A 41,876-nucleotide genomic window follows, 5' to 3' on the forward strand; every position below is an offset into this window, starting at 1 on the left:
GCTCCCAGCGCGGGGCCGCTGGCGTGGGGCTCGCGCTGGGAGCCGTCCGCATCGACTACGGCACTGCTCACTCTGGCTGAGCAGTGCCGTAGTCAGTCAGCCGAGCGAGCGCCGGTGCCAGGTCGCCAGCAGGTCAGCTGGCCTGGGCCTTGAAACCCCTGAGCCGCAGCGAGTTCGAGACGACGAACACTGACGAGAACGCCATGGCTGCCCCGGCCAGCATCGGGTTGAGCAGGCCGGCAGCGGCCAGCGGGATGGCGGCGACGTTGTAGGCGAACGCCCAGAAGAGGTTGCCCTTGATCGTCGCCAGGGTGCGCCGCGAGAGACGGATCGCATCGGCAGCGACCCGAAGGTCACCGCGGACGAGCGTCAGGTCGCTCGCCTCGATCGCCACGTCGGTGCCCGTGCCCATGGCGAGACCGAGGTCCGCCTGGGCCAGCGCTGCGGCGTCGTTGACGCCGTCGCCGACCATGGCCACGACGCGGCCCTCGGACTGGAGCCGCTTGACCACATCGACCTTGTCCGCGGGCAGGACCTCGGCGATGACGTCATCAGCGCCGATGCCGACCTCGGCCGCGACGGCGCGCGCCGCTCGCTCGTTGTCGCCGGTGAGCAGGATGGGCCGCAGCCCGAGCTGGCGGAACGAGGCGATGGCCTGCGCGGAAGTGGCCTTCACCGTGTCGCCCACGACGAGGGCGCCTCGCACCCGGCCACCCCAAGCGACCTGGACGACGGTTGCGCCCTCGCCCTCGTGCATCGCGGCGATCTCGTCGACCTCGGTGCTCCGCGTCTGCTGGTGCTCGACGACGAAGCCCGGGCGGCCGACGAAGACCTGAGTCCCATCGACGACACCCCGCACACCGAGGCCGCTCGTGCTGGCGAAGTCGACGACCGCCGGCAGCGCACCGACGCGCTCCTCGGCCCCTGCAGCGATGGCGCGGGCGATGGGGTGCTCCGAGGCGTGCTCGATGGCACCGGCGCGACGCAGCACCTCGGCCTCGTCCTCACCGTCGGCGGTGACGACGGCTCGGAGTGCCATGGCTCCTGTCGTCACGGTGCCGGTCTTGTCGAGGACGACGGTGTCGACCTGGCGCGTGGACTCGAGCACCTCGGGTCCCTTGATGAGAATGCCCAGCTGGGCGCCGCGGCCCGTCCCGACCATGAGGGCGGTCGGGGTCGCGAGGCCCAGTGCGCACGGGCAGGCGATGATGAGGACGGCTACCGCCGCGGTGAACGCTGCCGTGGCGCCTGCCCCGGCGCCGAGCCAGAAGCCGAGCGTCGCCGCGGAGAGTGCGATGACGATGGGCACGAAGATGCCTGAGATCCGGTCGGCGAGCCGCTGGACCTGGGCCTTGCCGTTCTGGGCGTCCTCGACGAGCCGGGCCATCTGCGCGAGCTGGGTGTCCGAGCCGACGCGGGTGGCCCGCACGATGATGCGGCCGCCCGCGTTGATCGTCGCCCCGGCCACCGTCGACCCGGGAGCCACCTCGACGGGGACCGACTCGCCAGTGAGCATCGAGGCGTCGACCGCGGAGGTGCCGTCCTCGACGACCCCGTCGGTGGCGATCTTCTCGCCGGGCCGGACGACGAAGCGCATGCCCGACTCCAGGCGAGACGTGGGGATCCGCTCCTCGACCTCTCCGGACGGGCCCTCGCGCAGGACCGAGACCTCCTTGGCGCCGAGCTCGAGCAGTGCTCGGAGGGCCGCGCCGGCCTGTCGCTTCGATCGCGCCTCGAAGTAGCGTCCGGCGAGCAGGAACGTCGTCACGCCCGCGGCGGCCTCGAGATAGATGTTGCTCGCGCCATCGGTGCGCTGAATGGTCAGTTCGAAGGGATGCACCATCCCCGGCATGCCCGCGCTGCCGAGGAACAGTGCGTAGAGCGACCAGCCCAGCGCGGCCAGCGTGCCCATGGAGACCAAGGTGTCCATCGTCGTCGTCCCGTGACGCAGGTTCGTCCAAGCGGCCTTGTGGAACGGCAGGCCGCCCCAGACCACGACGGGCGCGGCGAGGGTCAGCGACGCCCACTGCCAGTAGTCGAACTGCAGGGCGGGCGCCATGGCCATGGCAATGACGGGGATGCTGAGGACGGCCGAGATGATCACTCGTTCGCGCAGCGCCCGAACGCGGTCGTATGCCGCTGGGCTCGCCTCCGGGTCACCCCCGGCCTCCGCTCCTTCCGCTGTCTTCGGCGGCGCAGGGACCGTGGCGCCGTAACCGGCGGCCTCAACGGCTTTCACCAGCTCCTCGGGGGTCAGCGTGTCGGGGAAGGAGACCTTGGCCTTCTCGGTCGCGTAGTTGACGGTCGCGGTCACGCCATCGAGCTTGTTGAGCTTGCGCTCGATCCGGTTGGCGCACGAGGCGCACGTCATGCCGGTGATCTCGAGCTCGATGGCTCCGGGCGCCGCGGGCAGGCCCAGTTGCCCGGCGTCGGAGGTCGTGGTCGGCGTGGTCATCAGTGATCATCTCCGGAGTGGTCCGGTGTGGGTGAGTGGTCGGCCGACGACGCGACGGTTGTCGCGACGAGCGGCGCGGTGTGCACGACGCCCTCGTGCTGGAAGTCCAGATACAGACGGTACGCGCCGTCGCTCGGGACCTCGGCGTAGAAGACGACGTCGGGGCCGGGCTTCGTCGTGCTGTCGCCGGGCTCTCCGTCGGGGTGCACGTGCAGGTAGGCGAGGTCCCCCTCGCGCAGGGCGACGAGATGGCCGTAGGCGCCGAGGTAGGGCTGCAGGTCGGTGACGGGCGTGCCGTCCTTGCTGACCGTGAGGGTCAGCCGCGCTTCCTCGCCCGCGACGAGGTCGCCGGAGAGAGTGACCGTGTAGCCGTCGACGGTGACCGTGCGGGTCTCGCCCACGGGTTCCGCGAGCGCGGCCGAGCCCGGCACGGAGAGGTCGGCGCCGAGGGTGAGGTTGTCGGCGCCGCTCGCGGTGAAGTCGGCGAAGAGGCGCCAGAGGCCCGGCTCGAGGTCGAGCTCTGTGCTCCAGGTCCCGTCGTCACCCCGCGCTGGGTGGACGTGCTGGTAGCCGGTGAAGTCGCGTCGCACCGCGATGAGGTGCAGCTCCTTCTCGTGCTCGATCTCGAAGTCGGTGACCGGCCGGCCGTCCGGACCGGTCACGGTGAACGACACGGGGACGTCAGTCCCGGGGCCGGCGGTCGGCGACGAGAGCTGGAGGGTGTAACCGTCCTGGCTCACCATCAGGCCGCCCGGGAGGTCGGCGGCGCCCCCGTTGGCCCCATCACCCGTAGCAGGAGAGGCGGCGCCGGGGTGGGCCGCCGCCGGCTCCCCGATGGGCCCGACCTGCCGGCCGAGCCCGAGGGCGAGCGCGAAGACGACGACCAGGCCGACGACGAAGCCGACGATCCTGGTGGCCGTCGTCATGCTGTCGGAGCGAGCGCGTAGCCCGCCTCCTCGACCGCGGCCTTGACCTGCGCCTCCTCCACGGGGGCACCGCTGGTCACGGTCACGCGGCCGCTCTTCAGGTCCACGTCGACGTTCTCCACACCGGGGATGGCGCCGACCTCTTCGGAGACGGAGGCGACGCAGTGGCCGCAGGTCATGCCGACGACGGTGTAGGTGCTGGTCTCGCTCATGGTCGTGCCTCTCTGTCGGGTGGTGCGTACCCCTTCAACATACCCCGCTGGGGTATCCATTCCCAACCGGGGTCCGGCGCTCCGCCGAATTCAACGCGACGGTTCCGATTTGTCGGATTAATGTGACTTGCGCCACGGGTTCTCACCAGGGGGCCCCGTTGACACACGACAGGAGAACCGGTGCGCACCTCTGCGAAATCGATCCTCTCGGCGGCAGCAGCGACCCTGCTCGCCGTCGGGATGGCCGCCGCTGCGACGTCCACTGCGACTGCCCACCCCGAGCACGACGGATCCGGGAAGGAGGCCGGCTTCGACCTCGTGATCGAGGACGTCAGCCCCGGCGGCGTGCCCGCCGAGCGCCTCACCAACGTCCGCTGCGAGGACGACAGGGCGGGGATCTTCCCCTGCCACAAGGCCGACCTGATGACCTATGTGCCGCTCAAGGAGATCGGGTCGATCTGGGCCAACGACGTCTGGGGCTGGACGGACCCGGAGACCGACCGTGAGTACGCCCTGCTGGGGACCTTCGAGGGGACGGCGTTCTTCGACGTCACGGACGGCTACGACGTCCGCTACCTCGGCCTGTTGCCCACCCACACGCAGGTGCGTTCCGGAGGCATCTGGCGTGACATCAAGGTCAACGACAACCACGCCTACGTCGTCAGCGAGAACGCCGGGCACGGCATGCAGGTCTTCGACCTGACCCGCCTGAGGGGCGTCACCGAGGAGCAGACGTGGACCGAGGACAACTGGGTCGGCGGCTTCGGGCACGCGCACAACCTCGCCATCAACGAGGACAGCGACACCGCCTACGTCATCGGGGCGCGGCGTGACGTCACCCTCTGCGAAGGCGTCAACGGCGGCCCGCTCATCTTCGACCTGTCGGACCCGAAGAACCCGGCGTTCGCGGGGTGCTACGGCGGCGACGGCTACACGCACGACATCCACTGCGTGACCTACCACGGGCCGGACGCGGACTACACGGGGCGCGAGATCTGCTCCGCCTCCAACGAGGACACGGTGACTGTGCTCGACGCGACGGACCCGGCCGACGTCAAGCAGCTCGCTCGGGTGCCCTACGAGACCTCCGCCTACACCCACCAGGGCTGGTTCTCCGAGGACCACAAGTACTTCCTCATGGGTGACGAGATCGACGAGCTTGCTGGCAAGGTCCAGGAGACGACGACCTACATCTTCGACATGTCCGACCTGGACAACCCGCAGCTGACGGGCACCGCGAGCTCTGGCCTCAACACCATCGACCACAACATCTTCATCAAGGACGGGCTCGCCTACGAGTCGAACTACACGAGCGGGCTGCGGATCTTCGACGGCTGGCGCCTCGACCAGGGCCGGATGCGTGAGGCCGGCTTCTTCGACGGCTACCCGGCCGACGACCACACCGGCTTCGCCGGCTCGTGGAGCAACTACCCGTGGTTCAAGGACGGCAAGGTCGTCTTCACGGGCACCGAGGAGGGGCTCTTCGTCGTCCAGACACGACTGAAGACCTCGGCCTCGGGTCGCTGACCCCACCCGGGGAGGAGCGAGGGCCCGCCGGTTGCCACCGGCGGGCCCTCGTGCGCGTTCTGGTCGGGTTGTCGGGTCGGGCCGGGCGGCTCAGGACCGAACGAGCCGGGCGATGGCGTCCGAGGCCTCCTTGAGCTTGAGCTCGGCCTCCGGACCGCCCTCACGCACCGCATCCACGACGCAGTGGGCGATGTGCTCGTCGAGCAGCCCCAGCGCCACCGACTGCAGCGCCTTCGTCATCGCCGAGATCTGGGTGAGGATGTCGATGCAGTACTGTTCCTCGTCGACCATCCGCTGCAGACCGCGGGCCTGCCCCTCGATGCGTCGGAGCCGGCGCAGGTAGTCATCCTTCTGGTGGATGTAGCCGTGCTGGTGCGGCACGGTGTCGATCACGTGCTCCATAGACCCTCCTTCGCCCGACGTGCTGATCAGTACAACATACCCCGCCCGGGTATGAATTCCACTTCTGTGCTGACTCGCCCCCCGGGTCGTGGAAGTGCGCCCTCGATCGGGCTAGCGTCGTGAGACATGCGGGGCCGAGCTGACCAGAACCCTCGGGCCGACGAGCTGCTGACCAAGCTGCGCCGGCGCGCCGAGGCGGGCGTTGGCGCCGCAGGACGACCGGCCACCGCCGACTCCACCGCTGCAGGTGTCGCTATCGCCCCACCCCTCCGGGTCATCAGCGCGATCGGACTCGCCCTCGCTGTGCTCGCTCTAGCGCTGTGGGCGGGCGACCACTCCCTCGGGCGCTGGATCCAGGTGCTCCTGACCAGCGCGATCGTCGGCTGGTGCGCCCGCCGCCCGCTGGAGTCGGCATGGGCATCGGTCCGGCGGCGTCGCCCCAACCCGGACGTGCCCGTCCTGCTCGGCGTCGTCATCGCCTGGGTGGCGACCGTGGTCGACGTCGCGCGAGACGCCCCGGACGTCTGGTTCGGCACCCCGGCGACGGCCGCGGCCCTGCTGCTCCTCGTCCACCACCTGGAGCAGCGCACCCGCACAGCCGCTGGGCCAGCGGGACCGGCTCCGCGCTCGGTGCAACGCCTGGAAGCCTGGTTCGGCCCCGGTGTCGTCCTCGTCGCTGCGATCGTCCTCGCCGTGCGGCTCGTCACCGGCCAGTCCCTGGTGGCGTCCCTCCAGGTGGCCGTCGCCGTCCTGCTCGTTGCCTCCTTCCCAGCCGCGGCCCTGGCAGCGCCGACCGTGCTCGCCGCTGCTCGGGCCCGAGCGACCCGACGGCTGGGGCTGGCCGACGCCGACGCCCTCGCGACCGCCGCGGCTCTCGACACCGTCGTGATCAACCGGACCGACGTCCTGACCACGGGGGACCTCTCGCTCCACAAGATCGCGGTCACGGGTCGTCTCTCCAAGCAGGCGGCACTCACGGCGGCCGCCGCCGTGGAGCAGGGCAGCGACCACCCGGTGGCCCGCGCCATCGTCGCGGGGGCGCGGCTGGCCCGGATCGACCTCCCGCGGATCCGTGAGTTCCAGGCAGACCCGGGCGAGGGCGCCTCGGCGGTGATCAAGGACACCGAGGTGACCGTGGGGAAGGCGGCCCTCTTCGAGCGCCTCGACCGGAGCCTGCTCGCCCACGCGGACCAGACTCCCGGCCACACGGTCTTCGTCGGTTGGGGCGGTCGCGCCCGCGCCGCGCTGACCGTGCAGGACACGGTCCGCGACGGGGCAGGTCCGGCCGTCAGACGGCTCAAGGACCTCGGTCTCACGACCTACCTGGTCGGCGAGGACGGCGAGGCCCAGGCCCGTGGAGTGGCGGCCGCGGCGGGCATCGACCCGGGCAAGGTCCGCTCAGCGCCCGGGCCCGGGGACGTGGATCTCGTGACCGAGCTGGAGCGACAGGGTCGTCGCGTCGCCGTCATCGGCCGGACCGAGGGCGAGCCGCTCTTCGCGCACGGCGACCTCGACAGGGTCGCGGACACGGTTGCGCTGGCCCAGCAGGCGCACGCGGTGACACGCCAGCACGTGGGCTGGGCCCTCGGCTACAACGCTGTCGCGCTCGTGGCAGCCGGGTTCGGCCTCGTCGAGCCGGCCTGGTCGGCCACGCTCGCGACGGTGGCTGCCCTCGTCCCGCTGGCGAGCGCGCAGCGTCTCAGATCGTGACGTCGCCGTCCGGGGTGTGGAAGGTGACGGAGAGCAGTCCGGGGGTGCCGTGCGGCGCGACGAAGGTGAAGTGGATGTCGCCCTTGTCGAAGGTCTGGTCCACCCCGAGCCACTCACGCACCCGCGCCGGGTCCCCGGCGATCTGCAGCTCGCCGATGTGCACGTCCGCGGTCGACCCGTTGGCCGGGTGAAGCGAGACGTCCTCCCACTGGATGAAGTAGGGCACCTGCGGGTCGGCCATGAGGCCCTTGATCCCGATCTGCCGCCAGCGCAGCTCGGTGCCGTCGGGGCGGTGCCGGTTGCCGTCGACCGCCTCGCGGCCGAGCCGCTTCTCGGCGGCGGTCAGGTCGTCGACCGCGACGACCCAGCCGAGCCAGCCACCGCCGGCCTCGGAGCGGGCCCGGACGGCCTGCCCGAAGGGGGCCTTGTCGGAGGCCGGGTGGTCCAGGACCTCGACGACCTCGACGTAGTTGCGGTCCGCGAGCGGGAGGATGACGTTCCGCGTCCCGAAGCGTGGGTGCACGCCGCCGTCAACGGGCTCCACACCGAGGAGCTTCGAGAGCCTCTCGGCCGTTGCCTGGAGGCCGTCGTGCTCTGCCGCATAGGAGACGTGGTCAACTCGCATACGGTCAATCGTGACACACCGCAAGGGGTGCTCTTGACCACCCCCCGAGTCAGGCCGGATCGGCGGGCGCGAGACGCGAGGCCCGTTGCCGGACTGCCTCGTAGAGCACGACGGCGGCCGCCACGGAGACGTTGAGACTGTTGGCGCGACCATGCATCGGGATGCGCACGCGGTGGTCGGCGGCGGCGAGCAGCGCGTCGTCCACCCCGTGCTTCTCGGACCCCACCGCGATCGCCACCCGCCCGGTGTAGTCGACGTCCGTGTGCAGCACGTCCGTCTCGGGGGTGGTCACGACGAGCGCGATGTCATGGCGCGCGAGCCACGACCGGATCTCGTCGGTCGTCCCGCTCGCGACCGGCAGGGCGAAGAGGGTGCCCTTGCTCGCACGCACGACGTTGGGGTTGCCCCAGTCCGTGACGGGGTCCGCAGCGAGGACCGCATCGACACCGGCAGCGTCAGCGGTGCGCAGCATGGCCCCGAGGTTGCCGGGCTTCTCGACACCCTGGGCGACGAGCCCGAGCCAGTGGTCCCCGGCGACGCCGAGCGAGCCCAGCGGCACGCCGACGTTGTCGACGACGGCGAGCAGGCCATCGGGCCCCTCGCGGTAGGACACCTTCCCGTATGCCGCTGGGCTCAGTCGCACGATCTCGACCCCTGCCGCTCGGAGTCGTTCGACGAGCTCCGGCTGGGTGCCGATGTCCTGTGACCCCGCGCGGCCGGAGGGACTGAAGAGGTCCTCGCAGAGATAGAGCGTCCGGGGCGTCACACCGGCGTCGAGCGCCAGGCGGATCTCCTCGTGGCCCTCGACCAGGGTCTGGCCGGTCTCCTCCCGCGTGCGCCGCCGGCGCAGCCCGGCCAGCGCCTTGAGGCGGGGGTTCGACGGGGAGGACACGTAGAGGTCGCGGGACTCGTTCATGGCAGGGCCAGCATCCCACTGCGGTGAGTTTCCGGACGAACTGACGACCGGGCGCCCGGCCGGCCCTAGGGTGAGGTCATGCTGGACAGCCTGGCGGCCCTTCCCTTCTGGCAGGCCGTCACTGCGCTCTGGGTCATCGTCATGGCCCGGTCGAACGCAACCTACTGGGTGGGCCGCGGCGCCATCGCCGGCTGGCGCCGGCACCGTCCGCGCCCAGAGCCGACCGGGCGGGCTCGTGCCGAGATGCTGCTGCGACGACTGGGCCCGGTCGCCGTGACCCTGTCCTACCTCACCATCGGCATCCAGACGACGATCCATCTGACCGCGGGACTGTTGCGGATGCCGTTGCCGCTCTATGTCCCCGCGGCGATGGTGGGGTCGCTGGCCTGGGCAGTGATCTACGCGACCATCGGGTTGGCCCTGGTCGAGGCGTGGCTCGCGGCCATGACCGGGTCCTGGTACGGCCTGTTGGTGATCGGCGGCCTGCTCCTCGTCGGTGTGGCAACCTGGCTGGTCAGAGCCCGGCGACCCACTCCGCCATGCCTGGAGTGATGAAGAGCAGGCGCGACCCCTCGGGGTAGAGGGTGCCTTTCTTGATGAGCCGATCCCGCAGATACGAGACCTCCGTGGCTGCCTTGCCCAGCTCGGCAGCCACGGCCCCACCGGTCGCCTCGCCGGAGCGCAGGATCAGCCGCGCGGTGGCGGCGAGGTACTCGCGCTCGCGTTCGGACGCGTCGTTCCAGCGGGCGACGTAGAGGCCCGCCTCGAGCTCGCGACGGGCCGCGATCCGAGCCGCCTCGGCATGCTCGAGGAGGATCCGGTCGGCGCCGGTCGAGGCGCGCCACGCGTGGTGGCCGTAGAGCTGGACCGCATAGGGGTAGCCGCCGGACTCGGTCGCGAGCGCCCGGGCGGCGTCAGGCGAGAGGGGGCGGCCCGCGTCGGCCGCCGGGCCGGTGAGGGCCTGCTCGGCCTCGTCCAGGCTGAGCAACCCCAGCTCGTGCCACTCGCCTCGCTCGAGGTAGGTCACCGTGCGGCGCGGCTCGCGAATGGACGGCAGGCCGGCCACCAGGACCACGAGCGGCCACTGGTCCGCCATGTGCTCCTGGAGGATGGCGGTGAAACCCGCGAGCTCGGCCCGTTGGGCGTACTGGACCTCGTCGAGGGTGATGACGAGGCCGGCATCCTCCTCCATCGCGGTGCGCATCGCGGCGCGTAGGGCCGCCTCGAGCGGATCGACGGGTCCGGGCTCGCGTCGCTCGAGGTGCACCTCGACCTCGCCTCCGACGCCCAGCGCGGACGCGCCGACCCGGCCGCCCGTCACGACGGGGTGCCTGCGCTCGTCGGCCGTCGTGTGCTCGAGCAGGTGGCCGGCCGCGATGACCCTTTCGGTGAGCAGGGGTGTGAAGTCCCGTCCAGGGCGCACCTCGACGTGCACCGTCGGCCAGGAATGCTCCGACGCGGCCAGGGCGGCCGCCTCACCCAGGGCGACGGTCTTGCCCACCCCGCGCGTGCCCGTGATGACGATGGGCCGAGGGGTCCGGCCGTCCAGCGCGGCTACCGCGAGCGCCTCCCGCACGGCGTCGAGGAGGTGGTCGCGTCCCACGAGCACGGGGGGCGAAGCGTTGAAGCCGGGCCGGAAGGGATTCGCAGGACGGGCCATGTGCCAACCCTAGCGGCTATAGCAACGTGTGCACAGGAACATGCGACGCCCCCCAGCAAGCCCCTCCATCGCTCAGCCACTACGGCACTGCTCAGCCGGAGTGAGCAGTGCCGTAGTGATCACGGCGCCGGGGGGTCACCGCTGCTGGCCTGCCGCGCGCCGCCTGGAGGATGCGGCACAAGCCTGAAACTCGGGTTATCCTTGGCGCCGAGGGGAGTACTTCCCAGTGTCCGCGCCGGTCAGTCCGGTGGCCCACCACCTCGGGCGGACGTCGACGGCCAGCCGTCGGTGAAGGAGACCTCAGACCGCACCTGACGATCTGAGGAGAGCCATGCTCATCGCGAGCGCCATTCCTGCCGCCATGCCCGCCGCCGCCACCGACTCCATCGCGACGCCTACCCTCTGGTGGCTCACCATCGCCGGAGTCGTCGGCCTGTTCGCCCTCGACTTCGCCATCACCCGACGACCGCACGACCCCACCCTGCGCGAGGCGGTCGGGTGGTCCGCCTTCTACATCGCCGTGCCGCTCGCGTTCGGGGCCTGGCTGTGGGCGGCGTACGGCTCGGCGCAGGGTCTGGAGTACGTCACCGGCTACCTCGTCGAGAAGTCGCTGTCCGTCGACAACCTCTTCGTCTTCATCGTCCTGCTCGCCGCGTTCGCCGTGCCCCGCGAGCTCCGTCAGCGCGTGCTCCTGCTGGGCGTCGCCGGCGCGCTCGTCCTCCGCGCGGTCTTCATCCTCGTCGGGGCGCAGCTCATCGCGACCTTCTCGTGGACCTTCCTGCTCTTCGGCGCGATCCTGCTCGTCACGGCCATCAAGGTCGGCCGTGACGCGCTCACCCACGTCGACCACGCCATTGACGTGCGCAAGCTGCGCAGTGTCCGTCTCGTGCGACGCTTCTACCCCGTCACCGACGACTACGTCGGCCCACGGCTGAGCGTTCGCCGGGACGGCCGTCGCGCCCTGACGCCCCTCGCGCTGGTCGCCATCGCGATCCTCGGCACCGACGTGGTCTTCGCCGTGGACTCGGTGCCGGCGGTCTACGGCATCACCGGCGACCCCTACCTCGTCTTCGTCACGAACGCGTTCGCCCTGCTGGGTCTGCGCGCGCTCTACTTCGTCCTCGAGACCGCGCTGTCCTCGCTCGTCCACCTCGGCCACGGCCTCGCGCTCATCCTCGGCTTCATCAGCGTCAAGCTCGTGCTGCACTGGGCCCACGGGGTCTGGCCGAGCGTTCCCGAGATCCCGACCCTTCTGTCGCTCGCCGTCATCGTCGGGATCCTGGCCACGGTGACCGTGACGAGCGTCCTGTCGACGCGGCGGCGGCAGCGCGTCTGAGCCCCTGTCGAGCCGGCCGGGTCACGCGAAGATGGGGCCGACCGGTGGGTACGCCGACGTGAGCAGGGCGCGGATCTCGGTGAGGGACGGAGCCACTCCCGGCGCCTGGAAGCCCGTGTCCAGCCGCATCGGCTTGCCCCAGGCGGTGAGGTCCTCGATGGTCGACCCAGCGGCCGCACCGGAGAGCTGGTCGAACCAGTCGGCTCGACCGTAGGTGACGTCCCCGCCGATGCAGACCAGCTCGACCCACGAGGGGTCGGCGAGGCAGACGCTCTCGTAGGGATCGCGGTGGTGGCGCTCGAGGACCAGCAGGTCCGCGGGGCGCCCCACCGCGATCGACCCGAGGTGCTCCTCGAGGCCAGCCGCCCGAGCCGCGACCGAGGTCACCATGGCGACCAGGTCGGCCGCGGCGACCGGGTGGCCCTGCCGGGCGAGCTCCCGGCGGGCGACCTTCATCTCGGCGAGCAGGCTGGTGGAGCCGGACGGCAACCAGTCCGCGCCGAGCGTGACCGGCATCCCGGCTGCGAGCGCCTCACCGGCGAGGGTCGTCTCGCCATAGAGCCGCAGGTTCGACTGTGGCGACCAGACGAGCCGGCAGCCGGCGTCGGCGACCTCGTGCAGCTCGGCCCGGGTCAGCGCGCTGCCGTGGATGATGTTGGTCGCCGGCGTGGCCGCGCCGAGGTCGATGAAGCGCCGGAACTCGTCGGCGCTCACCTCGTCTCCCCGCCTGCCTTCGGACAGGTGCAGGTAGAACGCGTTGACCGTGCCGGCGGCGATGTGCGCCATGATCCGGTCGAAGGACTCCTTGCCGAAGTTGCCCGTCGGCAGGTCGACGAGGGATCTGGCCCGGTGGGAGCCGAACGCCCACCGGTCGATGTTCCGCACGAGTGGCTCGGCGGAGGCGCTGCTGCTCGTCGACGCCGCGCCCTGGATGCCGGTGACTCCGCCGACGAGGGCGCGCACCTCGGCATACCGGGTCTGCGTCTGTGGTGGGACCGCGTCACGGAGGGCGTTCTGCGGATCCCGGACGAGCTGCTTGTAGGCGCTGGAGCGCCGCCACGCGTAGCGGTTCGCATAGACCTTGGGCGGCTCCCAGGCCGCGAAGACGTTGAACTCCGGATGGCCGTGGAGGTCGAGCAGGCCGGGCAGGATGACGCCCTCGGTCTCCAGCACGGGCACCGACGTGGGCCGGCGCCGGCTGACCCGGTCGATCCGGCCATCGGCCACCGTGACGTACCCAGCAGACCACGCGCCGTCAGGGGTGATCACCGCACCCCTCAGCGCGAAGGGCGTCGGGGGGAGCGCCCGCGCGCGACGGGGCGGCGGCGGCAGCTCGTCCGTGATGCCACGGCCGTAGGCCTCTTCGAACGACACCCCACCCGATGCCGAGCCGGCGCCGGTCACAGAGTCGGCCATGACCGCGCTCCCTTCGGGACGGTGACCCGGATCGAGGCGCGCTTCTCCTGGGCATCTGGCCCCTCCCGGACCGCCCACGAGTCCACGGCCCGCCACCACGACGGGGATCCCGCCGGCAGGTCCTGCTCGGGGATCGCGACGAGGTCCTGCTCGGTCCACGTCTCGCCGTAGGGGCGCAGGTTCGGGGTGACCTCGGGAACCACCGCGGCGCCCAGCGCCGGCAGGTGCCCGCTCCAGTCCGCGAGCTGCGCCGCAGTCGTGTCCTCGAGCGGCTGGCCGCTCGCGCGCGCGGAGCCCTCGGCGTAGGTGGGGTGCCGGACCGCGGCGAGGTGCAGCGTGGCTGCGCGGGCCGCCCGCTCCGGCGAGCTGCCCTCCCAGACGCCGAAGGCACGCTTGGCGAGTGTGCCGAGCGCGATGACGGCCGTGACGTTCGGGCTCACCTCGGGATCGAGCAGGACCGCGTCGAGCCACCGGTGCCGGTACTCCACGATCTCCGGGTCCTTGACGTGTCGATAACCGGCCGCCTGCCCGAAGACGCTGTAGAGGTAGACGTTGAGCATCACGTAGCTGTGCGTCAGTCCGAGCCTCGCGAGGAGCCCCTGGACGCGTTGCCCGGCCTCGCCGACGAGGATGCGCCGGCTGATCGCCTCATGGGCTGCGGGGTCCTGCCCGATGACGAGCACGCGGGCCGACCCGTCGAGCCGGCCCCGGTGAAACACCGGACCCCACTCGACGCGGAAGTCGGCAGGCGAATAGGCCTCGACACCGGGGTAGTCCGCGACGAGCGAGGCGAAGGGCTCGTCGACGTAACCCGGGCAGCTGCGGTGCATGACCATGCGGACCCTCCCAAGACGCCACTGTCCTTCAGGGTGCTTCGACCCTAGTCCTGATACGTGCCGCTCCGTGGCGGTTCGTCACGGAAACCCTTCAGCACAGCCCGCGCGGCCCCGGCTCCGCCATGCGATGCCGTATGCCGCTGGGCCTGGCGGGTGCCCCACCACCCTCCCGTGGCGGTGTCGGTATCGACCGATAGCCTGCGCGGCGTGAGGGGTGTCGTGAGATCTGTTGTCCCAGTGGGGTTCTGCTCTACTGGTGGTTCGCTCGTGCTGGGGGTCAACGATGCTCGGTAGGACGCATGCGACGTCTGGGGCGGTTGCGGTCCTGGCCCTGGTGCCGGTGCTGCGGGAGCACGGCGTTGCCGTCGACGGCTGGGCCATCCCCGTGGCGGCCGTCGTCGGCGCCGGGGCCGCCATGCTGCCCGATCTCGACCACCGGCACGGGACCATCGCCCGGTCCGTGGGCCCGGTGTCGTGGTTCGTGTCTCGCGTGGTGGGGGCGGCGTCGGGCGGGCATCGCAACGGCACCCACTCGCTGTTGGGCATCACCTGCTTCACCGGCTTCGCCGCGCTGCTGACGCAGATCGGCGGCCTCCCGCTCGGGCTCTTCCTGGCCTTCCTCTTCGCGGTGGCCTCGGCTGCGCTCCGCCTCAACATGGTCCGGGCCACCGTGGGGCACACCGTGATGTGTCTCGTCGTGGGGGCGCTCCTTGCGCGCGGTGCCCTGATGGACTCGTTCCAGGTCGAGGTGGTGCCGTGGGCGGTCGCCATCGGTGCCTCGGCGCACGTCCTCGGCGACATGGCCACGGTGCAGGGCTGTCCCCTCTTCTGGCCGGTGCACCGTCACCGGTTCAACTACGCGCGCCTCAGCACCGACCACCTGACGGAGCGGCTGGTCGTGGGGCCGGCGCTGGGCCTGGCCGCGGCCTGGCTGACGTTCTCGCTGGCGGGAGGTGTGGAGGTGTTCGGGCCGTGGTTCGACGCCACCCTCGACCGCGTCTGGGCCCCTGACGCCGACCCGGGGCTGGTCACGCCCCCGGAGGCAATGCCCGACGGCGGCGCCGGCACCTAGCCGACACCTAGCCGGGCAGCCGGCCGGAGGCCCTGGACGGCACTCCGTCGCGGAAGGGCGTGCCGTTGCGGGCCGCCTCGGCCAGGCCCTCGACGACGGGGACGAGGCCGTCCTCGTCGACGTGACCGGTGACTTCGTCAGCCACCGCCCTGACCTCGTCCGGCGCGTTGGCCATGGCCACGCCCCACGCCGCCCAGCGCAGCATCTCGAGGTCGTTGCGCTGGTCGCCGACGGCCACCGTGTGGATCGGCTCCACGCCGATGCGGCGGCGAATGAGCTCGAGCGCCGACGCCTTGCTGACGCCCTCGGGGTTGATGTCGAGCCAGGCCGACCAGCCGACGGCGTAGGAGACGCCGTGCAGGCCGGCCCGCTCGACCATCTCCATGAACTCCTCGGCCGTGGCCTCCGGCTGGCGCAGGGTCACACGGGTGACGGGGTGTGCGACGAGCTCGTCCCAGTCGACGACTCGGGTCTGGCCCATCAGCTCGCCCTCCGGGAAGTGCCGGCTCACCTTGAAGCCGACCCCGAGCTCCTCGACCGCGATGCGGGCCTCGGGCAACGCCACCCGGAGCCGCTCGAGGACGGGCTTGGGGTCGAAGGTGACGGTGTCGACGATGGCGTAGCCGGAGGGCGCCTGCGGGTCGAGCTCGATGGTGACGGCGCCGTTGGCGCAGACCGCGAAGCCCGCGGTGACGCCGAGCGCGTCCAGCACCGGGTTGGTGGCGATGACCGAGCGGCCCGTGGCGACGACGACGATGACCTCGTCCGGAAGGGCGGTGACGGCGTCGCGGACGGCGTCGGACAGCTCACCCATGTGGTTGAGCGTCGTGCCGTCGAGGTCGAGGGCGAGCATGCGCAGGGCCATGGCGACACGCTATCCGGACCGGCGCCCGGTCCGTCCGGGCGGTCTCAGTCGTCGAGGTCCCGCAGGCCGCCCTCGGTGTAGACGTGCGGGGGTTGGCGCGGGTCCTCGTCGGGCTCGACGCTCGTGATGACCTTGCGGTGGTGGTCCCGCCTCGAGAGGAAGATCAGCAGGCCCCCGGCGATCATGAGGATGACGCCGACCGTGGGCAGGCTGATGCCGTCGGGATCCGCCCGCACCGCGAAGGCCAGGATCGCCCCGATCACCGCCAGCGTGACTCCTGCTCCCATGGCTGCACTCCTCTCCTGGTCTGGACGCCAGACTCCTGGCTCTCCCTTACCCAAAACGGGACGCAGCGTTGCGACGTCGTCGTCGCCTCAGCGACTCGCTTCAGGACGGGACGAGTGGCTGGTGGCGGGCTCGCACAGGAGGCGCCTGACCGAGGGCACACAGGAGCCGCACTGGCGGCCGGCTCCCGTCGACTGGCAGGCCTTGGCGAGAGTCGTCGCGCCGCCGGAGTAGGCCCCGGCGAGGTCCCGGTCGGTGACGACGGCGCAGTGGCAGACGATCATGGAACACTCCCTCGGGTTCAGGTCGGCTTGCCTGGGTCATCCGAGCGTCGACCAGCACCGAGGGTCACGCGAGCGGCTTTCCTCTCAGCGGAACACGTCTCGCAGCCAGGCGTGCTCCGGCTCGTCCCGGGCCAGCCAGACCCGGTCCGGGCCGGGCCCGGCGAGGACGTTGAGGGAGTAGAGCTCGTAGCCGGGCGGCGCCATCGCCGGGCCGTGCCAGCCGTGCGGCACGAGGACGACGTCGCCGCTCCGCACCTCCGCGAGGACCTCGATCGGCCGCTCGTCGGTGCCGTGGACGCGGAAGAAGCCCATACCGGTGGTGGAGTCGGACGGGCCGCCGCCGCTCGGCTGGACCTCGAAGTAGTAGATCTCCTCGAGCTGGGTCTCCTCGCCCGATCTCTCCTCGTCGTGCTTGTGCGGCGGCCAGGAGCTCCAGCAGCCGGCCGGCGTGACGACCTCCCGCACGATGATCGAGTCGGCGTCGAGGACACCCGGGACTCCCAGGTCGCGCACCTCCCCTGCCGTGGCACCCGCTCCACGACGCTCGACCGGCACGTCGTCCATGGCGACGTGGCGGAAGGACTGAGGCGCACCCGGACGCGCCGTCACGGCGAACGCCACGGCGACGCGGGTCCGACCCGGGCCGACGCCGGTGATCGCCAGCGTGGAGTCGGGCGGGACGTAGGCGACGTCCGTCGGCCCGGAGAAGACCGAGTCCCGGCCGGCCAGCCTGACCTCCGCGGGCCCTGCCGGACCGTCGATGGCCACCTCGACGGACCCGCTCAGGGGCACGACCACGAACTCACGCCCACGCCCCACCAGAGTGCGCGACTCGCTGGGAGCCAGCTCAGCGGCATACAGCCCGGTGTGCTCTCAACCGGACGCATCGGGCTCGATGACGACGTCCCAGCCATCACGCGAGGTGGTCCCGAAGCGGCGGTGCCACATGGTCAGGTGCCCACGCCCGACCACTGGGCCGCGAGGGCGAGCAGGTGGTCCAGGGCCTCCTCGACCTCGTCGTCCTGGAGGACGTACCACCCGTCGTAGCCGGCGTCCTCCAGCGCGCTGACCAAGCCGGCGACGTCGAGATCGCCTGACGCCACCCCACGCAGGTGCACATGCGCGATGCGGCGCGCATGCCTCCGAGCGAGCGCGACCGGGTCGCCGCCGGCCTCCAGCACGGCGCCGGTGTCGAGGCAGAGGCCGATGCGGCTGCCGTCCAGGACCCGCTGCGTGTCATCCCCGGGCTCGACCGCCGTGCCCACCCGAGGGCACAGGGCAGCCGTCAGCCCCCGGGCCTCCGCTGCCTCGGCGACCCGGTCGACGTTGCGCAGCAGCGTCTCCCGAGCGCCGTCGTCATCCCGGCTCGACGCGGGGTCGCCCGATCGCGGCGCCACGACGACCAGGGTGGACGCCTCGGTCGCCGTGAGCCGATCCAGCGTCGGCTCCAGCTCCGCCAGCGGGTCGGCCGCCGGATCGTCGAGGACGACCGGCACGACCTGTCCGGCCGCTTCGAGCCCCGCATCGGCGAGCAGCCGGGCAGCCTCCTGCGGATCCTCCGGGAGGAAGCCGGGCGGGCCGAGCTCCGTTGCCGCCACGCCGAGCTCTCCCAGGCGCGCGAGCCCGGCCGCGGAGTCGAGCGGCCCGCCCGGGACGGGTGAGACGGCGATCCGCTCGGCGAGCGGGCGGGCGCCGACATGGTGAGGGTGCACGTCCCGCGAGTGCTCGTTGTGCTGGTGGCTGGTCACAAGGTCCTCCGCTCCGTCGAGGCGCACGACGCCATGGGTCGAGCGTGGCACAGCTCGGGCCGGAAGGTCAGGATCAGTGGTCGAGATCCGCCAGCGCGGTCTCGATGCACACCGAGCACGTCAGGCCGCGCTGGGCCAGGGTGTCCAGCGCGCGCCCTTCGTCGGCGGATCAGGCGATCGGCTCGAGCACGTCCAGGCCGAGGAACGGGCGCAAGGCCTGCGGCACCACGACCGAGCCGTCCGGCTGCTGGTGGTTCTCGAGGATGGCGACGAGCCAGCGCGTCGTGCCGAGCGTGCCGTTGAGGGTCGCGACGGTGCGCGTCCCCGACCCGTTGGGGTCGCGCTCGCGGGTGCCCAGCCGGCGCGCCTGGTAGGTCGTGCAGTTGGAGGTCGACGTGAGCTCGCGGTACTTGCCCTGCGTCGGCACCCACGCCTCGCAGTCGAACTTCCGCGCGGCCGGGCTGCCGAGGTCTCCGGCCGCAGTGTCGATGATGCGGTAGGGCACCTCGATCTTGGCGAGCATCTCGCGCTCCCAGGCGAGCAGGCGCTCGTGCTCCGCCTCGGCCTCCGCCGGCCGGCAGTAGCTGAACATCTCGACCTTGTGGAACTGGTGCACCCGGATGATCCCGCGGGTGTCCTTGCCGTGCGAGCCCGCCTCGCGCCGGTAGCACGCCGACCAGCCGGCGTAGCGCTTCGGCCCGGCCGACAGGTCGATGATCTCGTCGGCGTGGTAGCCGGCGAGGGCGACCTCCGACGTGCCCGTCAGGTAGAGGTCGTCGGCCTCGAGCCGGTAGACCTCGTCGGCGTGCGCGTCGATGAAGCCGGCGCCGAGCATGATCTCCGGGCGGGCCATCGTCGGGGTGATCATCGGGGTGAACCCGGCGGCGGTGGCCTGGGCCATCGCCATGTTGAGCACGGCGAGCTCGAGGAGCGCCCCGACGCCGGTCAGGTAGTAGAACCGAGCCCCGCCGACCTTGGCGCCGCGCTCCATGTCGATGGCGCCGAGCCGCTCACCGAGGGCGAGGTGGTCAAGCGGCTCGAACCCCTCGGCCGCGAAGTCGCGCGGCGTCCCGATGGTCTCGAGGACGACGTAGTCGTCCTCCCCACCGGTCGGCACCCCCTCGATGATGACGTTGCCGACCTTGCGGAGCAGGCGCTCGAGCTCGGCGCCCGCCTCGTCGGCGTTGGCCTCGAGGGCCTTCACCTGGTCGCTGAGGTGGGCGGCCTTGGTGCGCGCGGCGTGCGCGACCGCCTCGAGGTGCTCCGCGTCGGGCGCACCGGCCTTCTTGGCCCGCTGGAAGGCGCCCATGGCGGCCCCGACGTCCTTGCTGACCGCCTTCTGCTCGGCGCGCAGCGACTCGAACTCGCCCAGGGACGATCGCCGGCGCTCGTCGGCAGCGAGGATCGCGTCCACGATCCCCGGGTCCTCTCCACGGGCCAGTTGCGAGGCACGAACCCGGTCCGGGTCGTCGCGCAGGAGCTTGATGTCGATCACGGAGCCAGCCTAGTCAGCCCGCCGTCGCCCGGCGCACGATGGAGCGGGACCGGGCCCAGCGGCATACGGCAGCGGGGTCGCCGTGAGGAGCGCGACGGCAGCGGGTATGTACCAGAGGTGACGGATGACGCTCCTCACACCACGGGGGCCGAACGCGAACCGGGCCTGGACCTGGCCACGGCGTCGCTGGCCGCGCTCCGGGCGACCCTGCGCCTCATCGAGGACCGGATCAACGAGGAACTGTCCACGGGCGGCTACCGACCGGGCCCCGGCCGGACGGCCCGCCTCGCCCGGCTGCGGCGGCGCGAGCACGACGTGCGCGCCGAGATCGCGCGCCGTGACGCGGAACGGCCGGAGCCGACCGCCCACCCCTGAGACGGCACATGCGACCCAGTCGCATGTGAGCCTAGACTCCAGGTGTGCACGTGCCCGATGGCTTCCTCGACGTCCCGACCTCGGTCGCGACCGCCGTCGTCGCCACCGCAGGAGTGGCCGCCGCGCTGCGCGGCGCCCGCCGGGACCTCGACGAGCGCACCACCCCCATCGCGGGGCTCGTGGCCGTCTTCGTCTTCGCCGGTCAGATGATCACCTTCCCCGTCGGGGCGGGCACCTCCGGGCACCTCCTCGGCGGCACCCTCGCCGCCGTCCTCGCCGGCCCCTGGCTCGCCACCCTCGCCCTCGCCGTGGTCCTCATCGTCCAGGCCTTCCTCTTCGCGGACGGCGGGATCACCGCGCTCGGCACCAATGTCGTCCTCATGGCCCTCGTCGGCGTGTGGGTCGGCTGGCTCGGGTTCCGGGGAGCCCGGGCCGTGCTGGCCCGGTCCCGCCTGTCGCGCCGGTCGGTCACGGTCGCGGCGGCCTTCGGTGCCTACCTGAGCGTCCCCGCGACGGCTGCGACCTTCGTCGCGCTCTTCGCTGCCGGCGGTCAGGCCCAGCTGCCCATCGGTGCCGTCCTCACCGCGATGGTGACGTGGCATGCCGTCATCGGCATCGGCGAGGCGCTCATCACGACCCTCGTCGTCGCGTCGGTGCTCGCCGTCCGGCCGGACCTCGTGGCCGGGGCCCGGGGCGCCATCGAGCGGAAGCCGCTCGAGATCCGTGACGGGGCGGCGGCATGACCCTGCGCCGCTTCGCTGTCGTCGCGCTGGCGGTCAGCCTGCTCGTCGCAGGGGTGCTGTCGTGGTTCGCCTCGAGCAGCCCCGACGGGCTCGAGCACGTCGCACAGACGCTGGGCTTCGCCGAGACCGCCCAGGAGCATGCCGCGGCGGGCGGTCCGCTCGCCGACTACCGGACCGACGGCGTCGAGGACGCGCGGATCTCGGGTGGGCTCGCGGGCGTCATCGGGGTGCTCGTCACCGGCCTGCTCATGGGTGCCCTCCTCCTCGCCCTCCGTCGCCGCGGCGGCGACTGAGCATGGGCGCCCCTCACGGCCACCTCCTCCACTTCCACGGCCACTCCCCGGTCCACCGGCTCCCTGCACACGTGAAGATCGTGGCCCTGGTCGGGTTCGTCATCGCGGTCGTGGCCACTCCCCCAGGCGTCTTCTGGCCGTATGCCGCTCACCTCCTTGCGCTCGCCGGTGCCGTCCTGTTGTCGCGGGTCCCCTTGGCGCACCTGGCGAAACGCATGGTCATCGAGGTGCCGTTCGTCGTGTTCGCGCTCGTGCTGCCGTTCGTTGCGGCCGGGCCCCGGATGGCGCTCGGACCCGTCGAGGTCTCGGAGCCCGGGTTGGCCGCGGCAGGCGCCCTCCTGGCCAAGGGCACGCTGGGCGTCCTCGCCTCGCTGCTCCTGGCGGCGACCACCGAGGGGCGGGACATCGTCGCCGGCTTCGAGAAGCTGCGGCTGCCTCAGCCGCTGGTCCAGATCATGAGCTTCATGCTGCGCTACACCGAGGTCGTCGCCGCCGACCTCGCCCGGATGCGGATCGCGCGGGAGTCGAGGGGGTTCCGGGCCCGGTCCGTGCGGCGGTGGCCGGCCCTCGGTGCCACGCTGGGCGCCCTCTTCATCCGGTCCTACGAGCGCGGGGAGCGGGTCCACCTCGCGATGCTGTCGCGCGGCTTCACGGGACGGCTGCCCAGCCTCCGACCGCTCGCCGCCAGCGGGTCGCAGTGGGCTGCGGGTGGTGCGCTGCCGGTCCTGGCCGGGCTGGTCACTGCGGTCGCGGTCGTGGCCGCATGAGCGCCGCCCCCGTCCTCGACGTCCACGGGCTCGCCTACGCCTACCCGGACGGCCACCAGGCACTCTTCGGCGTGAACCTCCAGGTCGCCCGCGGTGAGCGAGTCGCCCTGCTCGGGCCCAACGGCGCCGGCAAGACCACTCTGGTCCTCCATCTCAACGGCATCCTCACCGCCGGCGCCGGTGCGGTCACCGTGTCGGGTCTGCCGGTCACCAGGGCCAACCTCGCCGAGATCCGCCGCCGTGTCGGCATCGTCTTCCAGGACCCGGACGACCAGCTCTTCATGCCGACCGTGCGGGAGGACGTGGCCTTCGGGCCGGCCAACCTCGGCATCCGGGGCGACGAGCTCGACGCGCGCGTGCGGCACGCCCTCGACCAGGTCGGGATGGCGGAGTTCGTCGACCGGCCGCCGCACCACCTGTCCTTCGGCCAGCGGCGGCGGGTGGCCGTGGCGACCGTCCTGGCGATGGAGCCGGAGATCCTCGTCCTCGACGAGCCGTCCTCCAACCTCGACCCGGCCTCGCGGCGCGAGCTCGCCGAGATCCTCCGGTCCCTCGACGTCACCGTCCTCATGGTGACCCACGACCTGCCCTACGCACTGGAGCTGTGCGAGCGGGCCGTGGTCCTCTCGGGCGGGGTCATCGCGGCCGACGGCCCGACGAGTGCGGTCCTCGCCGACGCCGGGCTGATGGCCCGGCACCGCCTCGAGCTGCCCTACGGCTTCAGCGTGCCCACCCCTGAGCCCCGCTGACCAACGCAACACACCCCCTTGCCGCGTGACCAGGCCGTCTGCAGGCGACGGGTGGACTCGACAAGCGGGTGTGTGGCGTTGGGGGTGGGGCTACTTGACCTCGGCGCGGTGGAGCATCCACATGCCGACGGCCACCGGGAGGGCGACCCAGGCCGCCACGGAGGTGCCCAGCTGTGCCCACTGCTCGCCGCTCATCGAGTCGACGAGGAAGAGCGCGTTCATGGTGCGGTTGAGGTCGAGCCAGCTCGCGGCCCCGTCGAGCCAGCTGACCATGTCGCCGAGGATCGCCCACGCGGTCGGCAGGACGAAGTAGAGGACGATCGCGGCCGGCGTGTTGCGCAGCAGCATCCCGAAGCCGAGCCCTTGGGCGATCCCCAGCAGGACGAACAGCGAGGCGCCGAGGAGGGTGTCGCCGTCGATCGACCAGTCACCGCCGTAGCCCTGGATGGTGATCGCGGCCTGGTGGACGACCGCCGCCAGCGCGATCGACAGCGCCATCGCCGCGGCACCCGCGAGCATGGCGCCGAGGAACTTCGCCCAGGTGACGCGGGACCGTCGCGGCTCGAGCGTGTAGGTCACCAGCCCCGTCCGCTGTGACCACTCGGCCGTGACGGCGAGGATGCCCACGACCGGCAGCAGGATCGCCATCGGCATCGTCGTGGCCTGGAGGTACTCCTCGAAGCGGTGATGGCCGGACTCGTTGAAGAACATGATGGTGAGGGCGATCGCGATGATGGCCCCGATGCCGATGAGCAGCCATCGGCCGGCCCGGGTGTCGACCATCTTGCGCAGCTCCACCGCCAGCAGCCGCCCGAAGGGGATGCCCGCCGTGGGCCGCTCCCCCGGGATGCGCTCCGGCACCTTGGCCGTGGCGGGAAGCGCGGACTCCGTCGTCGGGGAGATGGGAGCGGTCACCGTGGTGCTCATGCCGCCACCTCCTCGCGGGCCGTCGCGGCGGTGAGCTCGAGGAACATCTCCTCGAGGCCCCGGCTGTCGCCCGCACGCAGCTCGACGAGGACGACGCCGGCGGCAGCGGCGACCTGGCCGACCGTCATCGGCTCGGCGTCGACGTGGAGGCCACCGGTGGCGGCCGGCGAGGCCGACACGTCCTCGAGGGCGAGCGCCGACGCGAGGGCCTGGTCGTCCGTGGACCGGACATACGTGCCGGCCCCGCTGAGGAGCTCGTCCTTGGTCCCCTGGGCGACGATCCGGCCGTGCCCGATGACGATGATCTCGTCGGCGACGCGCTCGATCTCGTTGAGCAGGTGCGAGCTGAGCAGCACCGTGCCGCCGCGGTTCGCGTAGCCGCGGAGCAGGTCACGCATCCAGCGGATTCCCGCGGGGTCGAGGCCGTTCGCCGGCTCGTCGAGGATGAGCACCTCCGGGTCGCCGAGGAGGGCGTTGGCGATGCCGAGGCGCTGGCGCATGCCGAGCGAGTAGTTGCGGACGCGGCGGGCCGCCTCCTTGTCGGTGAGGCCCACCAGCTCGATCATCTCGTCGACCCTCCTGCGGTCGACGCCCATCATGATGGCGCTCAGGGTGAGGACCTCGCGGCCGGTGCGACCGGCGTGCTGGGCCGAGGCGTCGAGGAGGACGCCGACGTGGCGGCCCGGGTTGGGCAGGTGCCCGTAGGCGCGCCCGAGGACAGTGGCGGTGCCCGACGTGGCGGGCGTCAGGCCGGCCATGATGCGCATCGCGGTGGACTTGCCGGCGCCGTTGGGGCCGAGGAAGCCGGTCACCTGGCCGGGCTTCACATCGAAGGAGATGTCGTCGACGGCCGTGAAGGGACCGTATCGCTTGGTCAGTCGGTCAACGTGGATCATGGGCCCACCCTGCCCGCGCCCGGGCCGGCGGCACATCAGTCATGAGCCTGATTCCGACCCCTACGTTGGTCGGACTCGACCCTGAGGCCGGTCAGGGTCGGCCGCTCGAGAACCAAGCTGGCTCCCGCTGTCACGGACAGCGGGAGCCAGCTCAGCGGCATACGAAATGCGTTGTGCCTCAGCGGTGGTGGGGCAGACGGACGTCGACCCAGACGAGCCGGTGGTCGCTCGACGGGAAGGGGTAGGTGCCGGTGAGCCGCGACAGCGGGTCGGCCTGGACCGGCCAGAAGACGCCCGCGTCGAGGATGCGCAGCGCCGTGCTCGGCAGGACGTAGTCGGCGCGGAGGTTGCCGGGGGCCGGTTTGTCGTTGAAGTCGGCCGTGTCGTGGGCCGGGTCGCCGGTGTGGGAGAGGTTCGCACCGCCCTGGAGCAGGCTCGCCTCGACGGCGCCCTCGCTCGACGGGGTCACGGACGTGTTGACCTTCGGGTGGTCGAGCAGCGCCTCGATCGAGCCCTCGACGGAGTCGCCGTCGTTGGGGTCGGAGTTCTGGTCACCCGCGATCACGAACAGCGAGCCGGGCCGCAGCCCGCCGGTGCCGCCCTCGTCGTCGTAGATGTAGGACGAGCCCGCGGGCGAGCCGATGTAGTCCGCCCAGAAGCGGATCTCGTCGTTGTTGCGGCGCCCGTTGCGGTCCTCGGGTCCGTCGAACGTCGGCGGCGTCGGGTGGCTGACGAGGAAGTGGACGGTCCGGGCGTCGACGGTGATCGGCACGTCCCAGTGCGACTTGCTCGACAGGCGCAGGATGTCCTGCTCCTCCGGGGAGTAGAACTCCGTCGGCAGGAGGTTGCCCGGCATGTCCTTCCAGAGGAAGTGCTGGAAGGTGCGGACCGCGTCGGTGTCGATCGGGTACTTCGAGTAGACGACCATGCCGTACTGGCCCGGGAAGAGGCCGAAGCCGTAGGCATCGTCCCCGCCGCCGACGACCCCGTTGTTGTTGAGGTCGAAACCGGTGGGGATGCCGGTGTTGGACGGCGCGACGAAGTAGTAGGGGTAGTCGACGGGGTCGGCGCCGTTCTGCGAGACCGCGAGGTAGTTGTCGCGGAAGAGCTCCGCCGCGACGCCGTCCTCGTAGTAGTCGAACTCGTTGACGAGCAGGACGTCGGGGCTCGTGCGCTGGATGATCTCAGCGACGGCCTGGGCCTGGGCGTTGTCCGGGGTCGACAGGTCCTCGACGAGCTGGCCCGCGACGTTGCGGTTGAGCGAGGCATTGAAGGTGGCGAAGCGGACATCCATGTCGGGCTTCCCGGGTGGGTCGGCGGCCTGGGCGGCGGGCAGGGTGGCGAAGCCGATCGCCGCGGTCGCAGCGGCCACGCTCGCTGCGAGGAGACGGGTGAGTCGGTGGCGCGTGCGCATGGGGTCCACGCTAGGCCGGGTTCACCGGCCACGACGGATTACGCCGTGACGTTCTGGTGAACGCGCAGGGTCACGCCAGAGTCGGTGGCACCGGCAGTCGCACCGCCCGCAGGAAGCTGACGAGCGTCTCCTCGGCAAACGGTGAGGCGCCCTCTTCGGGCCGGTCGTCGTCGCCGACGACGAACCCGCGCACCACCTCAGGGAGGTCATCCACCTCGCCCGCGGGATCCCAGTTGCTGGCGAGCCACTCCGTCAGACCGGCTGCCTCGCGGTCGGGGTCCGTCGGCGGGATCGAGTCGTCGCCGAAGCAGGCGCGCGCCGTGAGGTGCAGCCACGCGACGCCCTCACCCGGTCCGCTCGGGGCATAGCTGACCCAGACGATGTCGCTGTCGTGGACGGAGACGGTGAGCCCGTTGCCGAGGCTGCTCGGCTCCTGAACCTCGTCGCTCTCCGTCCAGGAGGTGCCGTCAAAGGCAGCGTTCAGGAACAGGCCCAAGGCACAACCTCGATTCGTATGCCGCTGAGTGACCTTCGCGGTCACGCGCCCTCACGACCGGGTTGGCGCTAGAGCACCCTAGGGCACGGGAGTGCCGCCCGTGCACCGAGGCCCCTTGCGAGTTCGCGGAGCGCATTCACTGGGTGCCCGGCTCCGGAGGGTCGGTCGTGCGCCACATCGCGTCAGGGGCGCACGACGCCACCGCGAGCCCGTATGCCGCTGAGCCGGGTTGGGTGCCCCCGCTCACTCGCCGGGGTAGCGCACCCCGACCTGGGCCCGGATCTCGTCCATCGTCGACATGACCCGCAGCGTCGCGGCGTGCGGGACGTAGCTGCTCTCCCGGCTGCCGGCGGCGAGGCACCGGGCGAACTCTGCCGCTTGGTAGCTGAAGCCACGCAGCGGGTCGGGGAGGGCACCGGGCCGCTCGGCGAGCACCTCTCCGGCGGGGCTGAGCAGCCGCATCCCGGTGGGTGAGTAGAACGGCCCGTCGATCTCGAGCCGGGCGGCGGTGCCGACGATCTCGGCGCCGCACGGCGTCCGCGCGAGCATCGAGCTGGTCAGCACGGCGACCGCGCCGGAGGCGTAGGCGAGGACGATGCCGACCGTCGAGTCGACCCCGAGCTCGGTGAGGGAGCCGCGGGCGGCCACCGAGGCCGGCGGCCCCAGCAGGTGGTCGGCGAAGGCGACCGGGTAGACACCGAGGTCGAGGAGGGCGCCGCCCGCGAGCTCCGGCAGCGCGAGCCGGTCCGGCCCGTCGGGGAAGAGCCGCTGCGAGTGGTCGGCCCGGACGAGGACGACGTCGCCCAGGAGGCCGTCGTCGACGACCTGCCGGACGACGTCGTAGTGCGGCAGGTAGCGGGCCCACATGGCTTCGGCGACGAGCAGCCCTCGGTCGGCGCCGGCGCGGATGACGGCCCGGGCCTCGGTGACGTTGCGGGTGAACGCCTTCTCCACGAGCACCGGCTTGCCGGCCTCGATGGCCAGGAGCGCATGGTCGTGGTGCTCGGAGTGGGGCGAGGCGATGTAGACGGCGTCGACGGTGTCATCGGCCACGAGCTCCGCGTAGGAGCCGTAGGCCCGGGGGACGCCGTGCCGCCCGGCGAAGTCGCGGGCGCGCTGCTCGCTCCGCGAGCCGACCGCCACGACCGTGGACGCGGTCCCGGAGGCCACTGCGGCAGCGAACTCGTTGGCGATGCCTCCCGGCGCCAGGATCCCCCAGCGGATCGCCGGCGCCTCTCGCGGGTCCGCCACCCGTGCCTCGGGAAGGACGTGGGTGGACACGGCGCCTCCCACGGCACTCATCCCCGGACGTCCCAGAGGTGGTGGAGCACGTCGTGGACGAAGTAGCGGCCGAGGGTGTCGACGGTGAAGGCGGAGCCGTTGCTCCGAAGCCCCGGCCAGGACCACTGGGACGGCGTGGGCCGCGCATAGGTCGCGGCGGCGGCGTCGAAGGCCACCTCGAGCTCGCCGCGCAGCACGGCCGGGTCGGACCGCCAGTAGGCCTTCTCCTGCGCTGCGGCGTCCTGGTCCCAGTTGGCGAACTGCACCTTCTCCCCGCCACCGGCCAGGATCTGCTCCAGGCGGGCGCTCATGACGTCGCAGACGTCGCGGACGTGGGCGCAGTACTCGACCGGGGACCAGACTCCCTCCGCGGGCCGGACGCCGGCGTCGTCGCGCTCGAGGACCCGCAGGTAGCGCGTCCTGGCGTCGAGCAGGATCTCGGGGACACCGTCGGCCGACACGTCCTCGGGGTCGAAGCCGCAGTCGCGGCAGGGACGCGCCAGGACCCAGGTCCAGTCGGCGGTGTCGGGAGTGGCGGGGCCGGGATCGGTGGGCTGCAGGCGCGCGTCGCTCATGCCCACAGCGTAGGACGCGGGAGGGGGTCGACTTACGCTCCGGTAGATTCTTCGGGTGCCCAACGACTACCTGCCGTGGATCATCGTCGGCATCGTCGTGCTGGCACTCGCCGTGGCTCTGGTCCTCGGCATGCGGACGGCGGCCCGTTCGACGACGGCGCTCCGGCGCCGCCGGGGCCGCGGACGCCCCAACCGCGACCAGTTCCGCTCCCGTCAGCGCAACTCGACGCTCAAGCGCGCCGCCGTCGTCATCAACCCGACGAAGTTCGCGGACCTGCCGATGATCCGCGAGCGGATCACGTCGACGTCGCACGCCTGCGGCTGGGGCGACCCGCTCTTCTACGAGACGACCGTGGCCGACCCCGGGACCGGCCAGGCCGAGGAGGCGGTGGCCGAGGGCGCGAGTGTCGTGTGCAGTCTCGGGGGCGACGGCACCGTCCGGGCCGTGGCCTGCGCCCTCATCGGCACGGAGACTCCCCTCGGGATCCTGCCGGCCGGCACCGGCAACCTGCTCGCCCGCAACCTCGACCTGCCGGTGGACGCCCTCGACGACGCCGTGCGCGTGGCGCTCACCGGGCGCAACCGGCGCATCGACGTCGGCGAGCTCGTCATCGGCGCGATGGACGCGCACGGCCAGCCGGTGGACGGCGGCCGGCTGGACACGCAGCAGTTCCTCGTCATGGCGGGCATGGGCCTCGACGCGCGCATCATGGGCGACACCAACGAGGCGCTCAAGCAGCGCGTCGGATGGCCGGCCTACCTGCTCTCCGGCTTCAAGCACCTCGTGTCGCCTGAGTTCCGGACGCAGGTCCGGCTCGACTCCGAGCCGGAGTTCAAGCGCCGGGCCCGCGCCGTCGTCATCGGCAACTGCGGCCGCCTGCTCGGTGGGCTGGTCCTCATGCCTGACGCCAAGGTCGACGACGAGCGGCTCGACGTCGTCATCGCGTCCCCGCGCGGCTTCGTCGGCTGGGCGCCGGTCATCGCGCGGGTGCTGACCCGCCAGCGCAAGGGCCACTCGACGCTCGACCACAAGGTCTGTCGCGAGATCCGCGTCCGCGTGGACCATCCGCTGCCGGTCCAGGTCGACGGTGACGTGGTCGGCGAGGCAACCGAGATCAACGCCTCGGTGCGCCCGGCGGCGCTGACCGTCCGCGTCCCCATCGCCTGAGCGATGGGGGCCGTCAGGCGAAGAGTGGCTGACCCCACCACTGCCCGGGTTGCGTGCCGGGTGGGCAGGCGAAGACGGCGGACCCGGTGTGCTCGATGTACTCATTGAGCACGTCCTGGGCCGCCAGCGCCCGCTGCATGGGCACGAACTGAAAGCCCGGATCCCGCAGGTAGGCGAGGAAGAACAGTCCCGCGTCGAGGTGGCCGACGCCGTCGGTGCCGTCGGTGAAGTTGTAGCCCCGACGCAGGATCCGTATGCCGTTCAGCTGGCTCGCGTGGGCCAGGCGCACGTGCGCGGCGGCGGGGATCAACGGCCCGCCGTCCGCCCCCTTCGCGGTGAAGTCGGGCGCGTCGAACTCGCCCGTCCCGCCCAGGGGAGCCCCCACCTTCTTGTCGCGGCCGAAGATCTCCTCCTGCTCCAGCAGCGGCGTGCGGTCCCAGACCTCGATGTGCATCCGGATCCGGCGGGCGACGAGATAGGAGCCGCCCGCCAGCCAGGCGCCGGCTCCCGGGTCGTCCGAGGGCGACACCCACACGTGCTCGGCGAGCCCCTCCGGGTCCTCGGCCTTGAGGTTGTTGGTGCCGTCCTTGAAGCCGAAGAGGTTCCGGGGCGTCGCCTGCGTCGTCGACGTCGACGAGGTGCGGCCGAAGCCGAGCTGCGACCAGCGGACCGACACGACACCGAAGCCGAGCCGGATGAGGTTGCGCACGGCGTGGACGGCGACCTGCGGGTCGTTGGCGCACGCCTGGATGCACAGGTCGCCGCCCGACCGCGCAGGGTCGAGCTGGTCGCCACGGAAGGCCGGCAGCTCCTGCAGCGCAGCAGGCCTGCGGTCGGCCAGGCCGAAGCGGTCGTCGAAGAGCGACGGGCCGAAACCGATCGTGAGGGTCAGCCCCGAGGCGGGCAGCCCGTAGGCCTCGCCCGTGTCCTCCGGTGCGCGATGTGGCCCGCCACCGACGAGTCCACCCGGAGCGGCCTCGGCCCCCGCGGTCATCCGTTCGGCGGCCCTCGTCCACCGCTGGAGCAGGTCGACGAGCGCAGCCCGGTCCTTCGTCACGACGTCGAGGGCGACGAAGTGCAGCCGGTCCTGGGCCGGCGTGACGATGCCGGCCTGATGGGGACCGTGGAACGGGACCGCCGCCTCGAGAGCCGGCCCCGCGCCTGACGGCGGGCTGTCTCCGGAAGCGCGCCCAGCGGCATACCCACTGGCGGTCGACGCGACCGCGCCGGCGACGGCAGCGCCGCCGACGAGCAGGCCACGGCGGGTGGGCGCAGGCATCCCGGTCACGGGGCGGCCACCGCGCCGGGGACCTTCGCGACCTCCTCGGCGAGCGCGTCGAGGGCGACCGTGAGCGCCTTGACGTCGGCGCCGGTCAGCGCCTCGTAGGAGACGAAACGCCCGTCGACGCGGTGTGACTCGAGGAGCTGGTTCAGGTCGCCGAAGCGCTCATCAAGCGCCCCTTGGAGTGCCGCGTCGCGCGCTGCGATGACCGGCCGCAGGGTCTCGAGCGCGGACTGCGAGCCCTGGAGGTTGCCGCGGAAGTCCCAGAGGTCGGTGTGCGAGTAGCGCTCCTCCTCGCCGGTGACCTTGCCGGTGGCGACCTCGTCGAGCAGCGCCTTGGCACCGTTGGCGATGGTCAGCGCGGTCGGCTCGACGGTCTTGCTGAGGCGCACGATCTCGGTGACGTCGGCGAGCAGCCGGTCCGCGATCGCGCTCGAGTCGTCCTGCAGCCCGTCGACCCAGAGGTCCTTCTCGAGGCGGTGGTAGCCGGTGAACTCCATGCCGTCCTCCACGACGTCCTCACGGCCGTCGATCCGCGGGTCGAGGTCGCCGAAGCTCTCGGCGACGGGCTCGATCGTCTCCCACGGGAGGCGGGCCGTGGGGTAGAGCTCCTTGGCCCTGTCCACGTCGCGGGCCTTGACGGCGGCCACGAAGTCCGCCGTGCCGGAGAGGAGCTCGTCGGCCTGCGCGGCGACGAACTTCCGGTAGTCGGCGATCGCCTGGGCCACCTTCTCGTCGGCACTCCCCTTGGCCGCCGTCCCCGTGACGGTGAACTCGGTGCGCAGGCCGTCGCCGACCATGCCGGGCTTGCAGGCCGCCGTGAAGGTGCCCGGCTCGGCCAGCTCCACCATGAGCTCGCGCTTGAGGCCCGGAGTGAGGTTCTCGACCTCGGAGACGATGCGGTCGCCGTCCGCGTAGACGTAGAACTCCGTGACCTTGGTGCCGGTGTTGACGATGCCGAAGCTGATGGTGCCGGCGGGCGCCGTCGTGGCGCTCAGCGCGCAGCCGGTGTCGCTCGCGGTCACCGTGATGGAGCGGGGGTCGGCGGGCGGGTCGCTCGCCTCGGCGGCGCTGCAGGCGGTGAGCGCAGCCGCCCCCAGCGTCGCGGACAGGAGGGCGTGGAGGGATCGGGACATGGTTCTCCTGGGTGAGTTGGGTGGGGAGGAAGTGCGGCCCGTATGCCGCTGGGCTCAGCTCGCTGCGGCCGGCTGGCTCGAGTGGGGGGTGGCCTCCGCCGTGGGTTGCGGTTGCGGTGTCGTGGCGCGCTGGGGCCGGAGGAACAGGGTGAGGATCACCGCGACGTAGAGCGTCCACGCGACGGCCTGGACCACGGTCGGACGGGGCGTGTAGTTGAAGATGCCGCGCAGCAGGTTGCCCAGCCAGCCGTCGTGGGCGATGACGGCGCTGACGGCGAAGGCGATCGTGTTGAGGCCGGGCACGAGGCCGGCCTCCTGGAGGTCGTGCAGGCCGTAGGCGAGGATGCCGGCGGCGACGACGACGAGGAGGATGCCGGTCCAGCGGAAGAACTTCGTGAGGTTGATCCGGACGGCCCCCTTGTAGATGAGCCAGCCGAGGAGCATGGCGCCGGCGAGACCGAGGGCCCAGCCGAGAAGCGGCTGGACGTTCCCGCGCCCGGCGGCCTGGGTCGTCGCGTAGAAGAAGATCGCCGTCTCGAGACCTTCCCGCCCGACACCGAGGAAGCCGACGAGCGCGACGGCCACCGGTCCGAGGTCCAGGGCGCGGTCGAGACGGCCCTTGAGCTCGCCGGAGATCGTCCGGGCCGCGGAGCGCATCCAGAAGACCATGCCGGTGACGAAGACGACGGCGAGGATCGAGGCGAGGCCGCCGATCACCTGCTGGGCCTCGAAGGAGAGCCGGCTCGTGCCGTAGGTGAGGACCGCGCCCAGGACGACCGAGAGGAGCACGGCGGTCCCCACGCCGAGCCACACCCAGCGCAGGGCCCACTGGCGGCCGGTCTTGACGAGGAAGGCGACGAGGATGACGACGACGAGGGCGGCCTCGAGCCCCTCGCGCAGGCCGATGAGGGCGTTGCTGGCGAACATGTAGGTGAGGCTAACCTAACCTTCCTGAGAGAAGCCTGAGAGGCCCGGATTCAGCGAAAGGGGGCGCGGGGCGGCCCCATCCGGCCGACACTGCCTTCAGGGGGCCGGACCTGATGCTCCCGGAGGGAGGAGCGTCATGCACGTGATCCGCGCCGCGCAGGTCTTCGACGGCGAGCACTTCCACGGCCCTGGCGACGTGGTCGTCGACGGGCCCACGGTGGTGGCAGTCAGCGAGCCTGGCGAGTACGCGAGCGCCGTGACGGTCGAGGACCTCGGCGACGCGACCGTGGTCCCCGGCCTCGTCGACTCGCACCAGCACCTCAGCTGGGACTGCTCACCCGATCCTCTGGGCTGGCACGAGGCACACGAGGACCCGCAGCTGCTCGACCGGGCCAGGACCAACGCCCGGCGCGCCCTCGCCGCCGGGGTGACGACGGTCCGGGACCTCGGCAGCCGCGGGCGGGTCGGCCTGGACCTGCGCGAGGAGACCGCCCGCCAGACAACCGCCGGACCGACCGTCCTCGCATCGGGACCCGCCCTCACCACCCCGGGCGGGCACTGCTGGTTCCTCGGCGGCGAGTGCGCGGACGCGGCCGGACTCGCGGCGGCGGTCGCCCGGCTCGACGAGGCCGGCGTGGACGTCATCAAGGTCATGGCGACCGGTGGCAACGTCACGGCCGGGTCCGCACCGCACGAGTCGCAGTTCGGGCTGCCGGAACTGCGCGCCGTCGTCGCCGCAGCCCACGGCGCGGGGCTGCCCGTGGCCGCGCACGCGCACGGGACAGGCGGCGTGGCCGATGCCGCGGCCGCCGGGGTGGACACGATCGAGCACTGCAGCTTCATGACGGCGGACGGCATCGCCCAGGACCCGCAGCTCGTGAGGCGGCTCGCCGAGTCCCAGGTCGTCGTGTCGCTCACCGCCGGCGCCGTCCCCGGGGCGGCACTCCTGCCGGCGATCGCCTCCCGGATGCCGGCGCTGGTCGCGCACATCCAGGCCCTGCGTGAGGCCGGGGTGCGATGCATCCTCGGCACCGACGCGGGCATCGGACCGCCCAAGCCGCACGACGTGCTCCCGCTCGCGATCGTCCAGGCCGTGCAGCTGGCCGGGTTCCCGATCGCCGAAGCGCTGGCCATGTCGACCTCCCGCGCTGCGGAGGCGCTCGGGCTGGGCCTGCGGGCCGGGCGAGTGCGTCCAGGCTCGAGCGCGGACCTGCTCGTCATCGCCGGCCGCCTCGACCAGGACCCCACTGCCATCACCCGACCGGTGCGGGTGCTCCGGGGTGGGGTCGACGTGACGTCCCCCTAGGCGGGGACCCCGACGCCGATCGGCCCGAGGGGCGCGGGCCCCATGGTGGCCGGTCGCCGCACCTCGACGAGGGAGAGCCGTGCCGCCAGCCCGGGACGCCGCGCTCGCAGCCGCTCGATGACCCACCACGCCTGCGGGGCCGCCGGGGTCCCGGTCGCCCCGTCCAGCGGCGCCAGCACTGCCGTGGACACCCAGATCGCGTCGAGCAGCTCGAGCGCCGGTCCCCGCGTCGATCGCAGGTCGCGGATCCGCCGGCGACTCGACCGGGTCAGCCGCACCGCGACCCCCAGCTCGGCCAGGGCCGCGCGGAGCTCGACGAGCCAGGGTGCCTCGTCAGTGCGCGGGAACCCGGCGACGAGCAGTCGCCCCGGCACGTAGTCGACCATCACGCTCCCCCACTCGTCACCGCTGCCCGGCGCAGTCCCGGCTCTGGCAGTGCAGAGGCCGGCCGCGCCGCCAGTGATACGTCGGGGCGGCCCGGCACCGGCGGAAACTTTCTCGTCCGGGACGTATCAGGCCAGACCACATCGACTCTGGTCGGATGGGGGCAGCGGGACATCGGGCGGCCGGGGGGCGTCGCTGGGGGGCGACTCGCCCGGTGTCCTGGCCGGACTCCACCGGTCCAGGGGGCCGGTGGACCCTGGGGAGAGACAGGGGAGCACGCAGGGGAGCAGAGGGCGCCGGGCGGCAGCACCCGGCGCCCTCCGACGCGTCAGCGCTGCATCGGGCGTCAGCCGGTCAGCTGCGCAGCTGCTCGAGCCAGCTGCGGGCCGTGTCGAAGTCGGTGTCGGCCGTCCCCACTCTCGCGTCGGCCCGGACCCCGTCAGCCCGCGGGTACGACCCGAGGAAGCGCACGTCCGCACACACGCGCTTGAGGCCCATCAGCGTCTCGCCCACCCGGGCGTCCTGCAGGTGTCCCTCGAAGTCGATCGAGAAGCAGTAGCTGCCCATGGCCTCGCCGGTGGGCCGGGACTCGAGGCGCGTCATGTTGACGCCACGGACGGCGAACTGCTCCAGCAGCTCGAGCAGCCCGCCGGCGTGGTCGTCGCGCTGGAAGAGCACGACCGTCGTCTTGTCCGCCCCGGTCGGCTCGGGCAGGGTCCCAGGACGGGCCACGAGCACGAACCGGGTCACGGCCGACCTGTTGTCGCCGATGTCCTCGGCGAGGATCTCCAGCCCCTCGTTGGCCGCGGCGACCGGCGCGCACACGCCCGCGTCGAACATGACGTCACCCGGCTGCCCCAGCGCTGCGGCACTCGCCGCCGTGGACAACGTCGGGACGTACACCGCGTCCGGGAGGTGGGTGGCCATCCAGGTGCGCACCTGAGCCCACGCGTGCGAGTGGGTGCCGACGCTGCGGACCGAGCTCAGCGGCATACCGGCTCGGGCACAGAGGACGAAGGTCACCGGCACGAGGACCTCACCGATGACGACCAGGGGGTCACCCGTCGCCAACGCGTCGAGCGTCGCGGAGACGCCACCCTCGACGGAGTTCTCGATGGGCACCATCGCGGCGTCGATCTCGGCCGACCGGAGCGCCTCGAGCGCAGCGTCGACGCTCCCGAACGGGACCTGCTCCTGGTGCCGGGCACCGTCCCAGGCGTCGAGCGCCATCTGGGTGAACGTCCCGCGCGGCCCCAGGTAGCCGAAGCGCCGCAGGTCTGAGGGGTGACGTGGCGTCATGGGACGTCCTTCCGGGTGGGTGACTGGGTCCGCTGGGGCTCGCCCTTCGTCGCCGCGGCGAGCGCCTGCTGCTCCTCGGGGCTCAAGGTGATGCTCGACCGGCCCCCGACGACGCCCTTCGCATAGGTGCGCGACTCGCTCCGCGCATGGATCGACGAGATGACGATGCCGTCACCGAGGTCGTCGACGATCGCGGCCGAGAAGGACAGGCGGCCGCCCAGGTCCCCGAAGGCGTCGTAACGGACGACCGCGACATTGCGCAGGCTCTGCCGGACGTCGTCCTCCGCGGCCTCCACCTGCTCCCGGAGCCGGGTCACCTCGGCGCCGAGACGCTCGATGCGGTGGTTCTGCCCGGCCGCGACGCGCGCGATGTCGGTCGACCCGTCTCCGGCCAGGGCCCGGAAGTCCCGCCGCGTCCGCGCGAGCCGCAACTGCGCCCCGACGGCAAGAGCCAGCGCGAGCACGGCGACGACCGCGGCCCCGACGGCCACGACCGACAGGGTCGGTTCCTCCACGCTCCGAAGGGTAGTCCCGGACGGGAGCGGGCTTCGGGCCGTTTCAGGGTGTGGCCGTCTCCGAGTCGGCGTGCGGGCCGGGACCTGCGCGCGGGTTTGTAGTCTGTCCTCCGTGATCCGCAGGCACCCCGTCAAGGCGCTCGTCGCCGCGCTGGTCCTGCTGGTCGTGGCCCTCGGCTGGTCCTACGCGACGCGGGACACCGTCCCCGTGCCGCGGACCGCCAACCCCGAGCCCGGCGAGTCACTCGTCGTCGTCGGCGTGGGTGGCATCTCCTGGGACGACGTCACGCCTGAGGACACCCCGGTCCTGTGGGGGCTGCTCCGCGACGGCGCGGCGGCCTCGGTGTCCGTCAAGACCCTGCACCTGACAACCTGCCCCACCGACGGCTGGTCGACGTTGTCCGCGGGGGAGGCGGCCGGACCCGCAGCCGAGGGCGATCGGCCCGTGTGCACCTCGCTGCCCGAGGTCGTCGGAGATCCGGAGCGGGGCTACGCCGTGGCCGGCTTCGACGAGATCGCCGCGGCGTCCCGAGAGGCGGCGTTCGAGGCGCGCCTCGGGTTGCTCGGCGACAGCTTCGCCGAGCACGGCTCGTGCGTCGCCGCCATCGGCCCCGGGGCGGCCCTCGCCGCGGCCGGCTCCGACGGGAAGGTCGCCCAGTACGCACCGTTCGACCGGCGGACCCTCGTGTCGCAACTGGCGCGGTGCCCGATCAGCCTGGTCGACGCGGGCGCGGTGCTGACCACTGACCCCAACCCGGCCGGGCAACTCGCGGCCATCACCGCGGTCGAGAAACGCGTCGCCCAGGTGCGCGACGCCATGCCGACCGGCGCCGACCTCATCGTCGCGGGGATCGCCGACCGGGACCGGGAGGAGCGCCTTCGCGTCCTCACCGCCACGGGTCCGCACTACGCCCCGGGAATCCTCGCATCGGCCTCGACCCGGATGGAGGGCATCGCGCAGATCTCCGACGTCACCGCGACGATCCTCCAGCGCGGAGGCGTCCGACCGGTCGAGCCGATCGGGGGGCGCGCGCTCTCCGCCAGCCCCTCGGAGAACAACAGCGAGTCGACGGCGGCCCGGAAGCTGACCCGGCTCACCGACATCGACACCAAGGCCGACGCCATGCACCGCATCGTCGTGCCCTTCCTCGTCGCCTGGCTGTCGGCCGTCCTCCTCGCCCTCATCGTGCTCTGGGTCCTCTGGCAGCGCGCGCGGCCGTGGCACACGCGGCTGTCGCGGCACCGCATCCTGCGGGCGGCCCGGCTCGTCGGGCTCGTGGCGGCGGCCATGCCGGCCGCGACCTTCCTCGCCAACCTCGTGCCCTGGTGGCGTTGGTCGCCTCCCTCCGCCGTCCTGGTCGCGCTGCTCATCGCTCTCGTCCTGCTCATCAGCGGCCTCATCGCGGTCGTGAGCGTCAACGGCCCCTGGGCCTCGTCGGCGCTCGGTCCGCTCGCGGCCCTGTCCGCGGTGACCGCGAGCGTCATCGGCCTCGACCTGATGACCGGGTCCCGCCTGCAGATGTCCTCGATCTTCGGCCTCCAGCCGCTCGTCGGCGGCCGGTTCTACGGCATGGGCAACGTCGCCTTCGCCCTCTATGCCTCGGCGGTGCTGCTCCTCTGTGCCGCGATGGCGCACGCCCTGGTCCGCCGCGGCGCTCCACGGCTCGCCGTCCTCGCGATGGTCGTCCTCGGGGGTGCCGCGCTCGCTGTCGACGTGCTGCCCGCGTGGGGCGCCGACTTCGGCGGGCCCATCGCGCTCGTGCCTGCCCTCGGCCTGCTCCTCATGCGGGTCGCCGGGATCCGGGTGTCGGTCCGCAGTCTCGCCCTCGTCGGCCTCGCGGCCGCCCTCGTCGTCACGCTCGTGTGCTATCTCGACTGGCGCCGTCCGGAGCAGTACCGGTCGCACCCCGGCCGCTTCTTCCAGACCGTGCTCGACGGCGAGGCGCTCGGTGTCGTGTCCCGCAAGCTGCTCGCCAACATCGAGCTCTCCACCGCACACCCGGGGCTGTTGGGGGCGGTGGTCGCGATCACCGCCTTCGTCCTGCTCCTCGTGCTGCAGCCGGGCCGCTTCGGCACCGCACCCTTTGCCCGGCTCGTCGCCGAGGCCCCCCTGCTCCGCGACGCGCTCATCGCCATCATCGTCATGGCCGCCATCGGCTTCCTCACCAACGACTCGGGTGCGGCGATCCCGCCGGTGGCCCTGATCCTCACCCTTCCGCTGGTGATCTCGGCGGTGGCGCAGTTCATGGCCCTGGAGCAGGAGAAGGAACCCATCCGGCGGCGCCGGGACCGGCACCACCGCTGACGTCCCCCCACCCACAGCTCCGCGCAGCACACCCTCTTACAGCTCCTCCCCCCATCTGGAGCAGGAGCAGGCAGGCGGCAAGAGGGTGGGTCGCGGGGGAAGTCAGGTGCTGGTGGGGCGGTGGCGGAGGCCGTGGAGGCGGCGGACGGCCAGTGCGAGGGCAACGTCGCGATACTGTGCGGCCCGGTGCAGCTGGGCCCGCCAGTCCCGTCCGGTGACCCGGTGGTGCAGGTCGCAGGGAACCTCCTGGACCGTCAGGCCGGCCCGGAGCACGTCCACCGTCATGCCGACCTCGACACCCCAGCCGCGGGCGAACGGCGTCGCGGCGGCCAGGGCGGCAGGCGACAGGCAGCGCATGCCCGACAGCGGCTGCACGGGGCTCCACCCCGTCAGCTCCTCGATGCCGCGGCGAGCCAGCCCGACGACGAGACCGCGTCCCCCTCCCGCGGTGCGCTGCGGCGGCAGGGTGGCGATCGTCAGGTCGGCCGCTCCGGCGAGCACCGGGCCGACGAGAGCCCCGACTTCCTGGGCCGAGCCCTCGAGGTCGGCGTCGACGAAGAGCACGGCCGCTCCGGGGTGCACGCGGCCCACCCGTTGCAGCCCGGCCATGCGGCCCAGGCCGCTCATCAGGGCGTCGGCCTTGCCGTGGTTGCGGGCGTGCCGGACCACCTCAGCCCCGGCGCCGGCCGCGACCCGGGCCGTCGAGTCGCTGGAGCCGTCGTCGACGACGACGATCTCGCCGACGCCGCGGATGCGTCGGACGCCCCGAATCGTCGCGGCGATGCGGGCCGCCTCGTCCTTGGCCGGGATGACGACGACGAACGGGACGGCACGGCTGGCAGGACGTGGCATCGGCCAGCCGCTCAGCGCAGCGTCACCTGGCGGTTCATCAGGCCGGCGCGCGCGCCGCGCTCCGCCGCAGTGAGCGGCTCCGTCGACGCGGCTGCGGCGTCGAGACGCTCCTTCATCGCAGCGACCGGGGCCTCGTGGCTCGCCGGCTCGGCCTCCGGGTCGACCTCCCAGACCGGGATGAGCAGTCCGCTGGAACGGAAGCAGCCGAGCAGCCGACCCGAGTCACCGAGGCTGGAGGTGCCGGCCGCGTGCAGGCGAGCCAGCGCACTGGTCGAGGTCTCCTCGTCGTGCGGCAGCACCCACCGCACGTAGCAGCGCTCGCCGATGCGGCACCAGTAGGCGGAGGGGGCCGAGACGAGCTTGACGGTCGGGATGGCCGACTCGTTGGCCCGCTCGAGGGACTCGCGTCCCTCGGCGTCGAGCTCGCTGTCCGCGACCCAGAAGTCGAAGCCCTCGTGGACCTCGATCTCGAACGGGGCCTCGAGGTCGAGCAGGTCCTGGAGCCGGTCGGTCTCCACCGTGGAGACCGGGAGGGCGGACACCGGCGTGCCGGGGGCCGCGGCCACGGCCAGCTCGACCGCCTGAGCGATGTCGCGGCTCGTGTCGCCACTGGCGTTGCCCGACTGGATGCCGACGAGGATCTCGCCGTTGTCGCGGTGCAGCGCGGGCCAGGCGAGGGGCAGCACCGTCGCGATGGTCACGGTCTCGGGGGCGCCCTCAGGAGCCTTGCCCTCGGCGAACCTGACGGTGGCCGTCGCAGCCGGGACGATCTCGCGCATGGCCACCCAGTCCGTCTCGCCGGGCAGACCCTCGAAGGGCCGCGGCACGAACGGTGCCGGCATCGGGCGGGAGGTGCGGGCAGCGCGATCAGCCCGGGAACGTCGAGAAGCCTTACCCATGGGACGTCACCCTAGTGGGTGGTCCCTCGCGGGCGGGAGCGAGCCCAGCGGCATACGGGGGCCACTGGGGTGTGAGTCAGTGCGAGCGGCGCCGGGACGGGCCGCCCACGGAGGCCCAGACGGTGCGGCCGTGGGGGTCCTCGAGGACCCCCCACTCGTGGGCGAGGGAGCGCACGATGCGCAGGCCGCGGCCACCGGGAGCCCAGGTCGTCGGTGGCGAGGGCCGCGGGACGGTCGGACCACCGCCGTCGGAGACCTCGACCTCGACGACGTTGTTCTTGACCTTCCAGTGCACGCGGATCGCGCCATCGGACAGCGGCTTGGCGTGCCGGATCGCGTTGGCGACCAGCTCGCTCACGACGATCTCGGCCTCCTCCACGACCTCGCCCGGGACCTCACGCGCCGCGAGGTCCGCGACGAGCGTCTTACGGATCCGGGGAGCTGCCGAGGGGGCCCAAGGGATGCGCACAGTCCTCTTCTCGTTCTGCGGTGCACCCCCGTCCGTGCTGGGGGTGCCGTCCTGCATGGTCGGCACGCGGGTCCTCCTCCCCTAGGGCGCCGGTCGCCCTGTCAGCCTAACGGCCTCAGGGCGCGCAAACAATGAAGCATCAACTGAGACCTACCCGCAAGGCGAGACCTAAAACCATGGCCAACGACCTATTCGCGATATATCGTTGAAGCATCGCGACCGTTCGAGTTGCATCACAGGGAGGCACATCATGAACTCACACAGCGAGGGGTCAGGCCGACCCGGAGGTCACGGAGGCCACCGGCGCCACGGCGGGCCCGGCGGTCGCGGGGCCGGCGGCGACTGGTTCAGCGGCCTCGGCGGCTGGGGCCCCGAGGGCGGCCCCTGGGGCGGCCCGCGCCACGGACGTCCCGGGCCCCCGCCCTGGATCCACGACCTCATCCGGCAGTTCGGCGGACCGGCCTTCGCTCCGGAGCCGCCGCGTCCCACCCGTCCACCCCGCCGCGCGCGACGGGGCGACGTGCGGGCGGCCATCCTCGACGTGCTCGCGGGCGACGAGATGAATGGCTACCAGCTCATCCAGGAGATCGCCGACCGCACCGGCGGTGCCTGGAAACCGAGCCCCGGCTCCGTCTACCCGACCGTGCAGCAGCTCGAGGACGAAGGGCTCGTCGAGGGCCGCGACGTCGAGGGTCGACGGCTGCTCAGACTCACCGACGAGGGCCGCCGCTACGTCGAGGATCACCCGGACGAGATGGCGGCGACCTGGGCCCCCTTCGAGCGCGAGCCGGAGGACGAGCCGGACGAGCGCGAGGGCTTCGGCTTCGGCAGCTCCCCCGGCGGTGACGGCCTCATGCCGGTCGTCGGACAGGTGATGGGCGCCATGTGGCAGGTCGTCACGACCGGCACGGCACAGCAGCGGGGAGAGGCGCGCGAGATCCTCTCCGAGACCCGCCGGCGCCTCTACCAGCTGCTCGCCGACGGCGACCCCGAGTGACACGCAGTGGCTCCCCGGACCCGTCGGTCCGGGGAGCCACTGGAGTGCTCG

The 41,876-nt window shown here is 72.3% G+C and carries 44 protein-coding genes; 14 read left to right on the forward strand and 30 right to left on the reverse strand.

Annotated elements, in window-relative coordinates; genetic code table 11:
- Window positions 1–133 precede the first annotated feature (133 nt).
- The 3 genes from OO014_RS05260 to OO014_RS05270 are packed head-to-tail and all read right to left on the reverse strand — an operon-like array spanning window position 134 to window position 3,593.
- Window positions 134–2,455 (reverse strand): heavy metal translocating P-type ATPase, encoded by a 2,322-nt coding sequence (locus OO014_RS05260; protein WP_272461230.1) that lies wholly within the window; start codon window positions 2,453–2,455, stop codon window positions 134–136.
- The gene (locus OO014_RS05265) at window positions 2,455–3,381 is read right to left on the reverse strand and encodes a hypothetical protein (protein ID WP_272461231.1); all 927 of its coding nucleotides are present in this window, start codon (window positions 3,379–3,381) and stop codon (window positions 2,455–2,457) included. Before OO014_RS05265 ends, OO014_RS05260 begins: the two co-directional genes overlap by 1 nt.
- Window positions 3,378–3,593 (reverse strand): heavy-metal-associated domain-containing protein, encoded by a 216-nt coding sequence (locus tag OO014_RS05270; protein WP_272461232.1) that lies wholly within the window; start codon window positions 3,591–3,593, stop codon window positions 3,378–3,380. Before OO014_RS05270 ends, OO014_RS05265 begins: the two co-directional genes overlap by 4 nt.
- A gap of 180 nt (window positions 3,594–3,773) precedes the next feature.
- Between OO014_RS05270 and OO014_RS05275 the strand changes: the two genes are divergently transcribed.
- A complete protein-coding gene (locus OO014_RS05275; protein ID WP_272461233.1) occupies window positions 3,774–5,120 on the forward strand; it encodes a choice-of-anchor B family protein in 1,347 nt (448 codons plus the stop codon).
- A 90-nt stretch (window positions 5,121–5,210) separates the two neighbouring features.
- On the opposite strand, the gene OO014_RS05280 is transcribed toward OO014_RS05275, so the two are convergent.
- Entirely contained in the window at window positions 5,211–5,522 is a 312-nt protein-coding gene (locus OO014_RS05280) for a metal-sensitive transcriptional regulator (RefSeq protein WP_272461234.1), read from the reverse strand.
- Between the two features lie 126 nt (window positions 5,523–5,648).
- Between OO014_RS05280 and OO014_RS05285 the strand changes: the two genes are divergently transcribed.
- Window positions 5,649–7,232, forward strand: coding sequence for an HAD family hydrolase (locus OO014_RS05285; RefSeq protein WP_272461235.1), 1,584 nt, complete (start codon window positions 5,649–5,651; stop codon window positions 7,230–7,232).
- Here OO014_RS05285 and OO014_RS05290 read toward each other — a convergent pair.
- The gene (locus OO014_RS05290; RefSeq protein WP_272461236.1) at window positions 7,222–7,857 is read right to left on the reverse strand and encodes a VOC family protein; all 636 of its coding nucleotides are present in this window, start codon (window positions 7,855–7,857) and stop codon (window positions 7,222–7,224) included. The genes OO014_RS05285 and OO014_RS05290 overlap by 11 nt on opposite strands.
- A 49-nt stretch (window positions 7,858–7,906) precedes the next feature.
- Window positions 7,907–8,773, reverse strand: a complete 867-nt coding sequence (locus OO014_RS05295; protein WP_272461237.1) for a TrmH family RNA methyltransferase — start codon at window positions 8,771–8,773, stop codon at window positions 7,907–7,909.
- A gap of 78 nt (window positions 8,774–8,851) precedes the next feature.
- Between OO014_RS05295 and OO014_RS05300 the strand changes: the two genes are divergently transcribed.
- Entirely contained in the window at window positions 8,852–9,325 is a 474-nt protein-coding gene (locus OO014_RS05300) for a DedA family protein (RefSeq protein WP_272461238.1), read from the forward strand.
- Here the strand turns inward: OO014_RS05300 and OO014_RS05305 are convergent.
- Window positions 9,288–10,433 carry an ATP-binding protein gene (locus tag OO014_RS05305; protein WP_272461239.1) on the reverse strand — a complete coding sequence of 382 codons (1,146 nt, stop codon included), beginning with the start codon at window positions 10,431–10,433 and terminating at the stop codon, window positions 9,288–9,290. The two genes, OO014_RS05300 and OO014_RS05305, sit on opposite strands and share 38 nt — an antisense overlap.
- A gap of 331 nt (window positions 10,434–10,764) precedes the next feature.
- On the opposite strand from OO014_RS05305, the gene OO014_RS05310 reads away from it, so the two are divergent.
- Window positions 10,765–11,769, forward strand: coding sequence for a TerC/Alx family metal homeostasis membrane protein (locus OO014_RS05310; protein ID WP_272461240.1), 1,005 nt, complete (start codon window positions 10,765–10,767; stop codon window positions 11,767–11,769).
- A 21-nt stretch (window positions 11,770–11,790) separates the two neighbouring features.
- Here the strand turns inward: OO014_RS05310 and OO014_RS05315 are convergent, their stop codons facing one another.
- Entirely contained in the window at window positions 11,791–13,185 is a 1,395-nt protein-coding gene (locus OO014_RS05315) for an amidohydrolase family protein (RefSeq protein WP_272461241.1), read from the reverse strand.
- A complete protein-coding gene (locus OO014_RS05320; protein ID WP_272461242.1) occupies window positions 13,170–14,015 on the reverse strand; it encodes a uracil-DNA glycosylase family protein in 846 nt (281 codons plus the stop codon). Before OO014_RS05320 ends, OO014_RS05315 begins: the two co-directional genes overlap by 16 nt.
- Before the next feature lie 289 nt (window positions 14,016–14,304).
- On the opposite strand from OO014_RS05320, the gene OO014_RS05325 reads away from it, so the two are divergent.
- Window positions 14,305–15,093 carry a metal-dependent hydrolase gene (locus tag OO014_RS05325; protein WP_272461243.1) on the forward strand — a complete coding sequence of 263 codons (789 nt, stop codon included), beginning with the start codon at window positions 14,305–14,307 and terminating at the stop codon, window positions 15,091–15,093.
- 7 nt (window positions 15,094–15,100) lie between these two features.
- Here OO014_RS05325 and OO014_RS05330 read toward each other — a convergent pair whose 3' ends face one another.
- The 6 genes from OO014_RS05330 to serS all read right to left on the reverse strand — a co-directional run bounded on the left by OO014_RS05330 (window position 15,101) and on the right by serS (window position 19,770).
- Window positions 15,101–15,958 (reverse strand): HAD family hydrolase, encoded by an 858-nt coding sequence (locus tag OO014_RS05330; RefSeq protein WP_272461244.1) that lies wholly within the window; start codon window positions 15,956–15,958, stop codon window positions 15,101–15,103.
- Between the two features lie 44 nt (window positions 15,959–16,002).
- Window positions 16,003–16,245, reverse strand: coding sequence for a hypothetical protein (locus tag OO014_RS05335; RefSeq protein ID WP_272461245.1), 243 nt, complete (start codon window positions 16,243–16,245; stop codon window positions 16,003–16,005).
- An 87-nt stretch (window positions 16,246–16,332) separates the two neighbouring features.
- The gene (locus tag OO014_RS05340) at window positions 16,333–16,527 is read right to left on the reverse strand and encodes a (2Fe-2S)-binding protein (protein WP_272461246.1); all 195 of its coding nucleotides are present in this window, start codon (window positions 16,525–16,527) and stop codon (window positions 16,333–16,335) included.
- 84 nt (window positions 16,528–16,611) lie between these two features.
- Complete coding sequence (locus tag OO014_RS05345) at window positions 16,612–17,346, reverse strand: 5-deoxy-glucuronate isomerase (RefSeq protein WP_272461247.1); 735 nt, start codon at window positions 17,344–17,346, stop codon at window positions 16,612–16,614.
- 131 nt (window positions 17,347–17,477) lie between these two features.
- On the reverse strand, window positions 17,478–18,275 hold the full coding sequence (locus tag OO014_RS05350; protein ID WP_272461248.1) for a sugar phosphate isomerase/epimerase family protein: 798 nt from the start codon (window positions 18,273–18,275) through the stop codon (window positions 17,478–17,480).
- 169 nt (window positions 18,276–18,444) lie between these two features.
- A complete protein-coding gene (gene serS, locus OO014_RS05355) occupies window positions 18,445–19,770 on the reverse strand; it encodes a serine--tRNA ligase (RefSeq protein ID WP_272461249.1) in 1,326 nt (441 codons plus the stop codon).
- Between the two features lie 117 nt (window positions 19,771–19,887).
- Here serS and OO014_RS05360 point away from each other — a divergent pair, with 117 nt between their 5' ends.
- The 5 genes from OO014_RS05360 to OO014_RS05380 are packed head-to-tail and all read left to right on the forward strand — an operon-like array spanning window position 19,888 to window position 22,697.
- The gene (locus OO014_RS05360) at window positions 19,888–20,145 is read left to right on the forward strand and encodes a hypothetical protein (protein WP_272461250.1); all 258 of its coding nucleotides are present in this window, start codon (window positions 19,888–19,890) and stop codon (window positions 20,143–20,145) included.
- Window positions 20,146–20,189: 44 nt separating this feature from the next.
- Window positions 20,190–20,888, forward strand: coding sequence for an energy-coupling factor ABC transporter permease (locus OO014_RS05365; protein ID WP_272461251.1), 699 nt, complete (start codon window positions 20,190–20,192; stop codon window positions 20,886–20,888).
- Complete coding sequence (locus OO014_RS05370; RefSeq protein ID WP_272461252.1) at window positions 20,885–21,181, forward strand: PDGLE domain-containing protein; 297 nt, start codon at window positions 20,885–20,887, stop codon at window positions 21,179–21,181. Before OO014_RS05365 ends, OO014_RS05370 begins: the two co-directional genes overlap by 4 nt.
- 2 nt (window positions 21,182–21,183) lie before the next feature.
- Window positions 21,184–21,948 (forward strand): cobalt ECF transporter T component CbiQ, encoded by a 765-nt coding sequence (gene cbiQ, locus OO014_RS05375; protein WP_272461253.1) that lies wholly within the window; start codon window positions 21,184–21,186, stop codon window positions 21,946–21,948.
- A complete protein-coding gene (locus tag OO014_RS05380) occupies window positions 21,945–22,697 on the forward strand; it encodes an energy-coupling factor ABC transporter ATP-binding protein (protein WP_272461254.1) in 753 nt (250 codons plus the stop codon). Before cbiQ ends, OO014_RS05380 begins: the two co-directional genes overlap by 4 nt.
- Before the next feature lie 90 nt (window positions 22,698–22,787).
- On the opposite strand, the gene OO014_RS05385 is transcribed toward OO014_RS05380, so the two are convergent.
- The 6 genes from OO014_RS05385 to OO014_RS05410 all read right to left on the reverse strand — a co-directional run bounded on the left by OO014_RS05385 (window position 22,788) and on the right by OO014_RS05410 (window position 28,286).
- Window positions 22,788–23,624 carry an ABC transporter permease subunit gene (locus OO014_RS05385; RefSeq protein WP_272461255.1) on the reverse strand — a complete coding sequence of 279 codons (837 nt, stop codon included), beginning with the start codon at window positions 23,622–23,624 and terminating at the stop codon, window positions 22,788–22,790.
- Window positions 23,621–24,520 (reverse strand): ABC transporter ATP-binding protein, encoded by a 900-nt coding sequence (locus OO014_RS05390; RefSeq protein WP_272461256.1) that lies wholly within the window; start codon window positions 24,518–24,520, stop codon window positions 23,621–23,623. Before OO014_RS05390 ends, OO014_RS05385 begins: the two co-directional genes overlap by 4 nt.
- A gap of 178 nt (window positions 24,521–24,698) precedes the next feature.
- Window positions 24,699–25,934 (reverse strand): endonuclease/exonuclease/phosphatase family protein, encoded by a 1,236-nt coding sequence (locus tag OO014_RS05395; RefSeq protein WP_272461257.1) that lies wholly within the window; start codon window positions 25,932–25,934, stop codon window positions 24,699–24,701.
- 70 nt (window positions 25,935–26,004) lie between these two features.
- Window positions 26,005–26,430, reverse strand: coding sequence for a hypothetical protein (locus tag OO014_RS05400; RefSeq protein WP_272461258.1), 426 nt, complete (start codon window positions 26,428–26,430; stop codon window positions 26,005–26,007).
- Window positions 26,431–26,673: 243 nt separating this feature from the next.
- Window positions 26,674–27,732, reverse strand: a complete 1,059-nt coding sequence (locus OO014_RS05405; RefSeq protein ID WP_420485478.1) for a Gfo/Idh/MocA family protein — start codon at window positions 27,730–27,732, stop codon at window positions 26,674–26,676.
- Window positions 27,729–28,286, reverse strand: coding sequence for a DinB family protein (locus OO014_RS05410; protein WP_272461260.1), 558 nt, complete (start codon window positions 28,284–28,286; stop codon window positions 27,729–27,731). Before OO014_RS05410 ends, OO014_RS05405 begins: the two co-directional genes overlap by 4 nt.
- 55 nt (window positions 28,287–28,341) lie before the next feature.
- On the opposite strand from OO014_RS05410, the gene OO014_RS05415 reads away from it, so the two are divergent.
- Window positions 28,342–29,454, forward strand: a complete 1,113-nt coding sequence (locus OO014_RS05415; RefSeq protein ID WP_272461261.1) for a diacylglycerol/lipid kinase family protein — start codon at window positions 28,342–28,344, stop codon at window positions 29,452–29,454.
- Between the two features lie 13 nt (window positions 29,455–29,467).
- Here OO014_RS05415 and efeB read toward each other — a convergent pair whose 3' ends face one another.
- From efeB to efeU, 3 genes are read right to left on the reverse strand one after another with little or no spacing between them, the layout of a single operon-like run.
- Entirely contained in the window at window positions 29,468–30,733 is a 1,266-nt protein-coding gene (gene efeB, locus OO014_RS05420; RefSeq protein WP_272461262.1) for an iron uptake transporter deferrochelatase/peroxidase subunit, read from the reverse strand.
- A 5-nt stretch (window positions 30,734–30,738) separates the two neighbouring features.
- On the reverse strand, window positions 30,739–31,872 hold the full coding sequence (gene efeO / locus OO014_RS05425; RefSeq protein WP_272461263.1) for an iron uptake system protein EfeO: 1,134 nt from the start codon (window positions 31,870–31,872) through the stop codon (window positions 30,739–30,741).
- A gap of 54 nt (window positions 31,873–31,926) precedes the next feature.
- Window positions 31,927–32,799: an iron uptake transporter permease EfeU gene (gene efeU, locus OO014_RS05430; RefSeq protein ID WP_272461264.1), complete on the reverse strand. Its 873-nt coding sequence runs from the start codon at window positions 32,797–32,799 to the stop codon at window positions 31,927–31,929.
- Between the two features lie 136 nt (window positions 32,800–32,935).
- Here efeU and OO014_RS05435 point away from each other — a divergent pair, with 136 nt between their 5' ends.
- Entirely contained in the window at window positions 32,936–34,105 is a 1,170-nt protein-coding gene (locus OO014_RS05435; protein ID WP_272461265.1) for an amidohydrolase family protein, read from the forward strand.
- On the opposite strand, the gene OO014_RS05440 is transcribed toward OO014_RS05435, so the two are convergent.
- From OO014_RS05440 to OO014_RS05450, 3 genes are all read right to left on the reverse strand, one after another.
- Window positions 34,102–34,491, reverse strand: a complete 390-nt coding sequence (locus tag OO014_RS05440; RefSeq protein WP_272461266.1) for a hypothetical protein — start codon at window positions 34,489–34,491, stop codon at window positions 34,102–34,104. The two genes, OO014_RS05435 and OO014_RS05440, sit on opposite strands and share 4 nt — an antisense overlap.
- Window positions 34,492–34,843: 352 nt before the next feature.
- Window positions 34,844–35,788, reverse strand: a complete 945-nt coding sequence (gene pheA / locus OO014_RS05445; protein ID WP_272461267.1) for a prephenate dehydratase — start codon at window positions 35,786–35,788, stop codon at window positions 34,844–34,846.
- A complete protein-coding gene (locus OO014_RS05450) occupies window positions 35,785–36,303 on the reverse strand; it encodes a DUF4446 family protein (RefSeq protein WP_272461268.1) in 519 nt (172 codons plus the stop codon). The genes pheA and OO014_RS05450 overlap by 4 nt, the downstream gene beginning before the upstream one ends.
- A 112-nt stretch (window positions 36,304–36,415) precedes the next feature.
- Here OO014_RS05450 and OO014_RS05455 point away from each other — a divergent pair, with 112 nt between their 5' ends.
- A complete protein-coding gene (locus tag OO014_RS05455; protein WP_272461269.1) occupies window positions 36,416–38,608 on the forward strand; it encodes a hypothetical protein in 2,193 nt (730 codons plus the stop codon).
- 102 nt (window positions 38,609–38,710) lie between these two features.
- On the opposite strand, the gene OO014_RS05460 is transcribed toward OO014_RS05455, so the two are convergent.
- The 3 genes from OO014_RS05460 to OO014_RS05470 all read right to left on the reverse strand — a co-directional run bounded on the left by OO014_RS05460 (window position 38,711) and on the right by OO014_RS05470 (window position 40,885).
- On the reverse strand, window positions 38,711–39,460 hold the full coding sequence (locus tag OO014_RS05460) for a glycosyltransferase (RefSeq protein ID WP_272461270.1): 750 nt from the start codon (window positions 39,458–39,460) through the stop codon (window positions 38,711–38,713).
- 11 nt (window positions 39,461–39,471) lie between these two features.
- Window positions 39,472–40,302 (reverse strand): DUF5926 family protein, encoded by an 831-nt coding sequence (locus OO014_RS05465; RefSeq protein WP_272461271.1) that lies wholly within the window; start codon window positions 40,300–40,302, stop codon window positions 39,472–39,474.
- A 133-nt stretch (window positions 40,303–40,435) separates the two neighbouring features.
- A complete protein-coding gene (locus OO014_RS05470; RefSeq protein WP_272461273.1) occupies window positions 40,436–40,885 on the reverse strand; it encodes an ATP-binding protein in 450 nt (149 codons plus the stop codon).
- A 193-nt stretch (window positions 40,886–41,078) separates the two neighbouring features.
- On the opposite strand from OO014_RS05470, the gene OO014_RS05475 reads away from it, so the two are divergent.
- The gene (locus OO014_RS05475) at window positions 41,079–41,825 is read left to right on the forward strand and encodes a PadR family transcriptional regulator (RefSeq protein WP_272461272.1); all 747 of its coding nucleotides are present in this window, start codon (window positions 41,079–41,081) and stop codon (window positions 41,823–41,825) included.
- Window positions 41,826–41,876 lie beyond the last annotated feature (51 nt).

It is taken from the genome of Intrasporangium calvum (assembly GCF_028446585.1).
GTDB lineage: Bacteria > Actinomycetota > Actinomycetes > Actinomycetales > Dermatophilaceae > Intrasporangium > Intrasporangium calvum_A.

Excerpts from the sequence above, each read along its gene's own strand:
- OO014_RS05330 (WP_272461244.1), bottom strand. The coding sequence starts at position 15,958 with ATGGCCCTGCGCATGCTCGCCCTCGACCTCGACGGCACGACGCTCAAC.
- OO014_RS05405 (WP_420485478.1), bottom strand. The coding sequence starts at position 27,732 with ATGAGTGCCGTGGGAGGCGCCGTGTCCACCCACGTCCTTCCCGAGGCA.
- OO014_RS05380 (WP_272461254.1), top strand. The coding sequence starts at position 21,945 with ATGAGCGCCGCCCCCGTCCTCGACGTCCACGGGCTCGCCTACGCCTAC.
- OO014_RS05475 (WP_272461272.1), top strand. The coding sequence starts at position 41,079 with ATGAACTCACACAGCGAGGGGTCAGGCCGACCCGGAGGTCACGGAGGC.
- OO014_RS05295 (WP_272461237.1), bottom strand. The coding sequence starts at position 8,773 with ATGAACGAGTCCCGCGACCTCTACGTGTCCTCCCCGTCGAACCCCCGC.
- OO014_RS05280 (WP_272461234.1), bottom strand. The coding sequence starts at position 5,522 with ATGGAGCACGTGATCGACACCGTGCCGCACCAGCACGGCTACATCCAC.
- OO014_RS05410 (WP_272461260.1), bottom strand. The coding sequence starts at position 28,286 with ATGAGCGACGCGCGCCTGCAGCCCACCGATCCCGGCCCCGCCACTCCC.
- OO014_RS05305 (WP_272461239.1), bottom strand. The coding sequence starts at position 10,433 with ATGGCCCGTCCTGCGAATCCCTTCCGGCCCGGCTTCAACGCTTCGCCC.
- OO014_RS05285 (WP_272461235.1), top strand. The coding sequence starts at position 5,649 with ATGCGGGGCCGAGCTGACCAGAACCCTCGGGCCGACGAGCTGCTGACC.
- efeB (WP_272461262.1), bottom strand. The coding sequence starts at position 30,733 with ATGCCTGCGCCCACCCGCCGTGGCCTGCTCGTCGGCGGCGCTGCCGTC.
- OO014_RS05390 (WP_272461256.1), bottom strand. The coding sequence starts at position 24,520 with ATGATCCACGTTGACCGACTGACCAAGCGATACGGTCCCTTCACGGCC.
- OO014_RS05315 (WP_272461241.1), bottom strand. The coding sequence starts at position 13,185 with ATGGCCGACTCTGTGACCGGCGCCGGCTCGGCATCGGGTGGGGTGTCG.
- OO014_RS05325 (WP_272461243.1), top strand. The coding sequence starts at position 14,305 with ATGCTCGGTAGGACGCATGCGACGTCTGGGGCGGTTGCGGTCCTGGCC.
- OO014_RS05270 (WP_272461232.1), bottom strand. The coding sequence starts at position 3,593 with ATGAGCGAGACCAGCACCTACACCGTCGTCGGCATGACCTGCGGCCAC.
- efeU (WP_272461264.1), bottom strand. The coding sequence starts at position 32,799 with ATGTTCGCCAGCAACGCCCTCATCGGCCTGCGCGAGGGGCTCGAGGCC.
- OO014_RS05265 (WP_272461231.1), bottom strand. The coding sequence starts at position 3,381 with ATGACGACGGCCACCAGGATCGTCGGCTTCGTCGTCGGCCTGGTCGTC.
- OO014_RS05290 (WP_272461236.1), bottom strand. The coding sequence starts at position 7,857 with ATGCGAGTTGACCACGTCTCCTATGCGGCAGAGCACGACGGCCTCCAG.
- OO014_RS05260 (WP_272461230.1), bottom strand. The coding sequence starts at position 2,455 with ATGACCACGCCGACCACGACCTCCGACGCCGGGCAACTGGGCCTGCCC.
- pheA (WP_272461267.1), bottom strand. The coding sequence starts at position 35,788 with ATGACGCCACGTCACCCCTCAGACCTGCGGCGCTTCGGCTACCTGGGG.
- OO014_RS05470 (WP_272461273.1), bottom strand. The coding sequence starts at position 40,885 with ATGCAGGACGGCACCCCCAGCACGGACGGGGGTGCACCGCAGAACGAG.
- OO014_RS05440 (WP_272461266.1), bottom strand. The coding sequence starts at position 34,491 with ATGGTCGACTACGTGCCGGGGCGACTGCTCGTCGCCGGGTTCCCGCGC.
- OO014_RS05460 (WP_272461270.1), bottom strand. The coding sequence starts at position 39,460 with ATGCCACGTCCTGCCAGCCGTGCCGTCCCGTTCGTCGTCGTCATCCCG.
- OO014_RS05310 (WP_272461240.1), top strand. The coding sequence starts at position 10,765 with ATGCTCATCGCGAGCGCCATTCCTGCCGCCATGCCCGCCGCCGCCACC.
- OO014_RS05465 (WP_272461271.1), bottom strand. The coding sequence starts at position 40,302 with ATGCCGGCACCGTTCGTGCCGCGGCCCTTCGAGGGTCTGCCCGGCGAG.
- OO014_RS05395 (WP_272461257.1), bottom strand. The coding sequence starts at position 25,934 with ATGCGCACGCGCCACCGACTCACCCGTCTCCTCGCAGCGAGCGTGGCC.
- cbiQ (WP_272461253.1), top strand. The coding sequence starts at position 21,184 with ATGGGCGCCCCTCACGGCCACCTCCTCCACTTCCACGGCCACTCCCCG.
- OO014_RS05435 (WP_272461265.1), top strand. The coding sequence starts at position 32,936 with ATGCACGTGATCCGCGCCGCGCAGGTCTTCGACGGCGAGCACTTCCAC.
- OO014_RS05370 (WP_272461252.1), top strand. The coding sequence starts at position 20,885 with ATGACCCTGCGCCGCTTCGCTGTCGTCGCGCTGGCGGTCAGCCTGCTC.
- OO014_RS05300 (WP_272461238.1), top strand. The coding sequence starts at position 8,852 with ATGCTGGACAGCCTGGCGGCCCTTCCCTTCTGGCAGGCCGTCACTGCG.
- OO014_RS05385 (WP_272461255.1), bottom strand. The coding sequence starts at position 23,624 with ATGAGCACCACGGTGACCGCTCCCATCTCCCCGACGACGGAGTCCGCG.
- OO014_RS05340 (WP_272461246.1), bottom strand. The coding sequence starts at position 16,527 with ATGATCGTCTGCCACTGCGCCGTCGTCACCGACCGGGACCTCGCCGGG.
- OO014_RS05335 (WP_272461245.1), bottom strand. The coding sequence starts at position 16,245 with ATGGGAGCAGGAGTCACGCTGGCGGTGATCGGGGCGATCCTGGCCTTC.
- efeO (WP_272461263.1), bottom strand. The coding sequence starts at position 31,872 with ATGTCCCGATCCCTCCACGCCCTCCTGTCCGCGACGCTGGGGGCGGCT.
- OO014_RS05320 (WP_272461242.1), bottom strand. The coding sequence starts at position 14,015 with ATGCACCGCAGCTGCCCGGGTTACGTCGACGAGCCCTTCGCCTCGCTC.